At 65.8% G+C, this 56,638-nt stretch carries 50 protein-coding genes, 3 tRNA genes and 1 other RNA gene (1 of these 54 cut by a window edge); 35 read left to right on the top strand and 19 right to left on the bottom strand.

Annotation, left to right across the window (positions count from 1 at the left end; genetic code table 11):
* On the bottom strand, positions 1–1,675 hold the 5' portion of the coding sequence (gene malQ / locus ACQCVD_RS10145; protein ID WP_426823640.1) for a 4-alpha-glucanotransferase. Its footprint begins 473 nt before the window's first position; the window shows 1,675 of its 2,148 coding nt (coding positions 1–1,675); it begins with the start codon at positions 1,673–1,675; its stop codon lies off the left edge, out of view.
* A 270-nt stretch (positions 1,676–1,945) separates the two neighbouring features.
* Between malQ and ACQCVD_RS10140 the strand changes: the two genes are divergently transcribed.
* The 13 genes from ACQCVD_RS10140 to ACQCVD_RS10080 all read left to right on the top strand — a co-directional run bounded on the left by ACQCVD_RS10140 (position 1,946) and on the right by ACQCVD_RS10080 (position 15,493).
* Positions 1,946–3,781 carry an AMP-dependent synthetase/ligase gene (locus ACQCVD_RS10140; RefSeq protein WP_426823708.1) on the top strand — a complete coding sequence of 612 codons (1,836 nt, stop codon included), beginning with the start codon at positions 1,946–1,948 and terminating at the stop codon, positions 3,779–3,781.
* 159 nt (positions 3,782–3,940) lie between these two features.
* Positions 3,941–4,642, top strand: a complete 702-nt coding sequence (locus ACQCVD_RS10135; RefSeq protein ID WP_426823639.1) for a hypothetical protein — start codon at positions 3,941–3,943, stop codon at positions 4,640–4,642.
* Positions 4,643–4,644: 2 nt separating this feature from the next.
* Positions 4,645–5,799 (top strand): radical SAM family heme chaperone HemW, encoded by a 1,155-nt coding sequence (gene hemW / locus ACQCVD_RS10130; RefSeq protein ID WP_426823638.1) that lies wholly within the window; start codon positions 4,645–4,647, stop codon positions 5,797–5,799.
* Between the two features lie 51 nt (positions 5,800–5,850).
* Positions 5,851–6,879, top strand: coding sequence for a heat-inducible transcriptional repressor HrcA (gene hrcA / locus ACQCVD_RS10125; protein WP_426823637.1), 1,029 nt, complete (start codon positions 5,851–5,853; stop codon positions 6,877–6,879).
* Positions 6,880–7,017: 138 nt separating this feature from the next.
* A complete protein-coding gene (gene dnaJ / locus ACQCVD_RS10120; RefSeq protein ID WP_426823636.1) occupies positions 7,018–8,154 on the top strand; it encodes a molecular chaperone DnaJ in 1,137 nt (378 codons plus the stop codon).
* Positions 8,154–8,903, top strand: coding sequence for a 16S rRNA (uracil(1498)-N(3))-methyltransferase (locus tag ACQCVD_RS10115; RefSeq protein WP_426823635.1), 750 nt, complete (start codon positions 8,154–8,156; stop codon positions 8,901–8,903). Before dnaJ ends, ACQCVD_RS10115 begins: the two co-directional genes overlap by 1 nt.
* A gap of 47 nt (positions 8,904–8,950) precedes the next feature.
* Positions 8,951–10,012 carry a PhoH family protein gene (locus ACQCVD_RS10110; RefSeq protein ID WP_426823634.1) on the top strand — a complete coding sequence of 354 codons (1,062 nt, stop codon included), beginning with the start codon at positions 8,951–8,953 and terminating at the stop codon, positions 10,010–10,012.
* Positions 10,009–10,590 carry an rRNA maturation RNase YbeY gene (ybeY, locus tag ACQCVD_RS10105; protein ID WP_426823633.1) on the top strand — a complete coding sequence of 194 codons (582 nt, stop codon included), beginning with the start codon at positions 10,009–10,011 and terminating at the stop codon, positions 10,588–10,590. Before ACQCVD_RS10110 ends, ybeY begins: the two co-directional genes overlap by 4 nt.
* A gap of 4 nt (positions 10,591–10,594) precedes the next feature.
* Complete coding sequence (locus ACQCVD_RS10100) at positions 10,595–11,938, top strand: hemolysin family protein (RefSeq protein WP_426823632.1); 1,344 nt, start codon at positions 10,595–10,597, stop codon at positions 11,936–11,938.
* 38 nt (positions 11,939–11,976) lie between these two features.
* Positions 11,977–12,894 carry a GTPase Era gene (era, locus tag ACQCVD_RS10095; RefSeq protein ID WP_426823631.1) on the top strand — a complete coding sequence of 306 codons (918 nt, stop codon included), beginning with the start codon at positions 11,977–11,979 and terminating at the stop codon, positions 12,892–12,894.
* Positions 12,895–12,908: 14 nt separating this feature from the next.
* Positions 12,909–13,649, top strand: coding sequence for a DNA repair protein RecO (gene recO / locus ACQCVD_RS10090; RefSeq protein ID WP_426823630.1), 741 nt, complete (start codon positions 12,909–12,911; stop codon positions 13,647–13,649).
* Between the two features lie 6 nt (positions 13,650–13,655).
* Positions 13,656–14,402, top strand: coding sequence for an isoprenyl transferase (locus ACQCVD_RS10085; protein ID WP_426823707.1), 747 nt, complete (start codon positions 13,656–13,658; stop codon positions 14,400–14,402).
* Positions 14,399–15,493 (top strand): VIT1/CCC1 transporter family protein, encoded by a 1,095-nt coding sequence (locus tag ACQCVD_RS10080; RefSeq protein WP_426823629.1) that lies wholly within the window; start codon positions 14,399–14,401, stop codon positions 15,491–15,493. The genes ACQCVD_RS10085 and ACQCVD_RS10080 overlap by 4 nt, the downstream gene beginning before the upstream one ends.
* 9 nt (positions 15,494–15,502) lie before the next feature.
* Here ACQCVD_RS10080 and ACQCVD_RS10075 read toward each other — a convergent pair whose 3' ends face one another.
* Positions 15,503–15,937, bottom strand: coding sequence for a Fur family transcriptional regulator (locus tag ACQCVD_RS10075; protein ID WP_426823628.1), 435 nt, complete (start codon positions 15,935–15,937; stop codon positions 15,503–15,505).
* Positions 15,938–16,069: 132 nt separating this feature from the next.
* Positions 16,070–16,669: an ArsR/SmtB family transcription factor gene (locus ACQCVD_RS10070; protein WP_426823627.1), complete on the bottom strand. Its 600-nt coding sequence runs from the start codon at positions 16,667–16,669 to the stop codon at positions 16,070–16,072.
* Between the two features lie 266 nt (positions 16,670–16,935).
* Between ACQCVD_RS10070 and ACQCVD_RS10065 the strand changes: the two genes are divergently transcribed.
* Genes ACQCVD_RS10065 through ACQCVD_RS10055 form a run of 3 tightly spaced genes read left to right on the top strand, consistent with a single transcriptional unit; the run spans position 16,936 to position 19,348 of the window.
* Positions 16,936–18,321, top strand: a complete 1,386-nt coding sequence (locus ACQCVD_RS10065; protein ID WP_426823626.1) for a glycine--tRNA ligase — start codon at positions 16,936–16,938, stop codon at positions 18,319–18,321.
* Positions 18,321–18,854 carry a hypothetical protein gene (locus tag ACQCVD_RS10060; RefSeq protein WP_426823625.1) on the top strand — a complete coding sequence of 178 codons (534 nt, stop codon included), beginning with the start codon at positions 18,321–18,323 and terminating at the stop codon, positions 18,852–18,854. Before ACQCVD_RS10065 ends, ACQCVD_RS10060 begins: the two co-directional genes overlap by 1 nt.
* A gap of 11 nt (positions 18,855–18,865) precedes the next feature.
* Positions 18,866–19,348 carry a hypothetical protein gene (locus ACQCVD_RS10055; RefSeq protein WP_426823624.1) on the top strand — a complete coding sequence of 161 codons (483 nt, stop codon included), beginning with the start codon at positions 18,866–18,868 and terminating at the stop codon, positions 19,346–19,348.
* A 51-nt stretch (positions 19,349–19,399) separates the two neighbouring features.
* Here ACQCVD_RS10055 and ACQCVD_RS10050 read toward each other — a convergent pair whose 3' ends face one another.
* Positions 19,400–21,502 (bottom strand): TPM domain-containing protein, encoded by a 2,103-nt coding sequence (locus ACQCVD_RS10050; RefSeq protein ID WP_426823623.1) that lies wholly within the window; start codon positions 21,500–21,502, stop codon positions 19,400–19,402.
* Positions 21,503–21,532: 30 nt separating this feature from the next.
* On the opposite strand from ACQCVD_RS10050, the gene ACQCVD_RS10045 reads away from it, so the two are divergent.
* Positions 21,533–22,222 (top strand): YdcF family protein, encoded by a 690-nt coding sequence (locus ACQCVD_RS10045; RefSeq protein WP_426823622.1) that lies wholly within the window; start codon positions 21,533–21,535, stop codon positions 22,220–22,222.
* Positions 22,223–22,276: 54 nt separating this feature from the next.
* On the top strand, positions 22,277–23,569 hold the full coding sequence (locus ACQCVD_RS10040; protein ID WP_426823621.1) for a deoxyguanosinetriphosphate triphosphohydrolase: 1,293 nt from the start codon (positions 22,277–22,279) through the stop codon (positions 23,567–23,569).
* Positions 23,570–23,608: 39 nt separating this feature from the next.
* Here ACQCVD_RS10040 and ACQCVD_RS10035 read toward each other — a convergent pair whose 3' ends face one another.
* Positions 23,609–23,851, bottom strand: a complete 243-nt coding sequence (locus tag ACQCVD_RS10035; RefSeq protein WP_426823620.1) for a hypothetical protein — start codon at positions 23,849–23,851, stop codon at positions 23,609–23,611.
* Positions 23,841–24,341, bottom strand: coding sequence for a ribonuclease domain-containing protein (locus tag ACQCVD_RS10030; protein WP_426823619.1), 501 nt, complete (start codon positions 24,339–24,341; stop codon positions 23,841–23,843). Before ACQCVD_RS10030 ends, ACQCVD_RS10035 begins: the two co-directional genes overlap by 11 nt.
* A 222-nt stretch (positions 24,342–24,563) precedes the next feature.
* Between ACQCVD_RS10030 and ACQCVD_RS10025 the strand changes: the two genes are divergently transcribed.
* A complete protein-coding gene (locus ACQCVD_RS10025; protein ID WP_426823618.1) occupies positions 24,564–25,724 on the top strand; it encodes a class II histone deacetylase in 1,161 nt (386 codons plus the stop codon).
* Here the strand turns inward: ACQCVD_RS10025 and ACQCVD_RS10020 are convergent.
* Positions 25,669–26,589 (bottom strand): helix-turn-helix transcriptional regulator, encoded by a 921-nt coding sequence (locus ACQCVD_RS10020; protein WP_426823617.1) that lies wholly within the window; start codon positions 26,587–26,589, stop codon positions 25,669–25,671. The genes ACQCVD_RS10025 and ACQCVD_RS10020 overlap by 56 nt on opposite strands.
* A gap of 315 nt (positions 26,590–26,904) precedes the next feature.
* On the opposite strand from ACQCVD_RS10020, the gene dnaG reads away from it, so the two are divergent.
* The gene (gene dnaG, locus ACQCVD_RS10015; RefSeq protein WP_426823706.1) at positions 26,905–28,809 is read left to right on the top strand and encodes a DNA primase; all 1,905 of its coding nucleotides are present in this window, start codon (positions 26,905–26,907) and stop codon (positions 28,807–28,809) included.
* A 30-nt stretch (positions 28,810–28,839) separates the two neighbouring features.
* Here dnaG and ACQCVD_RS10010 read toward each other — a convergent pair whose 3' ends face one another.
* Together ACQCVD_RS10010 and ACQCVD_RS10005 are read right to left on the bottom strand one after the other, a co-directional pair.
* Positions 28,840–29,100 (bottom strand): hypothetical protein, encoded by a 261-nt coding sequence (locus ACQCVD_RS10010; RefSeq protein WP_426823616.1) that lies wholly within the window; start codon positions 29,098–29,100, stop codon positions 28,840–28,842.
* 137 nt (positions 29,101–29,237) lie between these two features.
* Positions 29,238–31,052 carry a glycoside hydrolase family 15 protein gene (locus ACQCVD_RS10005; protein WP_426823615.1) on the bottom strand — a complete coding sequence of 605 codons (1,815 nt, stop codon included), beginning with the start codon at positions 31,050–31,052 and terminating at the stop codon, positions 29,238–29,240.
* Positions 31,053–31,176: 124 nt separating this feature from the next.
* Here ACQCVD_RS10005 and ACQCVD_RS10000 point away from each other — a divergent pair, with 124 nt between their 5' ends.
* On the top strand, positions 31,177–32,511 hold the full coding sequence (locus ACQCVD_RS10000) for a glucose-6-phosphate dehydrogenase (protein WP_426823614.1): 1,335 nt from the start codon (positions 31,177–31,179) through the stop codon (positions 32,509–32,511).
* Between the two features lie 79 nt (positions 32,512–32,590).
* On the opposite strand, the gene ACQCVD_RS09995 is transcribed toward ACQCVD_RS10000, so the two are convergent.
* Positions 32,591–32,664 (bottom strand) — tRNA-Ile (locus tag ACQCVD_RS09995).
* A 306-nt stretch (positions 32,665–32,970) separates the two neighbouring features.
* Between ACQCVD_RS09995 and ACQCVD_RS09990 the strand changes: the two genes are divergently transcribed.
* From ACQCVD_RS09990 to ACQCVD_RS09975, 4 genes are all read left to right on the top strand, one after another.
* Positions 32,971–33,043: transfer RNA gene (locus tag ACQCVD_RS09990), tRNA-Asn, on the top strand.
* Between the two features lie 162 nt (positions 33,044–33,205).
* Positions 33,206–33,982, top strand: a complete 777-nt coding sequence (locus tag ACQCVD_RS09985; RefSeq protein ID WP_426823613.1) for a trimeric intracellular cation channel family protein — start codon at positions 33,206–33,208, stop codon at positions 33,980–33,982.
* A gap of 88 nt (positions 33,983–34,070) precedes the next feature.
* Positions 34,071–34,880 carry a serine hydrolase domain-containing protein gene (locus ACQCVD_RS09980; RefSeq protein WP_426823612.1) on the top strand — a complete coding sequence of 270 codons (810 nt, stop codon included), beginning with the start codon at positions 34,071–34,073 and terminating at the stop codon, positions 34,878–34,880.
* Between the two features lie 430 nt (positions 34,881–35,310).
* Positions 35,311–35,775: a hypothetical protein gene (locus ACQCVD_RS09975; RefSeq protein WP_426823611.1), complete on the top strand. Its 465-nt coding sequence runs from the start codon at positions 35,311–35,313 to the stop codon at positions 35,773–35,775.
* Positions 35,776–35,876: 101 nt separating this feature from the next.
* Here the strand turns inward: ACQCVD_RS09975 and ACQCVD_RS09970 are convergent, their stop codons facing one another.
* On the bottom strand, positions 35,877–36,686 hold the full coding sequence (locus tag ACQCVD_RS09970) for an HAD-IIA family hydrolase (RefSeq protein WP_426823610.1): 810 nt from the start codon (positions 36,684–36,686) through the stop codon (positions 35,877–35,879).
* A gap of 46 nt (positions 36,687–36,732) precedes the next feature.
* Positions 36,733–37,020 (bottom strand): acyl carrier protein, encoded by a 288-nt coding sequence (locus ACQCVD_RS09965; RefSeq protein WP_426823609.1) that lies wholly within the window; start codon positions 37,018–37,020, stop codon positions 36,733–36,735.
* 85 nt (positions 37,021–37,105) lie between these two features.
* Here ACQCVD_RS09965 and ACQCVD_RS09960 point away from each other — a divergent pair, with 85 nt between their 5' ends.
* Positions 37,106–38,188: an alpha/beta fold hydrolase gene (locus tag ACQCVD_RS09960; RefSeq protein WP_426823705.1), complete on the top strand. Its 1,083-nt coding sequence runs from the start codon at positions 37,106–37,108 to the stop codon at positions 38,186–38,188.
* Here ACQCVD_RS09960 and ACQCVD_RS09955 read toward each other — a convergent pair.
* Complete coding sequence (locus tag ACQCVD_RS09955; protein WP_426823608.1) at positions 38,139–38,894, bottom strand: DUF1707 domain-containing protein; 756 nt, start codon at positions 38,892–38,894, stop codon at positions 38,139–38,141. The two genes, ACQCVD_RS09960 and ACQCVD_RS09955, sit on opposite strands and share 50 nt — an antisense overlap.
* Positions 38,895–39,033: 139 nt before the next feature.
* Positions 39,034–41,772 (bottom strand): pyruvate dehydrogenase (acetyl-transferring), homodimeric type, encoded by a 2,739-nt coding sequence (gene aceE, locus ACQCVD_RS09950; protein WP_426823607.1) that lies wholly within the window; start codon positions 41,770–41,772, stop codon positions 39,034–39,036.
* A gap of 489 nt (positions 41,773–42,261) precedes the next feature.
* On the opposite strand from aceE, the gene ACQCVD_RS09945 reads away from it, so the two are divergent.
* Both ACQCVD_RS09945 and ACQCVD_RS09940 read left to right on the top strand, forming a co-directional pair.
* The gene (locus ACQCVD_RS09945) at positions 42,262–42,690 is read left to right on the top strand and encodes a DUF3052 domain-containing protein (RefSeq protein WP_426823606.1); all 429 of its coding nucleotides are present in this window, start codon (positions 42,262–42,264) and stop codon (positions 42,688–42,690) included.
* A 91-nt stretch (positions 42,691–42,781) separates the two neighbouring features.
* Positions 42,782–42,857: transfer RNA gene (locus ACQCVD_RS09940), tRNA-Val, on the top strand.
* Between the two features lie 361 nt (positions 42,858–43,218).
* On the opposite strand, the gene ACQCVD_RS09935 is transcribed toward ACQCVD_RS09940, so the two are convergent.
* The 3 genes from ACQCVD_RS09935 to ACQCVD_RS09925 form a co-directional block, all read right to left on the bottom strand.
* Positions 43,219–43,935 carry a hypothetical protein gene (locus tag ACQCVD_RS09935; protein WP_426823605.1) on the bottom strand — a complete coding sequence of 239 codons (717 nt, stop codon included), beginning with the start codon at positions 43,933–43,935 and terminating at the stop codon, positions 43,219–43,221.
* A 114-nt stretch (positions 43,936–44,049) separates the two neighbouring features.
* Positions 44,050–45,087 carry an SURF1 family protein gene (locus ACQCVD_RS09930; RefSeq protein WP_426823604.1) on the bottom strand — a complete coding sequence of 346 codons (1,038 nt, stop codon included), beginning with the start codon at positions 45,085–45,087 and terminating at the stop codon, positions 44,050–44,052.
* A gap of 33 nt (positions 45,088–45,120) precedes the next feature.
* On the bottom strand, positions 45,121–45,663 hold the full coding sequence (locus tag ACQCVD_RS09925) for a low molecular weight protein-tyrosine-phosphatase (RefSeq protein WP_426823603.1): 543 nt from the start codon (positions 45,661–45,663) through the stop codon (positions 45,121–45,123).
* Between the two features lie 339 nt (positions 45,664–46,002).
* Between ACQCVD_RS09925 and ACQCVD_RS09920 the strand changes: the two genes are divergently transcribed.
* The 6 genes from ACQCVD_RS09920 (at position 46,003) to ACQCVD_RS09895 (ending at position 52,173) form a co-directional block, all read left to right on the top strand.
* Positions 46,003–47,142, top strand: coding sequence for a Nif3-like dinuclear metal center hexameric protein (locus tag ACQCVD_RS09920; protein WP_426823602.1), 1,140 nt, complete (start codon positions 46,003–46,005; stop codon positions 47,140–47,142).
* 53 nt (positions 47,143–47,195) lie between these two features.
* Positions 47,196–47,918, top strand: coding sequence for a zinc ribbon domain-containing protein (locus ACQCVD_RS09915; protein WP_426823601.1), 723 nt, complete (start codon positions 47,196–47,198; stop codon positions 47,916–47,918).
* 2 nt (positions 47,919–47,920) lie between these two features.
* Positions 47,921–49,120, top strand: a complete 1,200-nt coding sequence (locus ACQCVD_RS09910; protein WP_426823704.1) for a bifunctional RNase H/acid phosphatase — start codon at positions 47,921–47,923, stop codon at positions 49,118–49,120.
* A gap of 63 nt (positions 49,121–49,183) precedes the next feature.
* Positions 49,184–49,587, top strand: an RNA gene (gene rnpB / locus ACQCVD_RS09905) — RNase P RNA component class A.
* Between the two features lie 71 nt (positions 49,588–49,658).
* Entirely contained in the window at positions 49,659–50,708 is a 1,050-nt protein-coding gene (locus ACQCVD_RS09900) for an alpha/beta fold hydrolase (RefSeq protein WP_426823600.1), read from the top strand.
* Positions 50,709–50,772: 64 nt separating this feature from the next.
* Entirely contained in the window at positions 50,773–52,173 is a 1,401-nt protein-coding gene (locus ACQCVD_RS09895; protein WP_426823599.1) for an RNB domain-containing ribonuclease, read from the top strand.
* A gap of 306 nt (positions 52,174–52,479) precedes the next feature.
* On the opposite strand, the gene ACQCVD_RS09890 is transcribed toward ACQCVD_RS09895, so the two are convergent.
* Positions 52,480–53,766 carry a galactokinase family protein gene (locus tag ACQCVD_RS09890; protein WP_426823598.1) on the bottom strand — a complete coding sequence of 429 codons (1,287 nt, stop codon included), beginning with the start codon at positions 53,764–53,766 and terminating at the stop codon, positions 52,480–52,482.
* A gap of 215 nt (positions 53,767–53,981) precedes the next feature.
* Between ACQCVD_RS09890 and ACQCVD_RS09885 the strand changes: the two genes are divergently transcribed.
* Positions 53,982–54,200 carry a hypothetical protein gene (locus ACQCVD_RS09885; protein WP_426823597.1) on the top strand — a complete coding sequence of 73 codons (219 nt, stop codon included), beginning with the start codon at positions 53,982–53,984 and terminating at the stop codon, positions 54,198–54,200.
* A gap of 391 nt (positions 54,201–54,591) precedes the next feature.
* Here ACQCVD_RS09885 and ACQCVD_RS09880 read toward each other — a convergent pair whose 3' ends face one another.
* Positions 54,592–56,388, bottom strand: coding sequence for a CHAD domain-containing protein (locus ACQCVD_RS09880; RefSeq protein WP_426823596.1), 1,797 nt, complete (start codon positions 56,386–56,388; stop codon positions 54,592–54,594).
* Between the last annotated feature and the right edge of the window lie 250 nt (positions 56,389–56,638).

The raw sequence follows: 56,638 nt of genomic DNA, 5'->3' as shown, positions 1-56,638 counted from the left end.
GGGTGTTGACGGAGGACAGGGCCAGCCGACGGTACTCCTGCTGGAACCGCGGGCCACCAGCGCTGGGGGAGTTCTCGAACCAGAGGATGGACGTGCCCATGATGCCGCGGTCCGCCAGCACATCCTGCACCCACGGCTCAAAGGTGCCCATGTCCTCACCAATGACCACCGCGCCGGCCCGTTCCGCCTCCAGCGCCAGGATGCCCACCAGCGCCTCATGGTCATAGGTGACGTAGGTGCCGGTGGCCGGGGACTGCATGCGGGGGATCCAGTACAACCGGAACAACCCCAGGATGTGGTCCACCCGGATGCCGCCGGAATGCCGGAGGACGGTGCGCAGCAGGTTGCGCCAGGGCAGATAGCCCGCCTCCGCGATCTTCCGCGGGTGCCACGGCGGCTGGGACCAGTCCTGGCCCTGCTGGTTATAGGGATCCGGCGGGGCCCCCACCGAGGCATCCGGAGCCAGTACCTCGGCCAGGTTGTGGGCGTCGGCCCCGCCGGGGTGGACCCCGACCGCCAGGTCCGCCATGACGCCGATGGACATGCCGGCCGCGGCGGCCCGGTGCTGGGCGGACGCCAGTTGTTCATCACAGAGGAACTGCAGCCACATGTAGAAATCGGCGAGCTCCGCGGGGTCCGGGGCGAGCTGGTGGGCATTGCCCGCCTGGGCATTGATCTCCCACCGGGCGCACCAGGTGGCGAAGTCCACCAGTCCGGCTCCCTCGCGCTCCTTGAACTCCCGGAACTGCTCGGCGCGCCGCTCGGAGCGGGGCAGGGCGTAGAGCTCCCGCAGCACCTCCAGCTTCGCCTGGTAGACGGGGTTGCGCTCGATGGTTTCCGGGGACGTGTTCAGTTCCTGGAACTCCGCGGCCAGCTCCGCGACCTCCTCCTGCAGGGCAGGCTCCAGCTCGGCCAGTTCTGGAACGTCCTCAATGCGCAGGTAGATCGGGTTGATGAACCGGCGGGTGGTCGGCAGATAGGGGGAATCCTCCACCGGAGGGGTGGGCTCGGCTGCGTGCAATGGGTTGACCAGCAGGAACTCGGCTTCCGCGTTCTCGGCCACGATCTCCGCCAGCTGGCCCAGGTCGTGGAAGTCACCGAGTCCCCAGGAGTCCCGGCTGCGGACCGAGTAGAGCTGGGCCATGACCCCCGTGGCGGGGGAGGCCACATAGCGGTCCGTGGTGGACAACCGTGCCGGGGTGATGATGAGGCCGCATTCGGCGGTGAGGCCGCTGGAGCGCAGCGAGATGCGGTGCCAGCCGAGGGGCAGGTCGGTCGGGAGCCGGAAGCTGGCCTCCCCCCAGTTCACACCGTCCACCTTCCGTGGAGGCTCCCAGTTCTCCACCTGCTCCGGGGTGCGGGTCCCGCCCTCTTCCAGATGGAGGGCCACCTCCGCCGGTGCGCCGTCGTGGACGTGCACGGGGAATACCGCGGCATCACCTTGAACAGCGACCACACACGGCGGCAGCGGGCGGGAGGCGACCTGCTCGTGGTGCCGGTCCAGCGCGGCGCGCAGCTGCGCACTGCTGGCGTCCCCGAGCTCCACATCGAGGGCACGCAGCGTTTTGAGCAGGGTGTCCTCGGAGACGGTGACCTGCTCACCACTGCTGGCCCCGTACTCGGTGGCGACGCCGTGAGCGGCGGCCAGTTCCCTCAGCACATCGTCGTTAGTCACAAGGCCTGATTGTGCCAGCTGTCGGCGAGCAGCGCTGGATAAATGCCGGATGAGGGGTGCCGTTGCCTGCCGGGAACCTCATCCCGCGGTAGATTCATGAGGTAACCGTCATGTTCCTCCCGCGGTGAACTTCCGCGGAAAGCCGTGGCGCGCCGGTCCCGGACCAGTGTGAACCGGAACCATGACCTCAGCCAGCCCGTGGAGACGATGCCACGGAGCGCCGACCTCCAGGGCGCAGACAGCACAACTTTCAGGAGCGTGAGTCGAACCGTGCAGGAATACCACAGCCCGGCGAATTTCGAGATCAGACAAGGCGAGTCCTGCCTGACTGCCCTGCTGGACAGCGCCAAGGCCCGCCCCTACGGAGTGTTGTTCACCCGGCCCCGGAACTATGAGTGGATCAACGTCACCGCCGAGGACTTCGTCCGGGAGATCTATGAGGTGGCCAAGGGACTGATCGCCAACGGTGTGCAGCCGGGCGACCGGATCGCCCTGCTGGCGACCACCCGCTACGAATGGTCCCTGCTGGATTTCGCCATCTGGGCCGCCGGCGCCGCCAGTGTGCCGATTTATCCCTCCTCCTCCTTCAGCCAGGTCCAGTGGATCCTGGAGGACTCCGGAGCCGTGCTCGGCATCACCGAAACCCGTGAGCACACCGAGACGATGGAACACCTGCTGCTGGGCGACGACGGCCGGCCCGCGCTCCAGGGCTCACCCTCGCAGCTGCGCCGGATCCTGGAGATCAACTCCTCCGCGGTGGAGACCCTGAAATTCGAGGGCCGGCCGGTCGACGACGCCGCGGTGGACGAGCGCATCGCGGACACCAGGCTGGAGGACCTGGCCTCGATCGTCTACACCTCCGGCACCACCGGTCGGCCGAAGGGCTGCGAGCTGACCCACCACAACTGGATCCATCAGATCCGGGGGCTGCTCACGCACCCCATCGGGGCGATCGCGGTGCCGGGCACCCGGGTGGTGACCTACCTGCCGATGGCGCACGTGCTCGCCCGGGCGGTCTCCCTGGCGATCGCCATCGGCGGCGCCACCCAGTCGCACTGGTCGGACACCTCCACGCTGACCGTCGAGCTCCAGCGCTCGCACCCGAACATGCTGCTGGGGGTGCCACGGGTATTCGAGAAGGTGCGCAACGCCGCCGCCCACAACGCCCAGTCCGGCGGACCGGTCAAGGCCGCCATCTTCGCGCGGGCGGAGAAGACCGCCATCGAGTACTCCCAGGCGCTGGACACCGAAGACGGCCCCTCGAAGCTGCTGCAGGCCAAGCGGAAGGTCTTCGACAAGCTGGTCTACACCAAGATCCGGGACGCGATCGGTGGGGCGGTCTGGTACTGCATCACCGGGGGCTCCCCCATGGCGCGGGAGCTCTCCCATTTCTTCCGTGGTCTGGGCCTGCCCATCTACGAGGGCTACGGGCTGACTGAGACCGCCGCCGCGGCCGCCGTGGACTTCGAGGACCAGAAGATCGGCACCGTCGGCCAGCCCATGCCGGGCGTGACCATCCGGGTCAACGACGACGGCGAAGTACTGGTCAAGGGAGACATCGTCTTCCGGGGCTACTGGAACAACCCGGAGGCCACTGCGGCGGCCAAGGACGCCGAGGGCTGGTACAACACCGGCGACCTGGGGGAGCTGCACGAGTCCGGCCACCTGGAGATCACCGGCCGGAAGAAGGACCTCATCGTCACCGCGGGCGGCAAGAATGTCTCGCCCGGGCCGCTGGAGGAGGAGCTGCGCTCCCATCCGCTGATCTCGCAGGCGATGCTCGTCGGGGACGGCAAACCCTTCATCGGGCTGCTGGTGACCCTCGAGGAGGATGCGCTGACCAGGTGGAAGCTGGAACACAACATTCCGGAGTCCACGGCCCTGAAAGACCTGGCCACCGACCCGAAGCTGCGGGCCGAGATCCAGGACGCCGTCAACGCGGCGAACCAGACCGTGTCCCACACCGAGTCGATCAAGAAGTTCTTCATCCTCGACCGGGATCTGACCGAGGAAGATGATGAGCTCACCCCGACGCTGAAGGTCAAGCGGAACGTGGTGCTCCGGCGCTACTCGGACGCGATCGATTTTCTCTACCGTCCCCGCTGAGCCGCCGGCGGCAGCTTCCGGGCTCCGGCGGAGTCTCTTTCCGGACACACGGCGGGGCAACCCGATCACAGCCTGAAAGTTCCCTAAAGTCTCCTAGCGAAGAAAGAAAGTCTCAAGTACAACTTGAGAGTGTTGGGCCTGAGGAAAGGAGCAGCCTGGATGACAGGGACCGCTGCCGAGCTGCGCCACCGTGAGTTGACCCAGGAGATCTACAACATCGGCGATGAAGTCGCCGACTACCTCGAGCACCTCATCGAGGCCATCGCGGACTGGGACGCGGAGCTCGTCGAAGACTGTCTCGCGGAGTTTCTCGAGATCACCGAGGACGCCCGCACCGACGCCCGCCCCCTGACCGCGGAGCTGGCGGGCCTGCGGCACGCCCTGACCTCCGGGCTGCGAGCCGGGACCGTGAGTTTCCAACCGGTGGGGGAGGAGGGGGACGTCGCCAAGCCGGCGCTCCTGACCGCGGAACTGCTGCGGGAGACCCACCCCGTCCAGGACAGTCCCATCATCGTCCGGGAACTCAGCGCCGCGCTCCACGCGCGAACCGCCGATATCATCGAGCATCTGGAGCGGCTGGTGGACTGGAATCTGCAGGAGACCCGGACGGTGGCCAACGACCTGGACGCCTTCCCGCTCGCCCGTCTCCACCAGGAGACCGAGGAGCTCACCCGGACGGCGGTGCACGCCTGGCTGCAGGCGGTCGCCGCGGACCATCCCGCCTACACCCGCACCATGCGGGGGAGTAACCCGCCGGCGTTCCTGACGGAACGCATCCGGATCGACGCCATCGCGGCCAAGGTGGCCGCGAAGGTGGCGGCCCGCCGTCGCGCCGTTTCCGGCGGCGGCTACGCTTCCTGAGTATGGCTACCCCCTTCGCCGTCTATCTCCACGTCCCGTTCTGCACCACCCGCTGCGGATACTGCGACTTCAACACCTACACCGCCGGGGAACTCGGCAGCAGTGCGAGTCCCGGTTCCTACCTGACCGCGCTGGAGCGTGAACTGGAGATGGCGGCGGAGAAACTCGCCGCCTCCCCGGAGGGGCTGCGCACCGCCGACACCGTCTTCGTCGGTGGCGGCACCCCCTCCCTGCTCGGGGCGGCAGGGCTGAACCGGGTACTGGCCGCGGTGCGCAGCACCTTCGGCCTGAGCGAGAACGCCGAGATCACCACCGAGTCCAACCCCGAATCCACGGACCCGGAATTCTTCGCGGACCTGCGGGAGGGCGGTTACACCCGTATCTCGCTGGGAATGCAGTCGACCGCGCAGCATGTGCTGCAGGTGCTCGAACGCCGGCACACCCCGGGCCGCCCGGTGGCCGCCGCGAAAGAGGCGCAGCGGGCCGGCTTCGAACACGTCAACCTGGACATGATCTACGGCACGCCCACCGAGACCGATGACGATGTGCGCGCCACGCTGGACGCCGTGCTGGAGTCGGGCGTGGACCATGTCTCGGCCTATTCCCTGATCGTGGAGGACGGCACCGCGATGGCCCGCAAGGTGCGCAAGGGGCAGCTTCCCGCCCCCGATGAGGACGTGCTGGCCGACCGCTACCAGATCATCGATGCGCGTCTGAAAGACGCGGGGATGGACTGGTACGAGGTGTCCAACTGGTCGAAGCCCGGCGGAGAATGCGCCCACAACCGGATCTACTGGGTCAACGGTGACTGGTGGGGCGCTGGTCCGGGCGCCCACTCGCACCTCGGGGACCTGCGGTTCCACAACGTCAAACACCCGGCGAAGTACGCGGAGCAGGTGGCCGCAGGGCAGCTGCCGATCCGGGACACCGAACAGCTCACCGCGGCCGACCACCACACCGAGCAGGTTATGCTGGGCCTGCGGTTGAGAGAGGGCGTGCCACGGTCCTGGTTCGGCACCGGGGCGAAGCCGGTGATCGACGATTTCATGGAACGGGGTCTGCTGCAGGTGTGCGGAGAGCGGGTGGCGCTGACCGAAGCGGGCCGGCTGCTTGCCGACGGCATGATCACCGATATTCTGGTGGCAGAGGAACAGTAGGTTCCGCGCGACTGCGCGGAACGGAGCAGCTCTTGCGGGAGGTGGGAAGCAGTGGCCAGTTCGACCGAGCAACGTCGGCAAGAGGTGCTGCGCGCCATCGTCGCGGACTACATCGCCTCTCAGGAGCCCGTCGGATCAAAGGCGCTGCTGGACCGGCACCGGATGAACGTGTCCTCGGCGACGATCCGCAATGACATGGCGGTGCTGGAGTCGGAGGGCTATATCGCGCAGCAGCACGCCTCCTCCGGCCGGATCCCCACGGAGAAGGGCTACCGTCAGTTCGTCGACTCGATCCACAACATCAAGCCGCTCAGCCTCGCCGAACGGCGCGCCATCACCGGCTTCCTGGAGGGTGGGGTGGATCTGGAGGATGTGCTGCGCCGTTCCGTGCAGTTGCTCAGCCAACTGACCCGCCAGGCCGCCGTGGTCCAGCTGCCCACGCTGACGGTGTCCCGGGTCAAGCACTGTGAGGTGGTCCAGCTCAGCCCCGTCCGGCTGCTGCTCGTCCTCATCACCGACACCGGCCGCGTGGACCAGCGAAATGTCGAGCTGGAGGAGGTCTTCGTCGAGACGGATGTCTCCCGGCTGCGCGACCTGCTGAACTCGGCCCTGGTGGGCAAGTCCCTCACGGATGCCTCGACTTCCCTGGCGGAGCTGGTGGAGAATGCCCCCGAAGACCTCCGCAGCGCCGTCATCAAGGCCTCGACAGTCCTCATCGAGACGCTCGTGGAACAGCCCAGCGACCGGCTGATCCTGGCCGGGACCTCGAACCTGACCAGGGGAGTGCGGCACTATCCCTCGGGTCTGCCGATGGTGCTGGAGGCCTTGGAAGAGCAGGTGGTGGTGCTCAGACTGCTGGCCAACGTCCGGGACCTGGGCGATGTCAGCGTCTACATCGGCGAGGAGAACGAGGTGGAGGAACTCCACGGGGCCTCCGTGGTCACCACCGCCTACGGCTCCGATGGGGCTACTCTCGGCGGCCTGGGGGTGGTCGGCCCCACCTTCATGGACTACACGGGAACAATCTCCAAGGTTTCCGCCGTTGCACGCTATGTCAGTCGGGTGCTTGCCGGGGAGTGACCGGTAGCTGATCGCTGTCAGCGAAGTTGAGCGCTGCGGTGTCAACTATTCGGCGCCGCGGGTTAGACTAAAGCCCATCAATTGACTTATTTTCATTTCAGTAGTTTTCCCAGTGAGTAAAGGAAGTACGAATTAACCGTGGCTCGTGATTATTACGGCATCCTTGGCGTCGACCGTTCCGCGACGGATCAGGAGATCAAGAAGGCTTATCGCAAGCTGGCCAGGAAGTACCACCCGGATGTCAACGACACGGACGAGGCGGCGGAGAAGTTCCGCGAAGCCTCCGTCGCCCATGAGGTCCTGACCGATCCGGAGAAGCGCCGCATCGTGGACATGGGCGGCGACCCGATGGAGCAGGCCGGCGGTCCCGCCCCGGGCGGCTTCCCCGGCGGTGGCCTCGGCGACATCTTCGAGGCCTTTTTCGGTGGCGGTGCCGGTGGGGCGGGCCGGGGCCCGCGGTCCCGCGTGCAGCCGGGCAACGACGCCCTTCTGCGCACCACCATCACCCTCGAGGAGGCCTACTCCGGGATCAAGCAGGACATCACGGTGGACACCGCCGTGCTGTGCCAGCACTGCGAGGGTACCGGCTCGGAATCCAAGGCCCGGCCCACCACCTGTGGCACCTGCCATGGTTCCGGTGAGATCCAGGCCGTCGAGCGCACCTTCCTGGGCAACGTCATGACCTCCCGCCCCTGCGAGACCTGCTCCGGCTTCGGCGAGGTCATCCCCGACCCGTGCTCGCACTGTTCCGGCGCGGGCCGCGTCAAGGCCCGCCGTGATCTGGTGGTCAACATCCCCGCCGGCATCAACGACGGCATGCGCATCCGCATGGCGGGCCAGGGCGAGGTCGGCCAGGGCGGCGGGCCGGCCGGCGACCTCTACGTGGAGATCGCCACCCGTCGCCACAAGGTGTTCACCCGGGACGGCAATGACCTGCACCTGTCCGTCCAGGTCCCGATGTTCGACGCCGCGCTGGGCACCGACCTGAACATCGACAACCTCGCCGGTGAGAAGGTGGGCATCACCATCGCCCCGGGCACCCAGCCGGGCGAGCGGGTCCGCCTGACCGGCAAGGGCATGCCGCAGCTGCGCTCCGAGAGCTTCGGTGACATGATCGCCCACGTCGACGTGACTGTCCCCACCGAGCTCGACGAAACTTCGCGCGAGCTGCTGGCCCAGCTGCGCGACCACCGCCAGGAGGCCTCCAAGGTGCACAGTGAGGACGACGGCGAGGAGGGGCTGTTCAGCCGGATCCGGAACCGTTTCCGCCGCTGATGTCACTCCCTGTCTTCCACTATGAGGCCGCTCCGCTGGATACCCCCGGGGTCGTCATCGAGCTCAGCGGCCCTGAAGGGCGGCACGCCGCCACGGTCAAGCGGCTCGGTCCCGGGGAGCGGCTGCAGCTGATCGACGGCCGCGGTGCCTGGGCGGAGGCCGAGGTCACCGCGGCGTCGAAAAGTTCGGTGACCCTGCGCGTGACGCAGGTGGGGCAGACCCCGACGCCGGTGCCGAGGGTGACGGTGGTGCAGGCTCTGCCCAAGTCCGAGCGCGCCGAACTGGCCGTGGACCTGGCCACGCAGGCCGGGGCCGACGCCATCATCCCCTGGCAGGCCGACCGCTGCGTGTCCCGGTGGACGGGCCCGAAGGTGGCCAAGGGCGTGACCAAGTGGGAGACCACCGCCCTGGCCGCCGCCAAGCAGTCCCGCCGGACCACGATTCCTCCGATCGCCGATCCCGTGAACACCACCCAGCTCGTCACCATGTTGCAGGGGTACGCCGCGTCCGACACGGCTGTCCTGGTTCTGCACGAGGAGGCCGCGGTACCGCTCAAGACACTGGACCTGGCCGGCATCCGGGAGATCTTCCTCCTGATCGGTCCGGAAGGTGGCATCGGGGAAGAGGAACTGGAACGCCTGCGGGAGACCGGCGCCCGCGCGGTCAAGCTCGGCCCGGAGGTGCTACGCACCGCGAGTGCCGCGATGGTGGCGCTTGCCGCCCTCGGGACTCTGACCGGGCGCTGGTAACGTTGGTTGGCAAAACACCCGAGATGAAAGCAGGCGCGTAACTTAACGTGGCAGCCCCCAAGCATCCCAAGGAGACCCGCCGTCGAGTTGAGGTGGTGACCCGGAACGTTGAGCTGGACGAGCAGTACGCCCAGACCGTCCTGGGAATCAACGACGACAACCTGCGGGTACTGAACAATCAGCTCGGCGCGGACCTGTTCGCCCGCGGCACCAAGGTGCGGGTCACCGGCCCGGGTCACGAGGTCGCCAGGACCCTCCGGGTCCTGGAGGAGCTCGAGGCGATCGCCCGCCGCGGGCAGGTCATCACCCCGGACGGCGTGAAACACGCGGTCGGCATGGTCACCGTCGACGCCCCGCAGTCCGTGCGCGAGACACTGGGCTCGGACATCATCTCCCGCCGCGGGAAGGTGGTCCGTCCGAAGACCCTCGGACAGAAGGAATACGTCGACGCGATCGACGAAAACACCATCGTCTTCGGGCTCGGCCCCGCCGGCTCCGGCAAGACCTACCTCGCGATGGCGAAGGCCGTGCAGGCCCTGCAGGCGAAGCAGGTCCAGCGCATCATCCTCACCCGTCCGGCCGTGGAGGCGGGCGAGAAGCTCGGCTTCCTGCCCGGCACCCTGGACGAGAAGATCGATCCCTACCTGCGGCCCCTGCACGACGCCCTCCGGGAGATGGTCGACCCCGAGATCATCCCGAAACTCCTCGAAGCCGGCGTGATCGAGGTCGCCCCGCTCGCGTACATGCGCGGCCGCACCCTCAATGACGCCTTCGTGATCCTCGATGAGGCGCAGAACACCACCGCCGCACAGATGAAGATGTTCCTGACGCGGTTGGGATTCGGCTCCAAGATGGTGGTCACCGGTGACATCACGCAGGTGGACCTGCCCGGGGGCCAGAAGTCCGGCCTCCGTCTGGTCCGCCACATCCTCCGCGGCGTCGAGGATGTCCACTTCACGGAGCTGACCAGTGTCGACGTCGTCCGCCACCAGTTGGTCGGCCGGATCGTCGACGCCTATGACGAGCATGAGGAACGCGAGGAGGCCCGGCGCCGCACCCGGCAGACGGCCACCACGCTGACCGAGGACGAGAGAGGATTCCGCCGGTGAGCATCGAGGTATTCAACGAGTCGGGCATCGGCAGCGTCAATGAGCAGATGCTCATCGACGTCCTGTCCTTCGCCCTCGGCGAGATGGACGTCCACCCCGACGCGGAGGCGTCGATCCACATCGTGGATCTGGCGACCATTTCTGAGCTGCACGTGCGCTGGCTCGACCTGGAGGGACCGACCGATGTGATGAGCTTCCCGATGGACGAGCTCAGCCCCGGTGGGGGAGGCCGACCCGACGCCGATGTCCCGGGCGAATCAATGCTCGGAGACATCGTGCTGTGCCCGCAGTTCGCGGAGAAGCAGGCCACCGCCGCCGGCCACGGCCTGGATCACGAGCTGGCCCTGCTGACCGTCCACGGCTGCCTCCACCTGCTCGGTTACGACCACGCCACCCCCGAGGAGGAGCGCGAGATGTTCGCCCTCCAGAATGAGCTGCTGGCAGACTGGTACGACGACCTGGCTCGCCGGGGAGTGGAGTACCAGCCCAAACCCACCGGCCCCGGAGCCTTCCCCTCGGCGGCTGACCGGGAGGCACTCGATGAGATGATCCCGCCCGACGGGCCCGTGGAGGCATAGCACCATGGGAGCCCTTGTCTACGGCCTGGTCACCATCGTCACGTTGCTGTTGGCCGGACTGCTCGGCACCGTCGAGGCCGCCCTGTCCGGCATCTCCCGGGCCCGGGTGGAACAGCTCGTCAAGGACGAGGCCCAGGGGGCACCCGCCCTGTTGAAGATCGTCAACCAGCGGGCCAAGCACATCAACCTGCTGGTCCTGCTCACTACCGCGCTGAATGTCACGGCGGCGGTCTTCGCCGCCGGTCTCGCGATGGAACTGGTGGCCAACGACGCCGTGGCCCTCACCGTCTCCATCGCCGCGGTCACCCTGATCTCCTTCGTGGTCATCGGCTTCTTCGCCCGGACGATGGGCCGGAAGAACCCCTACACGGTGTCGTTGCGCTCGGCGATGGTGCTCTCGGGGGTGGCCTTTGTGCTCGGCCCGGTGATCAGGCTGTTGATCTGGCTCGGCAACCTGCTCGCCCCGGGATCGGGCTTCCGGGACGGCCCCTACGCCACGGAGATCGAGCTGCGGGAGATGGTCGACATCGCCCAGGAACACGGCATCGTGGAGGTCGAGGAACGCCGGATGATCCAGAACGTCTTCGATCTGGCGCTGACCAACGCCCGCCAGGTCATGGTGCCGCGCACCGAGATGGTCTGGATCGAAGCGGACAAGACCGCCGGACAGGCCACCTCTCTGTGCGTGCTCTCCGGCAACTCCCGACTCCCGGTGATCGGGGAGAACGTCGACGACATCCGGGGCGTGGTCTACCTGAAGGATCTGGTGGAGAAGACCTACACGGCCACCGACGGCGGACATTCGGTCACGGTCGAGGAGGTCATGCGACCGGCGAGTTTCGTGCCGGACTCAAAACCCCTGGACGAACTGCTCCATGACATGCAGGTCGAACACAACCACCTGGTGCTGCTGGTGGATGAGTACGGCGGGGTGGCCGGCCTGGTCACCATGGAGGACATCCTGGAGGAGATCGTCGGCGAGATCGCCGATGAATACGACGAACAGGAGGTCGCCCCGATCGAGCGGGTCGACGACCACACGTACCGGGCCGTGGCATGGCTGCCACTCGATGACCTGATTGATCATCTCCGTGAGGACTATGAGGACCGGGACTTCCGCTTCGACGACGACATCACAGACCAGGTGGACACAGTGGCGGGGCTGATCGCCTACGAGATCGGCCGCGTACCCCTGCCGGGGGCCCACACCGTGCTCGGTGGTCTCACCCTGACCGGCCTGGGCGGTAGGGACCGCCGCGGCCGGATCCGGGTGCGTTCGGTGCTGATCCAGGTCGACCCCGTGGCCGGCCGGGATTCCGCTGCGGAGATTGAATCGTCCACGCGCTAAAATAGTGGGAACTACCGCATCTACCTTAAGGATGGCCCTTGACCTTCACTAACACCCCGGAGGGGTTCCGCTCCGGATTCGTCAGCTTTGTGGGACGCCCGAACACCGGCAAGTCCACCCTCACCAATGCTCTGGTCGGGGAAAAGATCGCCATCACAGCTGACCAGCCGGAGACTACCCGCCACCCGATCCGGGGCATCGTGCACCGCGACAACGCCCAGATCATCGTGGTGGACACCCCTGGGCTGCACCGCCCGCGCACCCTGTTGGGCGAGCGACTGAACGAGCAGGTCAGGGAAACCTACGCGGATGTGGATGTCATCGGACTGACGATCCCGGCGGACGAGAAGATCGGCCCCGGCGACCGCTGGATCCTGGAGGCGGTGCGCAACGTCGCGCCCAAAACCCCGATCGTCGGCATCGTGACGAAGCTGGACAAGGCATCCAAGGACCAGGTCGGCGCCCAGCTGCTGGCGCTGCACGAGCTGCTCGGCGGGGAGTCCGAGGTGGTTCCGGTGTCCGCGGTCAACGGCGTCCAGACCGATGTGCTGCTCGACGTCATCACCCCGCTGCTGCCCGAGGGGCCGAAGCTGTACCCCGATGACCACATCACCGATGAGGCCACCGTGACCCGGATTTCCGAGGTGATCCGGGAAGCCGCGCTGGCCGGTCTCAAGGACGAGCTGCCACACTCGGTGGCGGTGGAGGTGGATGAGATCATCCCCGACGCCGACCGTGAGGGCGTGATGAACGTCCATGCCGTGATCTACGTCGAGCGCCCCGGTCAGAAGACGATCCTGCTGGGCCGCAACGGCCGTCGGCTGGCTCGGATCACCCAGACCGCCCGTCAGGAGATCATCCGCCTGCTCGATTCCAACGTCTACCTGGACCTACGGCTGAAGGTGCTCAAGAACTGGCAGTCCGACCCGAAGTCGCTTGGTCGGCTGGGCTTTTAGCCGCGGGAGGCCACATGCGTCGGGAGAGTTACCGCGAGAAGGCGGTGGTGATCCGGACCCACGACTTCGGGGAGGCTGACCGGGTCATCGTGCTGCTCACCCGCGGACACGGCCTGGTTCGTGGCGTGGCGAAGGGGGTGCGGCGTTCCAGGTCGCGGTTCGGATCCCGGCTGCAGCTGTTCGTGGAACTGGATGTCCAGCTCTATCCGGGGCGCAACCTGGCCACCATCACCGGAGCGGACACGGTCCGCTACTTCGGCTCCGGAATCATTGAGGACTACGTGCGTTACGCTGCGGCCTGCGCGGTGTTGGAGACCGCCGGGCGATTGGCGGTGGTGGAGCAGGGGGATGATCCCTGGCTCTTCGATGCCGTCGTGGCCACGCTGGCCCGGATCCAGCATGACCCCCACCCGGAACCCGTGCTCGATGCGTTCCTGCTCCAGGCGATGCGGCACGCCGGTTGGGCACCGAGCCTGTTCTACTGCGCCCAGTGCAATGCTCCCGGTCCCCACAAGGCCTTCCACCCCTGGGCAGGCGGAGCGGTCTGCACGAACTGCCGCCCGAGTGGTTCCGCGGAGATCCCGCCGGAGACCCTGCATCTGATGTGGCTGTTGGCAGGCGGTTATTGGACCGCCGTGGAGAGTTATCTGGACCGGCCGGAGCTGCTCTCCGCAGCGCACCGGTTGACTGCGGCGCACCTGCAGTGGCAGCTGGAGCAGAAGCTACCGTCGCTGAAGATCCTCGATCAGGGATAGGGCACAATAGACACCGTGACTCTCAACCCTCCGCAGATCCCCGAGAAATTTTTGCCGCGTCACATCGCCCTGGTGATGGACGGCAACGGACGCTGGGCCCAGGAACGCGGGATGCCGCGCACCGAAGGCCACAAACGCGGTGAGGCGGTGTTGATGGACACCATCGACGCGGTACTGGCAATGGGGATCCCCCACATGTCCGCTTATGCGTTTTCCACCGAGAACTGGCGGCGCAGTGCCAGTGAGGTCCGCTTCCTGATGGGCTTCAACCGCAATGTGCTGCACCGGCAGCGGGATATCCTCCACGAGAAGGGCGTCCGCGTGCGCTGGGTGGGACGTCGCCCGCGGCTCTGGCGCTCGGTGATCCGGGAACTGGAGAAGGCTGAGGAGCTGACCCAGGACAACACCCGGATGACCTTCTACATGTGCGTCAATTACGGCGGCCGCGCTGAGATCGTCGACGCTGCCCGCGAAATCGCCCGCCGGGCCGCCGCCGGTGAGCTGCGGCCCGAGCAGGTCACGGAGAAGGCCTTCGCGAACTTCCTGGACGAGCCCGACATGCCGGACGTCGACCTGTTCCTCCGGCCGTCGGGGGAGAAGCGGACCTCCAACTTCCTGACCTGGCAGTCGGTCTACGCGGAGATGGTCTACCAGGACAAGCTCTTCCCGGACTTCACGCCTCAGGACATGTTCGATGCCGTGATCGAGTACGCCAGGCGGGACCGACGGTTCGGCGGAGTCAAGGAGGAATGAAAACCGTGACTGAGTCCGTCGAGGTGATCGATATGGAGCAGGAACCCACTCGCCGGCAGATCAACCGGTGGCGGCGGTACCTGGCCAATGAGCGGGCTGAGGCCGCGGTGTACCGCGAACTCGCCAACCGTCGTCAGGGAGAAGAACGGGCGATCCTGTCGGAGCTCGCCGACGCCGAATCCCGGCATGAGGCGTATTGGCGTGACAAGCTCGGTGACAAGGTGGGCATGCCGCGGCAGCCCGATCTCAGGACCCGTTTCTACGGCTTCATGGCGCGCCGGTTCGGTTCGGTGTTCACCCTGGCGCTCATGCAGACCGCGGAATCGCGCACCCCCTATATCGCGGATGCGGACGCCTCGGAGCAGATCGCCGCCGATGAGCGTATCCATGCCGAGGTTGTTCGCGGCCTGGCCAGCCGGGGCCGGGAGAAGATCTCCGGCAATTTCCGGGCTGCGGTCTTCGGTGCCAATGATGGCCTGGTGTCCAACCTGGCCCTGGTCATCGGGGTCATGGGTTCCGGCGTCGCCCCGAATATCGTGTTGTTGACCGGGATCTCCGGGCTGTTGGCTGGAGCATTGTCGATGGCCGCAGGCGAATATATCTCGGTGCGTTCCCAGAGTGAACTGTTGGAGGCGTCCGCCCCGAATCAGGACACCCATGAAGTCGTGCCCCAGTTGGACGTCGACGCCAATGAGCTGGCACTGGTCTATCGCGCCCGGGGCATGTCCGTCGCCGATGCGGAGCACAAGGCCGCGGCGGTGCTGCAGCAGGCCGACGTCCGGGAGCTGCAGGCGGAGATCCCTAAGGTCAGCTCCGCGGGCAATCCCTGGGCGGCCGGTATATCCAGTTTCGGGTTCTTCGCCACGGGAGCGTTCCTACCGCTGATTCCGTTCTTCTTCGGAGCAGGGAACCTGGCCGGTGGAATAATCGCGACCGTGCTGGTCTCAATCGCACTGATGGCCACCGGCGGTATCACCGGGCTGCTCTCCGGCAAGCCCCCGGCCTACCGCGCTTTCCGGCAGTTGCTGATCGGGCTGGGGGCGGCCGGGGTCACCTACCTGCTGGGCATGGTGTTCGGGGCGATTCTCTAGCGACGTCGGCTATTGTGCGGCAGCCGTTTTCTCGCGGCACCCACGGCACCGGCCGAATATCTCGGCGTCGTGACCCGTCAGCTCAAAATCATAGTCCGCGGCCACCTGGCGGGCCCACGTCTCAACGGGGCCACCGGAGATTTCCTCGGTGCGTCCACAGTCGACGCACACGAGGTGATGGTGGTGTTTCTCGGTCTCACAGTGCCGGTACAGCGTCTCGCCGGTGCTCATGTGAAGGACATCCACAGCCCCGATCTCGGCCAGGGACTGCAGGGTCCGGTAGACCGTGGTCAGGCCGACCTTCTCACCCCGCTCGCCGAGTGCGTGGTGGATACTCTTCGCCGAGGAGAAGTTCTCGGTTTCGCGCAGCACCGTGATGACCGCCGTGCGCTGGCGGGTGTTACGGGCGCCGAGCTTGGGCAGGCCCGAATTGATGGTCGGCAATTGCACTCCTATTCGTTCACACCGGCAGCCCGGTGCGGATCGGTGCGATCCGTCCGTGGCGGCAGTACCGGGGCGTCCACTGAGCATGAGAATACCCGCCGCGGGCGCCACGGGGACCGGGGGAGGGGAAACTCAGGCTTCGTCGGTGTTGGGCTCGTCCTCGGGTTCATCCGCGGTGGGTACCAGTGCGGGCGTGGAGCGGGCGTCCTCATGATCTGGTTCCGCGAGGATCCCGCCCTTCAGGGCGGGCCGGCTGCGGTGGTGCGAGGTGTGGGGCGCCGGGACGAGTCGCGCTCTGTCGGACTCGTCAAGGACCGGGGCCGTGTCCGGGGACTGGTCGGCCTCTGCTAAAGTAGGCTCTTCGTGGTTTTCCTGGTGGGCGGGTTCCGGGGCCGTGAGCTCTGCAGTAAGATTGATGATCGCGATGACGCGACGGTCGATCAGACGGTAGATGGTTTCCCGGCCCTGGCGTTCAAAGTCGACGATTTTGGCTAGTTTGAGGATACGCAGGTGCTGGCTCACCAACGGCTGGCTCTTGTCCAGCCGTTCCGCCATCTCGTTGACGAAGTGCTCCCGGTCGGCGAGCAACAGGATCAGTCGCAGTCGTAGCGGTGAGTTCAGCGCACCGAAGGTGCGGTGCACATTCCCGAATTGGGCCTCAGATAGTTGCGGTGTCGGGATGTGTGCTCGGGTTTCCTGCACCAGTGGATCGTGAAGCGGCTCCCCAGTCATTGTCCACCTCCCTGAGTGGCGTTCCGGGCCGAAAATTATACTCGTTAACTTATACCAGGCGAGACAGAAATCGTTCCAATCAGGGTCGTAGTTGCGGTATATCGGGCAGTGGGGGCTAGTGCACGGATTATTCCTGAGACGCTACACTGGGCGGGAACCTTCGGTTGTGGAAAGGTCGGGTTTCGGGCTCTTCTTCGGGACCCCTTCTTTCCGTGCAACGACCGAACGTCCCATCATGTTCCGACACCCGAGGAGAACCAGTTCCCATGGCGAAGCAATCCGTCATCGATACCGTTGTCAACCTGTGCAAGCGGCGCGGCTTGGTGTACCCCGGCGGTGAGATCTACGGCGGAACCCGCTCTTCCTGGGATTACGGTCCGCTCGGTGTCGAGCTGAAGGAGAACATCAAGAAGCAGTGGTGGCGGACCATGGTGCAGCAGCGCGATGACGTTGTCGGTGTGGACACCTCTGTCATCCTGCCGCGTCAGGTCTGGGTGACTTCCGGCCATGTCGAGGTTTTCAGTGACCCGCTGGTGGAGTCCCTGCACACCCACAGGCGCTACCGCGCCGACCACCTGCTTGAGGCCTACGAGGACAAGCACGGCCACCCGCCGGCCAACGGTCTGGCCGACATCAACGACCCGGAGACCGGACAGCCCGGCAACTGGACCGAGCCGAAGGCCTTCTCCGGCCTGCTCAAGACTTTCCTGGGACCCGTGGACGATGAGGAGGGGTTGCACTACCTGCGCCCTGAAACCGCCCAGGGCATCTTCGTCAACTTCAAGAACGTGATGAACTCCTCCCGGATGAAGCCGCCGTTCGGCATCGCCAACATCGGCAAGTCCTTCCGCAACGAGATCACGCCCGGCAACTTCATCTTCCGCACCCGTGAATTCGAGCAGATGGAGATGGAATTCTTCGTCAAGCCGGGAGAGGACGAGGACTGGCACCAGTACTGGATTGACACCCGTCACCAGTGGTACATCAACCTCGGCGTCAATCCGGAGAACCTGCGCCTCTACGAGCACCCGCAGGAGAAGCTGTCCCACTACTCCAAGCGGACGGTGGACATCGAGTACGCCTTCAACTTCTCGGGCAGCAAATGGGGAGAGCTCGAGGGCGTGGCCAACCGCACGGACTATGACCTGCGCGTGCACTCGGAAGGCTCCGGAGAGGACCTCAGCTTCTTCGACCAGGAGTCGGGGGAGCGCTGGATCCCGTACTGCATCGAGCCCGCCGCCGGTCTCGGCCGCGCCCTGATGGTCTTCCTGATCGACGCCTACCATGAAGACGAGGCGCCGAACGCCAAGGGCGGTGTGGACAAGCGCGTCGTGCTCAAGCTCGACCGTCGTCTCGCCCCCGTCAAGGTGGCTGTCCTGCCGCTGTCGAAGAAGCCGGAGCTGTCCGAACCCGCCAAGAAGCTCGCCGCCGGGCTCCGTGAGTTCTGGAACGTTGACTTCGACACCTCCGGTGCGATCGGTCGCCGCTACCGCCGCCAGGACGAGATCGGCACCCCGTTCTGCATCACCTACGACTTCGACTCCCTCGAGGACAATGCGGTGACTGTTCGTGAGCGCGACACCATGGAGCAGGTGCGTGTGCCGCTGAACGAGCTGCAGGGCTACCTCGCCCAGCGACTGATCGGCTGCTGATGCATTACACCTCCTGGGGACCACGGGAAAAGACGGGCGGGGAGACCCGTATCCCGCTGTTGATCGAAGGTGGCCCGGAAGAACTCGGGGTCTTCAGTGAGGCTGCGCCGGAGGGCACCGCCGCGATCGCGGGCCAGATCTGGCAGCTGCACGTGGACCCTGCCGAAGGTGTCCGCGCAACGCTCCCCGACGGCACGTCCTACCAAGCCTCCGGTAATTTCGGCAGGGACAAGAAGATCGAGGTCTCCCTCGGCGGGCGGACCTTCGTCTTCGTCAACGAGGCCCGCACCGACTGGATCGTCGATGACGCCGAGGGCCGGAAAGTGGGTCAGTTCTCCGGGGGGAACAACGGCGTGCGTCGCTCCATCCTGGAGTTCGAACCCGGCGTGGAACTCAGCGACGCAGAGGTCGCCGGTCTGAGCTGGATGGTACGCCTCGTCCTGGAGTCCCGACTGGGCACTTCCAGCCGCACACTGTTGTGGACCCTGCTCCTGTTCACCGTGGCCGGCATCATCGCTGCCTTCACAGCATAGGATCACGGGACATGGGAGAGGAGCGAGCGGGCATCTTCACCGACCCAAGTTCCGGGAAATGGGTGTGGGAGGGAAATCAGCTCTTCGATCAGCTGGGAACGATGATCGCGGAGGTCCGCACCGATGTCATCTATGTCGGCCAGGAGCGTCTGCTCGTGGAGTACAGTCCAGGCCCGTTCCGTTTCCGGGCCCGGGCAACCAGCGCTAACGGGGACGTGTTCACCCTGTCCCAGGCCGGTTATACCGTCAACAAACTGGAGGCGGACTGCGCAGGGCGCCGCTACGTCCTGGAACGGATCTCCATGTGGCGCAAGGAACGCCGGATCCGGACCGCGGGCGGCAAACAGGCCGCGGTCGTGCGCCCGATGGTTTCGGGCAAGGTCGAGGTCAGTGACGACCCGGCGGACGAGCAGTTACCCACCGTCGACGCGGTGTTCCTGACCTGGGGTTGCGTGCTGGTTGATTCCCCGGTACGCCGTCCTCGCCTGGCCTGAGCCCCCTGGGCCGGCCCCCGCCGTCTTCCGGGGAAGATCGCAGGGAGAGTGTCAGAAACGACCGCCGAAGCCGCTCCCGCCGCCTCCGAAGCCACCACCGAAACCGCCGCCACCGCCCCCTCCGAAGCCACCGCCTCCGAAGCCACCGCCGCGGCCGCCGCTGGAGAGCAGGCTGTTGATCACCATGCCGGCGACGAATGCCCCCGTGCCACTTCCGCCGCTGCGGTTGTGGCGGTTCCGGTAGGTCTCGATATCCGCCTGGGCCTGTTTGAAGGCCCGCCCGGCCACAGCCGCCGCCCGCCGCGCGTGGTCGATGGCTGCCCGGGTGTCGGAGATCCGGTGCTGGAGCGCCATCGCCTGCAGTCGCTTGGCCTCCGCCAGATGGGTGCGTGCCTGGGAACCCACCACCCGGCCGCGGGAGGAGATGAGGTCCTCCGCCGACTGGATCTGGGTCTTGGCGGAATGGAGCTGCTGGTCGAGAAGCTGCAGGAGCCGTTGCTGATCCGCAGCCGTGGCGCGCAGGGTGTCCAGCTGTTCGTCGAGCTCGGCATCGATGTCACTGAGGGCGGCGTAGGTACCGAGCGGGTCCCGCTCGCCGTCACGCCGTGCCGCCTGTACGAGGCTGGTGGCGCGGGAGACGACGTCGTCGACCGTGTCCCAGTCCGCCTGCACCCCCTGGGCTCCCCCGCGCTGCCGGAACTGTCCGGCCTCCCGGGCCTCGTCCTCCACCTCCGCGATCAGGGAGTCCAGACCGGTGCGGGCGGAACGGATGTTCTCATCCGCGTGCTCGATGGCCAGCAGCTGCCGGTTGGCCACCTCCACGGCATGTTCGGCGTCACGGATAGTATCGATCAGCCCGCCCTGTTGGCCGGCCGGACGATGCTGCAGTTCCCGGCCCGTGTCCAGTAACTTCTCCGCCTCCGAGAGACTCACGGCGGCCACTTCAGTGTTTTCGGCGATGGTGCTGAGCACCTCCGCGGAATATTGCTCGTGGAGCTGCTGGAGCACGGTGTCCGCCTGCGGCAGCCGGGAACGCAGGTCCACGGTCTGTTGGGTGATCTCGTCGAGCTTGGACTCAGCGTTGACCAGGAGGTTGCGCAATTCGGCGAAGTTGGCGGCTTCCGCGTCCAGGGCATCATCCGCCTGACCGCAGGTGGAGACGATTTCCACGAGCATTCCGCGGCGTTCCGCATCAGATTCCGGGACCGAGTCATTGAGTCGCTGCTGCAGCTGGAAAGCCCGCTGCAGGGTGGTGGTGGAGTGATTCATCGCGCGGGTGAAGGACCGGGTGCGGTCCGGTCCGAACTCCGCTACGGCCAGGTCGAGCTCCTCCCGGCCGCGCCGGATGGACTCGTCGGTGGACACCAGCTCCTCATTGGCCAGCTCCTCCAGCGTGTGCATCGGCAACTTCATCAGCTGGCGGGTGTCTCCCGGCGCAATGCCCCGGGAATCGGCGAGCAGGGCCGCATCCTGCTTCTTCCGTCGGCTGCGGGTGTAGGCCCAGATACCGCCACCGGCAGCGACAGCCACCGCCACACCGCCGCCGAGCCACGCCACCGACTCCCCCGAGACAGTGCCGGCACTCGTCGCCTCCTCAACCACCGCGAAGGCCGAGCCGCCCAGGTTGCCGGCCGCCAGCTCAGATTGGGCGGCGTTGTACATGGACTCCAGCTCGGAGGTGTCCCACTCACTCCCACCCCACAAACCGACGGCGGAGTCATCGGTGGCCACGGCGTAGACCGCCACGTTGCCGCCACCGTTGACCTGCACCGCCTGTTTCGCCCACCGTTCGCCGTCCATGCCGTTGAAGGTGGGCTGGAACACCACGAAGATGACCCGCTGGGTGTCCATCTGGAACTGGTTGATGGCCTCCTCAAGCTGGTGCTTGTCGGTGGCGTCGAGGACTCCGGACTGGTCCACCACGCGTTCGCTGTAGTAGGTCGGCGCCTGGGCGAGCACCTGCCCCCGGTCCGCTGCAGACGAGTGCGCCGTAGCCGCCGCCACACCGGTCGCACCGACGAGCGCGGGGCTGAGCAGCGTTACCGAGAGGGCTGCCGCGAACGAAGCGGCCCCGACGACCGTCCGGCGCCTGCGGGACGGCAGAGTCGCGGACGTGTCCGGGTGGTCGGGGTGTTCGGATGACGAGGTTCTCATGACAGCCAGATTACTGACTCACCTGGCACAATGTCAGTCGTGCGTCTCCCACTCCTCCTCGCGCTGGTACTTGGCCCGCCCCTGCTCAGTCTCCTGCGGATTCTCAGCCGTTCCGGCACCCCCGACACACCTGTCCCGGCCGGTCAGGTGCTGGTGCTCGGCACCGCGCAGTACGACGGCCGCCCGTCCCGCCAGCTCGCCGCCCGCCTGGATCATGCGGTGACCAGAGCCACCCAGCTTCCCGACGCCCGAATCATCACCGTCGGCGGGAGCCTCCCGGGTGACCGCTTCACCGAGGCCGGGGTCGGTCGCACCTATCTCATCGAACGCGGCATCGCGGAGCACCGCATGATTGCGGTACCCGACGGGTCCGACACCCGCGGATCCGTGACAGCGATGGTGAACCGGGTGCCCGGTGCGACCGAAGAGCACACCCTGGTGATCACCGACCCGCTGCACTCCCGTCGCGCCGAACTCATCGTCCGGCAGGAAGGTGTGCCGGCGACTGCGGACCCCACCCCCAGCTCGCCGACGCGTTTCCCCGACCGGGCCTGGGGGCTGGCACTCAGCCACGAGGTCGGCGGTCTACTCGTCGTCGACCTCTACCGTGCTCTCGGCCGCAGAGCGGCGGATATGGTGGAGGAGAGACTTCGACTGGTGCAGGGGTGGCTGCGGCCGTCGCGCCGCGCCCGCCACGAGCAGTTGCGGCGCGACCGCTGACGCCGTCCCGTTCCAGCCGACAACCCCGCAGCCAGAGGAAACCGATCACCGCCGATGTACCAGTACAGCCCAGCCGATTCCGCCCGCCGCTTCGAGGAGACCCCGAAGGGCAGTGAACTCCAGCGTTCGCAGGCGGACCACCGCAGCGCGTTCTCACGGGACCGGGCCCGGGTACTGCATTCGGCGGCGCTGCGACGCTTGGCGGACAAGACCCAGGTGGTCGGTCCCCGCGACGGTGACACCCCACGGACCCGCCTGACCCACTCCCTCGAGGTGGCCCAGATCTCCCGCGGGTTGGGCGCCGGCCTCGGACTCGACCCGGATCTGGCCGAGCTGGCGGGGCTGTGCCACGACATCGGCCACCCGCCCTACGGCCACAACGGGGAGACGGCGCTGAACCAGGTGGCCGCGGACTGCGGGGGGTTTGAGGGCAACGCCCAGACCCTGCGGATCCTGACCCGACTCGAACCGAAGATCGTCTCCCCGGAAGGGGAGAGCTTCGGTCTGAACCTGACCCGTGCCGCCCTGGACGCAGCATGCAAGTACCCGCGTACCAAGACCAACCCCGATGGCAGCCACAACACCAAATACGGCGCCTACGACGAGGACCGGGAACTGCTGGAGTGGTTGCGCGCCGGTCATGCTGACCAACAGCCTTCGATGGAGGCCCAGGTGATGGACTGGTGCGATGACATCGCCTACTCCGTCCATGACGTCGAGGACGGCATCGTCTCCGGCCGCGTCGACCTCGGTGTCCTGTGGGATCTGGTGGAACTGGCGGCGCTCGCGGAAAAGGGGGCCAGAGCCTTCGGCGGCGATCCTACGGAGCTGATCGACGCCGCCGGTGGGCTGCGGGACCTGGCGGTGGTCAACGCCGCCGCGGATTTCGATGGTTCCCTGCGCGGCTACGCGGGACTGAAGCGCATGACCTCGGAACTGGTCGGCCGGTATGTGGGCGCGACCATCGGGGCAACCGGCAGGACTGCCGGGCAGACACCGGAGGACGGTGGAGAGTTGCTCGGCCGTGCCCACGGCCGACTGATGGTGCCGGAACAGGCTTTGGCGGAGGTGACCCTGCTCAAGACCATCGCCGTGCTCTACGTGATGGACGACCCGGGGCACATCGCCCGGCAGGATCGGCAGCGCGACCGAATTTTTCGGGTGTTCGACTATCTCATGCTAGGGGCCCCGGGGTCTCTGGACCCGATGTTCCGTGGCTGGTGGGAGGAAGCCGACTCCGAGGCCGCCCGCCAACGGGTCATCGTGGACCAGTTGGCCTCCATGACGGAGTCCCGGCTGGAACGCCTGGCCCGGCACTCAGCCGGGATCTCCAGCTTCCTGGCCTGATGAGGGCCGGAGACCGGAGAGCCGGGCCACCTGCCCGCCTCAGCGGTGCAGTGTGATTCCGAGATCCGCGAAGACCGTCAGGACCGCGGACGTGTCCTCCTCCGTCAGCCCCCAGCCGGCGCAGAGCACCTTTTCCACGTGGTATTCACGCAACAGGTCCGCCATGCCGTCCAGGTTGGTCGGGGCCGGCCGGTGGCTTCCGTAGGTGTTGGCCGCCAGGGCCCGGTAGAGGTCGGCGCGGCTGCGCAGCTGACCGGTGATGAGAACGGGGTTATGCAGCATCGGGGATCTCGCAGAAGGATTCATAGTGGTCGTCGGTGTAGTACCAGACGTCGGGATCGGATTCGGTGCCTCCACCGGTGACGATGCGGCGCGCCCCACGGTGGTCCAGTCCCGGGGTCTCGACGGTGTACTCGCGGTAGAAGCCGGCGTGCTCAGCGGGGAGTAGTCCCTCATAGTTGCCGAAGCGGGTGCCGTCGTTGTCCGGGTAATCGAAGGGGCCGTCTGAGCGGATGTCACTGACCACGTCACCGGCCTGGTCAGGCAACGCGTGCAGGGGACAGGAACTGGTTTCCTCCGCCGCGGGTTCAGTGGAAGAGACCGCGGAACCGGAGGCGGAGGCGTCGCGGGTATCACTCCCGCCGATGTCCGTGCCGAACCCGAACCAGGCAGCCAGCACCGCGATGATCAGCACTGCCACGGAGCCGAGGGTCCAGCCGGTCTTCCGGGAGCCCCGCGCCGGGGAACCTGACTGGTTGTCTTCGCCTGACATACGGGGAGTCTCTCATGAACCCACGAAATTTATGAAAACGATAGGTGGGTGATCGTCGGCGGAATTCCCCGGAAAGCGCGAAGGAGGTACTGTAACTCCGTCTGAAAGTATTTTGTGTCCGAATGTAGGTGAAAATACGGATATGTCTTGCAGGCCGAACGGACTAGGATGACTGGAAATGTGGGCTCTGAAGTGAGTCCGTGCGAAAGGGGAGACTGAATCATGGTCAGGAGATTGGTCGGGTACGTCTGGGACACGCTCTACGGATGGGTACCTGCCGGAGACGATGAGATCGCCCCCGTGATGCCGGGGAGCCGCGCTCATTTTCTGGGGCACCAGGCTGCGCATGCGGAGCTGAAACGTCAGCTGCATGAGGCCATCCAGCTTTCCGCCATTGCGTCGCACCTGCATCCGCTGGTGGCCGAACCGGCGCAACGCCCGGAAATTCTGCGGGTTCACTCGGAGGAGCACGTGGAGTGGGTCCGCACCCGTTCCACCTCGAACTCCCAGCGCTCCCGTGAAGAGGGCTACACCTCCCACTACCAGGGAAACTACGATATTGCGCTGCGTGCGGCCGGCGGTGCCATCTCGGCGACCCGGGCAGTGCTGGATGACGAGGTCGACACCGCGTACGCGTTGATCAACCCGCCGGGTCACCATGCCTCCCGCGACAACTCCGAGGCCTACTGCCTGTTCAACAACGTCTCGGTGGCGGCCGCGTTCGCACGTGAATCCCGGGGCATCTCCCGGGTGGCGATCGTCGATCTCGATGTCCACCACGGTAACGGCACCCAGAGCATCTGGTGGGACAACCCGGAGGTGTTGACCATCTCCATCCATCAGGAACGCTGTTTCCCGGCTGATTCAGGGTTCCGTGAGGAGCGCGGCAGCGGGGAAGGGTTCGGCGCCAACCTGAACATTCCGCTGCCTGCCGGCAGCGGAAATGCCGCGTATGAAAACACCATCGCTGAGGTCGTGCTGCCCGCCCTGGAAGCCTTTGATCCGGAGCTGATCCTGGTCGCCTGCGGCTTCGATGCCGCGATCCTGGACCCCTATGGCCGGATGATGGTCACCAAGCAGGGGTTCCGGACGATGACCCGTCAGCTGCTGGAAGCCGCTGACCGCTACTGTGACGGCAACATCGTCTTCATTCAGGAAGGCGGCCACAGTGTGAACTACATGCCGGCGTGTGGGTTGGGCGTACTGGAGGAGATGACCGGTGTGGAGGCCGGGGTGGATGACACCTTCCTCGAGAGCCTGGAGAATCAGGTCGTCAACGAGATCTATGATCACCAGCGCGAGGCGATCGGGGCAGCCGCAGAGTTGATCAGGGATGTGCCGGCACCGGCGACGGTCCCGGTTTCGCCCGGACGATCTGGCTGAGTGGCGCCCACTGCGGGTGGGGGACATAAATCCCCTGCCCGATGGCGATGACCGCCGCCTCCAGCCGGTTGCCGGCCCCGAGCTTCCGGCGCACCTTGTTGATGTGGGACTGGACGGTTCGGGGACTGATGACCAGGCGTTCCGCGATGTCCGCGTCACTGGAACCGCAGCACAACACGCTCAGGACCTGCAGTTCCTGACGTGTGAGCCGGTGCGTGTCGGCGGATGTGGCAGTCCGGACACTGAAGTTTCCGCCGCGGTGGATGCTCACCATCACCGGGGTGCGGCCCACCCACCAGAGATGCTCCAGGTGCATCCGGTGGCAGGCCCGGAAACTATGCAGATGACCGATGAAATCGGGATCGGCGTTCAGCTGATCGTGGAGACACAGGTCCGTGTTCCCGGCTGTGCCGCCACCCGGTAGGACGGGCGGTGTGGTGCTCGTCAGCTGACTGAAGAGCCCGGCGACCGCGTGGCCGATACGCCGCGGCTCACCCTGGAACGCGTTCTCCGCATGACTGGCGAAGTGGATCACGCCGTGGGGGATGCCGTTGTGGTAGAGCTCCAGGGCCATCACGTCGGCGTAGCCCTCGGTCGCCAGGTACTCGCGGTACGGCACAGAGTCGGTGAACTCCCCGGCGAATTCAGACGTGGAGAGCGTGGGGGACAGGGTGCCACGGGAGGTGGATTCCGCCGGCTGGTTCCGTGGGAACTGGTGGGCCAGGGCGTGGGCGGTGGCACTTGAGAAGCCGGAGCGGTACAGCTCCTCCGGAGGATTCTCACCCCGGAACCGCAGCAACTGAACTGCATCAAAGGGGATGACATCAGCGAGGTGAAAGAACGTGTCATCCAGGTTGCCGCTCAACACTTCTCCTCTAGGGGTCCGAACCCGGTGAAAACCCTGGTTGCCGAGGGCCCCGGAACAGTTTTGTAGTCGATGTCAGATTCTAGCCCAGGTGGTGCAGAAACCACGGAGCCAGCCCCGTCGTCCGGCCGGCGGCACAGGCCGTGAGCACGGCGAAAACCGGCGGGGAAGGGGATGAGCCGCCCCATAGACCGCCCGGGAGACCGCGGCGGAGCCAGCCTGGACAGGTCGACGGTGCCGGGGCCGAAAAATCGACGTGGCGGCACGGAACCGGCGGGGTTTGACCCCTCAGCTAAAGTTGTGGGCATGGCTGCGATGGGTAGAGGACGGATTCCGGAAAGTGATATTCAGGCGATCCGGGAGCGTACCCCGATCGAGGAGATTGTCGGCGATTATGTCCAGCTCAAACCCGCGGGTGCGGATTCCCTGAAGGGACTGTCCCCGTTCAAGGATGAGCGCACCCCGTCCTTCCACGTCCGCCCCAACCGCGGTTATTTCCACTGCTTCTCCAGCGGGGAGGGCGGTGACGTCTACAGCTTCCTGATGAAGATGGAGCACATCTCCTTCCCGGAGGCGGTGGAGGTCTGTGCCGAGAAGATCGGTTACCAGATCAACTACCAGGGCGGGGGAACCGGACGCCGGGAGGAACCCGGTACCCGGCAGCGACTGATCGCGGCGAACAAGGCCGCGCACGCCTTCTACCGGGAGCAGCTGGAGACGCCGCAGGCAGCCAAGGCGCGGGAGTTTCTGATGGCCCGGGGCTTCTCCGTGGATCATGCGCACCAGTTCGAGTGCGGGTATGCCCCGGAAGGCTGGGACACCCTGACCAAGCACCTGCTGCGCAAGGGCTTCGATTTCAAGGAGCTGGAGGCAGCGGGACTGTCGAGCATGGGGCGTCGTGGGCCCATCGACAAATTCCACCGTCGCCTGCTCTGGCCCATCAAGAACCTCTCGGGGGACGTCATCGGCTTCGGGGCCCGCAAGCTCTTCGATGACGATAAAATGGGCAAGTACATGAACACGCAGGACACCCTGCTCTACAACAAGTCGAAGGTGCTCTTCGGCCTGGACACGGCGAAGAAAGACATCGCCCGCGGCCATCAGGCCGTGGTGGTGGAGGGCTACACGGACGTGATGGCCATGCACGCAGCCGGAGTGACCACCGCCGTCGCCTCCTGTGGCACCGCCTTCGGCTCCGACCACCTGCAGACGCTGCGGCGGTTGATGCTGGACGACAACTACTTCCGGGGCGAACTGATCTACACCTTCGACGGTGACGAAGCCGGCCAGAAGGCGGCGATGCGGGCCTTTGAGGGGGACCAGAAGTTCACCGGGCAGTCTTTCGTGGCCGCGGCCCCGGAAGGGATGGACCCCTGTGATCTCCGACTGGCCAAGGGCGACGCCGCCGTCCGGGACCTGGTGGCCTCGCGGGTGCCGATGTTTGAGTTCGTCATCCGGGCGATGCTCGCCGACTATCCGTTGGACACGGTGGAGGGTAGGTTGCAGGCGCTGCGGCGGACCGTTCCCGTGGTGGCCGGAATCCGGGACCGGGTCCTGCAGGGGGAGTATGCCCGCCTGCTGTCCGGCTGGGTCGGCTGGGACGATCCCGGCGAGGTGCTCCAGCAGGTCCGGGACGAGGCGCGGAAGCCGAAGAAGGTGGAGAAGCAGCCGCTCCGCGCCAAGCGTTTCGGGTCCGACCAATCCCAGCCGGTGCGGGACGAGGCACCTGCGCTGGTCCTGCCCAACAGCCGGGACCCCAGACTGTGGCCCGAACGCGAGAGCCTGAAGATCGCGCTGCAGTATCCGGAGCTGGCGGGCAGCTACTTCGACGGCCTGGCGGAGGACACCTTCACCCATGAGGCGTACCGGACCATCAAACAGGCCATTGCCAGAGCTGGTGGCTGCGAGAGGGCTTATGAGGGAGTGGACTGGCTGTCCGCTGTCGCTGAGGCCATGCCGGATCTCGTGGGCAGGTCCCTGGTCAGCGAACTGGTGGTGGAGGAGCTGCCGATCGATGCGGAGAACCTGAACGGGTATGTGGACAGTGTGCTCTCCAAGCTGCAGGAGGCACGGGTGGGAAATCAGATCGCCCAGCTCAAAGGTCAACTACAGCGGATGCGCCCCTCAGATGATGAGCTGGCCTACAATTCGCTGTTCGCGGACCTGGTGGCCCTGGAACAGGCCCGCCGTGAACTCAACGACCGGGCCCTGCGGGGCTGATCCGGAACGGTCCGGCGCCGTTCTGAGCGGCTAGTCTGCATCCGGTTCCAGGATCGTGGTTTCCGGGTCATCTCCCACCCGGCCATCCCGGCGGAGGTTCTTGACCTCCTTCATCCGCGGTTGCGGATCCAGTCGGTCGGCCAGTGCCTTCCGGGTGGCGTTGACCGCGGACTTGGTCACCGGGGAATTGACCGCGGTCTCGTAGCCCTTCTTGATCTGTTCGAAGCGCTTGCGTCCGGCTTTGGTGCCGAAGACGTATCCTGCGGCGGCGCCGATGACGAACTGGATCATGGTAGGTGGCCACTCCCTCTCTCTGGTCGGTTCGGCACCTACTCTACCGCAGGCGTGGCCCCTGCCCGGAAGCCCGCGGTGGCCCGGCGCTGCGGGCGGACGGGGCGCCACGTGGCAGGGGCGCCCGGACAGGGCAGTCAGCCCTGGGCCTTGCCCGGGTGATTGATGGCGTAGGCGGCGCGGATGAGACCGAGGTGCGAGAAGGCCTGCGGAAAGTTGCCGGCCAGGCGGCCATGCCGGGTTGAGTACTCCTCGGCCAGCAGGCCCAGATCGGTACTGACTTCCAGTACCGCGTCCATGAGTGTCTTCGCGTCGGCCAGACGGCCGGAATGAGCGTACTGCTCGATCAGCCAGAACGTGCAGAGCAGGAACGGGTACTCGTCGCCGGACAATCCGTCGGTGCTCGTGCGCGGACGATAACGGTGCACGAAGCCTGCGTCATCCACCAGCTGTTCCTCGATGCGGGCGACGGTGCCGAGCATCCGGGGGTCGTCGTAGGCCACGAAGCCGATCTGGGCGAGCTGCAGCAGGGAGGCATCCACCTCCGTGTTGTCGTAGGTCTGGGTGAAACTGTTGAGCTCAGGGTTGAAGCCGTGTTCCAGGATCTCTTCGCACAGGGTCTGCCGCAGCGTGCGCCAACGGTCGACGGGCCCGGCCAGGCCGTGCTCCTCCACTGCCCGTACCCCGCGATCGAAGGCCGCCCACATCATCGCCCGGCCGTGGGTGAAATGGTGTGGGTCGCCCCGCATCTCCCAGATGCCCTGATCCTTGTCCGTGAACCGGGACTCCTGGAATTTCAGGATGGCCTTCTGCAGGTTCCAGGAGGTCTCCCCGTCACCGATCCCCGTGGCCCGCAGCCGCTCCAGGGACACCATGACTTCGCCGACGACGTCAGCCTGGTACTGGTTCGCCGCCCCGTTACCGACGCGTACCGGCCGGGAGCCCTCATAGCCGGACAGGTGGGGCAGTTCGATCTCCGGCAGATGGCGTTCACCGCTGAGGCCGTACATGATCCGGAGTTGATCGGGATCACCGGCAATCGCCCGCAGCAGCCAGTCCCGCCAGGCGAGGGCACGACGATCGAAGCCGTTTTCCAGCAGCACCTCGATGACCATCGCCGAATCACGCAACCAGGTGTAGCGGTAGTCCCAGTTGCGGATGCCACCGAAATCCTCGGGCAGCGAGGTGGTGGGAGCGGCGACCATCCCACCGGTGGAGGAGTGGGTCAGCGCCCGCAACACGAGCAGGGAGCGCCGGACCACGTCCGTGTACGCGCCCTGTCCCGAGAACCGTCCGATCCACTCCCGCCAGAAGTCCGCGGTGTCCCGCAGGGCATCGGAACGGTCGGGCAGGGGCGGGTGCTCCAGATGGGAGGGGGTCCAGGTCAGGACCCAGCGGGTGCTGTCGCCGGCATGTAGCCGTTGCCGCCCGATGTGACAGCCGTGTTCGGCGTCCGGCATCAGCAGCGGGCCCCGCACGTACACGGCATTGGGGCCCGCGATGGCGCGCAGCTCCTGGGTGCCGTCGACCTCCCGGCAGGTGACGAAGGGGGTGGAGGCGCCGTAGTCGAACCGCAGCCGCATCACATTGTGAATCTCGACCTCGCCCTCCAGGCACTCGACAATCCGCATCAGATCGGTGATCACGTGCTGCCGCACCTGGCTACCGGTGACGTCCATCGGCATGAAGTCGGTGACTTTCGCCCGACCGGTGGGTGATTCCCAGATTGTTTCAGTGATGAACGTGTCCGGGAGGTAATGGCGGTCAACAACTTTCCCGCCCAGTACCTCAAGGAGCCAATGCCCGTCGTAGGCGTCGCCGAGCAGGGCGGAGAAGGCTGCCTGGGAGTCAAAGCGCGGCAGGCACAACCAGTCGATGCTGCCGTTCCGGGACACCAGTGCTGCGGTGTGCGTGTCGGACAGCAGGGCATAGTCTTCGAGCGGCGTGGACATGGTTTCCTCCGCAGGTCGGGCGGCAACTTCCGCAGGTTCGTGATGGACCAGGATCATTCCGCATCCAGCCTAGGCAAAAGTCGGGGCAGCGACACCGGCCCGCAGACATTGCTAGCGTGAGGACATGAACGCAGCACCAGCTGACCAGCCGTCCGTGACCTTCTACGTTCTCGGGGGGTCGGGTGACCTTGCCCGGCGTCTGCTCATTCCCGGTCTCGCCGGGTACCTCCGGGAGTATCCCGGTTCCCGCGTCACGCTGGTGGGTGCCGGACGCTCCGAGGTCGAGGATTATGCCGGGGTGGTGCGGGACAGCCTGGCGGCTGCGGGGTTCGAGGGTGAGGTGGTGGAACAGCTGGCGTCGTCCGCGAGTTACCTGGTCACCGATGCCACAGACAGCGCCGATCTCCAGCAGCTCCTCGATTCCGCCGAGCCCGGGGAACGGTCCGTGCTCTATTTCGCGCTGTCACCGGCAATCACCACCGCTGCCGTGGAGGGGCTGGACAAGGTGGAGCTGCCCGATGACATCATCCTGGCCATGGAGAAGCCGTTCGGTGAGGATGCGGCCGGGGCCAGAGAGCTCAACGAGAAGTTGCTGCAGATCACCGATGAGGAACACATCTTCCGCATCGACCACTTCAATTACGAGAGCGCGGTGTCGAACCTGACCGGCCTGGTCGGGGCCAACGCCTTGTTCTCAGCGGGCTGGCATCGCGGGGACATCGAGGCGGTGGAGGTCATCTACGATGAGTCCCTCGCGCTGGAGGGGCGGGCCGAGTTCTACGACAACAACGGGGCCGTGCGCGACATGCTCCAGTCCCACCTGCTGCAGGTGATGGCCCACACCCTGGCAGCCGGCGCAGAGGACACCACCGCCGATATTCTCGCCGCCACCATCATTGATCCGGGCTCGGTGCGGCGGGCGCGCTATACGGCGGGAGAAATTCACGGTCGTCGGCTGCCCGCCTACGCCGACGAGGAGGGGGTGGATCCGCAACGGGACACCGAGACCCTTTTCCAGGTCACCGCGACAGTGGACACCGAACGTTGGGCCGGGGTGCCGGTGACGCTGCGTTCCGGAAAAGCGATCGGAGATCCGCGCCAGGAGATCGCGGTGACTTATCGACGCCGCGGGCACGCCGATGAGCTCCAGGTCACCCCGGGTACCCGGCTGGTCTTCCCGTTCTCCGATGAAGTTGCCGTGGACGTCAATGTCTCCGACCACGGTTACCGCCACAACCTGCAGCGGGTGACCCTGCAGGCCACGCTGGTGCCCTCCCGGCTCAGTCCCTACGGCCGGGTGGTCCGTGCAATTCTGTCTGGCAGGGCCACCACCGAGGTCGCGCCCGAAGCGCCGGAGCGGTCCTGGGAGATCATCGAGCCCGTACTCCGCGCTTTCGCTGAAGACAGTGTGCCGCTCGAGGAGTACCCGGCAGGGTCGCAGGGCCCTGCGGACTGGTAGCCGTCAACCACTCGAATCTGCCGCGGGCGGTGGAGGAAGAAAACACCCACCGTCGTTGTGGGACGGTGGGTGAGATTCGTGGGGCCAGCGGGGCTCGAACCCGCGACCAGCGGATTATGAGTCCGCGGCTCTAACCGACTGAGCTATAGCCCCTTTACCGTGATTTGGTAACCAGGTCATCATATCTGCTCCGCGGCGGCCTGATGTCGTTACCCCCTTGCTAGGCACCAGGGGTCGGCGTGGGCCTGCCCGTCGGCTGTCGGGGTGGTGTCCTGCACCCAGACATGGCAGGGGACACGTTAATCCGGAACCCACCCGATCGGCCACCGGCGGCCGCGACCATTCCAGCAGTCATCAGTTGGGTCTCTGACCTGGCGATTTGCCCGCTCTGCCCGACTGGCTATATAGTTACATCTCGTTGCCGGGGAGAGCGCAGGAACGCTTAACCGGATGACATGATCCCCTATAGCTCAGTTGGCAGAGCATTCGACTGTTAATCGAAAGGTCACTGGTTCGAGCCCAGTTGGGGGAGCAGATGGAACCCCGTGAGCGCAGGAGCGCTCACGGGGTTCCGGCGTACCCAGGACACTGTGGCTCCCGACCCCGCCTCCCGGAGTGGCCTGGGGAGGCGGGGCGTCGGCAAGCACCGGGGTAACTGATGGCCCGCCCCGGCGGATCTCCTTACACTTTGGACATGCCTGAAGTTGATCCGGAGATCCTCGCCATCTACCAGATATCCGACCTGATCGGAGTGATGCTCAACGGTATTATCGGCGGCACCATCGCACGGCAGCGCAACTACGACATCATCGGCTTTTTGTTTCTGGCGCTGTTCTCCGCGCTCGGTGGCGGAATGCTGCGAGACACCCTCATTCAGGAGGGGACACCGGCCGCGATCGTGGATCCCTCCTATCTGGCGCTCGCCTTCACCGGCGCGATGATCGCCCTGGTGGTCAACTTCAAGGGGCGGGCCTGGGAGCTGTTCAAGGTGCACGGTGATGCGATCATCCTCGGTGTATGGTCCGTGACCGGGTGTGTGAAGGCCCTGAACTTTGAACTGCCGTGGCTCGCAGCCATCTTCATGGGCGTGTTGACGGCTATCGGCGGAGGGATGATCCGCGATGTGGTCACCGGAGATGTACCGCAGGTCTTCGGGGGCGGACCCCTATATGCGATTCCAGCGGTGCTGTCCTCGGTGGTCATGGTCGGGTTCCACGCCATCGGCCATGATGCTGTGGGGATGATCGTCTCGCCGCTCCTGGGAATCGCGCTGGCGGTACTCAGCTACTGGAAGGGCTGGGTGTTCCCGACTGCTGTGGATTGGGCGCCGGTGAACATGACCGCGGCCCAATTGTCCGCGGCACTGCGCCGGGCGGAAGGGAAAGGCCGGCGGCTCGGACGGAAATCCGAGCGGGAGAACCACCCCGATGACCCTGACGACGCCGGGAACACCGGGGACCACCGCGATTGACCATAGGCACTATCAACGGCTGCGGCCGTCATGGAACGGAAGCTGCTGTCAGACGTGCGGGATCGGTGACGTGGATACGATGGGCCTCATGAGTGCACTGGATAAGGTGAAGGACTGGCCCGTGGAGAACGTGGCGGCGGTGCTGTTGAACGGTGGGGAAACCACCACCACCGGCGACACCTCCCGGGTCTTCGAGTTGGCGAGTGTGACCAAGCTGCTGGCGGCGTACGGCTTCCTGCTCGCTGTGGAGGAGGGCGTGTTCGAGCTGGATTCTCCGCTGGGGCCCGAAGGATCCACGGTCCGGCATCTGCTCGCTCACGCCTCGGGCGTGGGAATGTCGAGCCGGGAACCGGAGAAGGGTGTCGGGGAGCGGCGCATCTATTCCTCCGCCGGCTTCGAGATCCTCGCTGATGAGGTGGCGGATGAGGCCGGCATGAGCTTCGCGGAGTATCTCGACCTGGCGGTGTTCCAGCCGTTGGGGATGGCCGATACCGAGCTCTATGGCTCGGCCGGACATGAAGCCCGTTCCACCGCAGCCGACCTGGCCACATTTGCACGGGAGGTGCTGGACCCGCAGCTGCTTCACCCGGACACGCTCGCAGATGCTCTCAGCGTGCAGTTCCCGGATCTGCGGGGTGTGGTCCCCGGATACGGCATGCAGCGGCCGTGCCCCTGGGGGCTGGGCTTTGAGATCCGCGGCGAGAAGTCGCCGCACTGGACGGGAGCCTCCATGCCGGAGGACATCGTGGGTCATTTCGGTCAGGCCGGCACCTACCTCTGGGTGCACCGGCCCACGCACCGGGCGATGGTGGCGCTGACGGACCGGAACTTCGGCAGCTGGGCGAAGCCGCTCTGGGCGGAGACCAACGACGAAATCTGGCGGGAAGTGGCGGGCTAGGAGCGGTGACCCGCGCCTGCCGCCGGTTCACCGATTTTTCTTGCGACACTCCCGCGTTTTGCCCTCACCCTCAGGTAATTGACAGGTTATGGTGAGTCATCTGCAGGTTTCTCCCCACCTTCCAGCGGTTGCCCCGGCGCATCAGTGTGCGTGTGGGAGGTGGGGGAGCGGGCGACTCATAGGTTTTCATGATCCCGGCGGGTAACACAGGTTCAACCTCTACTTGAAAGTCAATAAACGGGGGGTCAAGTAGAACTTGAGGGTTGGCGGCGGGTGCAACCGTGGCCGAAACTTGCGTGTGCAACGTCGTCAGTTTGACGCACACGCGAGGCCGTTGGGGAAGACGAACCTCGTCTTGCATCATCTATGCCGGTTCTGCCGCAGTCAGGGCCGTGGTGGGTGATGTTCCGTGCTGCCGAAGGACACCGACATGACGATCAACACGCTTTCCGTGCTCGCTCCCACCCGTCAGCCGGCTGACCTGTCACCGGCTGATCCGCAGTGGGAGAACCCGAGCATGCCCCATACGTCCCGCGTGGTAGATAACCAGGCGTACTCTTCAAAGCCCACATTCTCCGGCTACCCCGTTGCTGCGACAGAACAGGCGCAGACAGCGGTTCTGACCATCCGTAACCTGCCGCGCCGACTACGCTCGAACGTCGAGTCGGCGATGGTGGTGTGCATCCCCAGCCCCTCTGAACTCTTCATGACAGATGCCGATCCGCTCACGGCCAACTGGTGCACCAGCTGGTACCGGTCGTCATTCTCCAGCGGCCAGATCGACTGCAGGGAGACGATCACCGGCACTGAACGCGAACTCGGGCACCTGCGTGACATGCTCGGCAGCATGGCACGGGAGCACGACTTTGATGCCTCGGTGCGCATAATCCTATAAGTCATTCCCGGTCAGTGTTCCACTGACCGCCACTCAGCGGCCCCACCGACGATGCGTCAGGGAGGGGTCCTATTTGTTGGTTGCGACGCATAAGTTCCGATCTACCCGGCGGCGGGGAACGTTCCGTCTCCGAACGGATCGAGTACCCGGTCGGCAATGTCCGCGATGGAGTCCACGACCCGGGTCGGTCGGTACGGGTAGCGGGTGATCTCCGCGTCATCGGAGATGCCGGAGCGCACCAGGATCGTCTTCAGCCCCGCCTCCAGTCCGGCTTTCACGTCGGTGTCCATCCGGTCTCCGATCATGACCGTGTGCTCAGAGTGCGCGCCGATGGTGTTCAGGGCCGAGCGCATCATCACCGGGTTCGGCTTGCCCACGAAGTAGGGCTCCTTGCCGGTGGCGGTGGTGATCAGCGCTGCCACCGCGCCGGTGGCCGGAAGGATGCCGTGGGGAGCCGGGCCGGTGACGTCCGGGTTGGTGCAGATGAAACGCGCGCCCTCGTTGATCAGGTTGATGGCGGTGGTTATCGCCTCGAAAGAATAGGTGCGGGTTTCGCCCAGCACCACAAACTCAGGGTTGGTGTTGGTCAGGATCCAGCCGGCTGCGTGCAGACCTGTGGTCAGTCCCGATTCACCCACCACATAGGCGGTCCCGTTCTTTTCCTGGCTGGACAAGAAATGGGCGGTGGCGGTGGCTGAGGTCCAGATCCGCTCCGGCGGGATGTTGAGCCCAGTGGTTCGCAGCCGGGCGGCCAGGTCCCGTGGGGTGTGGATCGAGTTGTTCGTCAGCACCATATAGGGGACGCCGTGCTCTTCCAGACCGTGGAGGAAGCGTTCCGCCCCGGGAATCATCTCGCCCTCCCGGATCAGTACGCCGTCCATGTCGGTCAGGTAGGCAATGTCATGGCTCATGCCCCCATTGTGCTGCATTTCCCCGGACCGCGCGGGCCGGGGCAAGCTATTTCGCGGCAGGGGTGACGCTGCCGCCGTGGCTGTCCAGGTAGTCCAGGAGATCCCCTACCGTGGAGAAGCCGGCGACCGTGCGGTCATCGAGACGCACCCCGAAGGCGTCCTCGGTACGAATGGTGATTTCGACGAGGGCGAGGGAGTTGACCCCCAGACCGTCGATGACGTGCGCCTCCGGCACCACGGCCTCGGCGTCGACGCCCGCATAGTCCTGGAAGATCTTCGCCAGGGCGGCCAGGTTCTCCGCCCGGGTGCTCGTGCTGTTTTCACTGGTGGTCATCGCGCCTTCCTTTCGGTCGTCTCCAGCATAACGTGACACCGGAATCTGACAGGTGAGGTGGGGCGCTAACCTGTGCCACGTGTACATTTCGCGATTCCCCGGAACCAGAGCCAGGGCCTGGGCCCGTGGGCTGGTCCTACGCACCACCGGATCCGGTCGCCGGCGGCTCGCCCTGGAGCACGGTCGGCTCCATTCCCATGACCGGGAACCGGGACTGACGGACCTTGATGAAGTGGGGGTAGTCGACAGTGACGGGTTGGCCATCCACTACTACGTGGTGGGCCCACCGCCGGACGAGGCGAGTGCCACGGTGGTGTTCGCCCACGGCTTCACACTCGCCGCGGAATCCTTCTACCTGCAGGTGGAACACCTGCGTCAGCATCATCCGACGGTTCGTTCGGTACTGCTCGACCTGCGGGGGCACGGCCGGACAGGAGCGTGCTCCCCGGCGGTCTGCACCATCGACGGCCTGGGTAGGGACGTTCGCGCCGTCGTGGAGCATTGCGCGCCGATGGGTCCGCTCATTCTGGTCGGCCATTCCCTGGGAGGCCTCGCCGTCCTGGCGGCCCTGCGGCAGCTGCGCGCCGACGCCCCGGACACGCACGCCCGCATCAGCGGCGTGACGCTGGTGTCCACGAGTGTCGAGTCGCTGGCCACGCAGGGGATTCCGCAGGTGCTGGCGTCGCCGGTCGCGGACCAGATCATGGCAGGGGTGGAGGCGTCACCGAGGGATGCGCGGAAGATCCGGGAGGCGGCCGCGAAATTCCTCGCTCCCACGTTGGCCACCGCGGTTTTCAAACGCCCGACCGGCTACGACCTCATTGAGTTTCATGCTGCGATGATCCACGAGACGCCGTTGGCCTCTTTCGTCGGATTCTTCGATGACCTGCAGGAACACGACGAACTTCGGGCGGCGGAGGCGATCCGGGACAAACCCGGCTGGGTTCTGGTCGGGCAACGGGATGAAGTGACTCCCATGAGCCAATCGGACCGGCTCCTGGAGGTCTGGCCGCGGGCGTGGTCACAGGTGGCTGAGGGGGCCGGTCACATGCTGATCCTGGAGGCACCCGGCATCATCAACAACGCACTGAACCGACTGTTGGAGCGTGTCCCCGCGCCTACTCGAAGAACTTCTCCCAGAAGGTCTTCTCACCGACCGCCCGGGTGACCACTTCGATGGTGCTGCCTCGGGCGTGCCCGGTCAACACGACGCCCGGCGAACCCGGGGCCGGTGCGGAAACCTTCATCTTCGATTCGGACCAGGTCTCCTTCATCTGGTTGCTCACGCGCACGCCGGGTGGGACCACAATCTTGATGGTGGCGGCGGTGGCGCTGATGTCGAACCGGACTTCCGGGCCTGCAGCAGTGGCCTCGCGAAGATCCAGGTCCAGCGTCGCACCGTTGAGTTTGAAGGAGGTGTACTCCGGAACTAACCATTGACCGGCGCGTTTGATGGTGCCCATCGTGGAACTGAAGTGTTGGCCATTCTGCGGCGACGGTGGAGCAGGGTACATCTGGGATGCGCCGCCGGCCATCGGGGCCGGGCCGTAGGGCTGTACCGGATAGGGCGGTTGCCCGGGATACTGCTGCGGCGGATGGCCCTGCGGACCGGGCATCGGCTGCGGCGGCACATGCGGTGGCGGCTGCGGTGTCGGCGGTGCGGGCGGGGCAGGAGGAGCCCACTCTGCGGGCGGAGGCCCGATATAGCGGGCGTGGATCTGCGCGAGCACGGCGGTGTCCTCGGTTTCCAGGACAGTGTCCACCAGTTGCTGGAAAGTGTCCAGGCCGATGCGTCCGATACCGACCATGCGGGTCAATTCGGCTTGGAGGTACTCGCGGTCGCGAGGTGTGGGCTTCTTCGCGGGATTGTTCATGATTCTTCCAGTTTGCCTGAAAATCAACCCAGAGTGGAGACTTACCCGCCGGTCGGGTCAAACACCACACCCCGCCGTAACCCGAGGGCTGCGGCGGGGTGTGTCACGGCGTCGTCAAGCGACGGAGTGGCGACCGGGACTAGACTTCGGTCGGATCATCCAGGTGGTACTTCTGTGCTGCCTCATCTGCGACGGAGACGTCGAACTTACCTTCGCGGGCAAGGCCCGCGAGCACCGCGACGACCACGGACTCGGCGTCGGTGTTGAAGTAGCGGCGGGCGGCCGGACGGGTGTCGGAGAAACCGAAGCCGTCGGTGCCCAGGGTGGTGTAGTCGCCCGGCACGAGCTTGCGGATGGACTCCTGCAGGTCCGTGGCGAAGTCGGAGACGGCGACATACGGTCCGGAGACCTGCTTGAGCTGCTTCGTGGCGAAGGGCGCCTCGACCTCGGTGGCCGGATTGCGCAGCTGCTCCAGGTTCCGCGCGGCACCCTCGCGGGCCAGCTCGGTCCAGGAGGTCACGGAGAAGATGTTGGCGCGGACACCGTACTCCTCCTTGAGGATCTCCTGGGCCCGGAGAGCGGCCTGCATCCCGATGCCGGAGGCCAGGATCGAGGCCTCGTGGCCGTCGCCTTCGCCGGCGGAGTAGAGGTAGATGCCCTTGTGCAGGCCCTCCACATCCAGGTTCTCCGGTTCCGCCGGCTGATGGGTGGGCTCATTGTAGATCGTCATGTAGTAGATGACGTCCTCACCGCGCCCGGGCCCGTACATCCGGTCGATGCCCTCGCGTACCAGGTGGGCGATCTCGAAGGAGAAGGCCGGGTCATAGGAGACCACACCCGGGTTTGTGGAGGCCAGGATCGGGGAGTGGCCGTCCATGTGCTGCAGGCCCTCTCCGGTCAGCGTGGTGCGACCGGCGGTGGCACCCATGATGAAGCCACGGGTCATCTGGTCGGCGGCGGCCCACATGGAGTCACCGGTGCGCTGGAAACCGAACATGGAGTAGACGACGTAGAGCGGGATCATCGCCTTGCCGTGGGTGGCGTAGCTGGTGCCGGCGGCGATGAAGGAAGCCATCGAACCGGCCTCGCTGATGCCTTCGTGCAGGATCTGCCCGTCCTTGGCCTCGCGGTAGGACAGCATCAGATCGTGATCCACCGGCACGTAATTCTGGCCGTGCGGGTTGTAGATCTTCAGGGTCGGGAACCAGGAGTCCATGCCGAAGGTCCGGGCCTCGTCCGGGATGATCGGCACGAGCGATTCGGCGATGCCCTTGTCCCGCAACAGTTCCTTGAAGGTACGCACCATCGCCATGGTGGTGGCCACCTGCTGCTTGCCGGAGCCCTTGCGGATCACACGGAGCTTCTCGATCGGCGGCACCTCGATCGGCTGGTACTCCTCGCGGCGCTCCGGCAGGTAGCCACCGAGCTCCCTGCGGCGCTCCAGCATGTACTTGATTTCGTCGGAGCCCTCGCCGGGGTGGTAGTACGGCGGCAGGGTCGGATCCTTCTCCAGCTCTTCATCGGAGATCGGGATGTCCTGCTTGTCGCGGAACTGCTTCAGGTCCTCCAGCGTCAGCTTCTTCATCTGGTGCGTCGCGTTGCGGCCCTCGAAGTTGTGGCCGAGTCCGTAGCCCTTGATGGTGTGGGCGAGGATGACCGTCGGACGGTCCGAGGTCTCCATCGCCCGCTGGTAGGCGGCGTAGATCTTGCGGTAGTCGTGGCCACCGCGCGGCAACTTCCAGATCTCGTCGTCGGTCATGTCCTCGACGAGCTTCTTCGTACGCTCGTCCCGACCGAAGAAGTGCTCACGGACATAGGCGCCGTCGTTGGCCTTGAAGGTCTGGTAGTCACCGTCCGGGGTGGAGTTCATGACCTCGACGAGGGCACCATCCTTGTCCTTCTCAAGCAGCTCGTCCCACTCGCGGCCCCAGACGACCTTGATGACGGACCAGCCGGCGCCGCGGAAGAAGGACTCCAGCTCCTGGATGATCTGGGTGTTGCCGCGGACGGGGCCGTCGAGCCGCTGCAGGTTGCAGTTGACGACGAAGGTCAGGTTATCCAGGTTATTGAGCGCGGCCTGGTGGATCAGGCCACGGGACTCAGGCTCATCCATCTCGCCGTCACCCAGGAAGGCCCAGACATGCTGCTGGGAGGTGTCCTTGATGCCCCGGTTGTGCAGGTAGCGGTTGAAGCGCGCCTGGTAGATGGCGTCCATCGGGCCCAGCCCCATGGAGACGGTCGGGAACTCCCAGAAGTCCTTCATGCCGTGGGGGTGCGGGTAGGAGGGAATGCCACCCTGCTTCCGGGAGACTTCCTGGCGGAAGCCGTCGAGATCATCCTCGGTCAGGCGCCCCTCGAGGAAGGCACGTGCGTACATGCCGGGGGAGGCGTGGCCCTGGAAGAAGATGTGGTCGCCGCCGCCCGGGTGGTCCTTGCCGCGGAAGAAGTGGTTGAAACCGACCTCGTAGAGGGGAGCGGCGCCGGCGTAGGTGGAGATGTGCCCGCCGACCTCAATGCCGGGTCGCTGGGCACGGTGCACCATGATGGCGGCGTTCCAGCGCATCCAGCGGCGGTAGCGCTTCTCGATCTCCTCGTCACCCGGGAACTCCGGCTCCATGGATGTGGGGATGGTGTTGACGTAATCGGTGGACAGCAGCGGTGGCAGTGCTACCCGCTTGGCGGATGCCCGCTCCAGCAGCCGCAGCATCAGATAACGGGCACGCTCCTGGGTGGACTCGGCGAGCAGGCCGTCGAGGGAGTCCATCCACTCGCGGGTCTCCTCGGGATCGCTGTCATTAAGGTACGAAGCGACGCCATCGCGGATCAGCGCGAAGTTGGAGTCGTCCGTGGGCTTGCCACCGATCTTGCGGTCAGCCATTCCAAACCTCCTGTTGGATTTAGTCAAGGTTATGCCTGTCCGAGCCTGGAACCGGATACCCGGCATGATGTTTTCGTGTCCATTGAGGCCTCGGTCTCCCACGGTCCGGATCGAACATGCATGTCGCTTCAAGCATACTTCCTCGTAGCGTCCCGCGGTGGGCTCAGGGGAAGTCGCGTTCACAGCTTTTGTGAAGCTGTGTTGTTGCAGCCTTAACATGATTCACGAAACTGCCAGTCACCCGCGCGTTACAGGCGGAGATCCCGGGCGGAAATTTTGCTAAGTGTAGTCCGCGTCACGCCGTATGTGGAGGGGTGCTGAAGGGCGGTTGCTGGTGCCACGTGCAGGGCGCTGGGGGTGAAATGTCCCCACTGTGGAAGTATTTCCGCATATATCGGGTGTTTTCCCGGCCGAGCTTGTATCCTGCAGGGGTAACTGAAAATTCGTGGCCCAGTACCGGGCGCGACAGGAAAGAGGAGGAACATCACAGTGGTGGACGCTCCGGGCACGGTAACCAATGGTGCCCAGGATTACGCACAACGTCTCGGGATCACGTCGGCTGAGGCGGTCCAGGAAGTGGGCTGGGACTCGGACTGCGACAGTGCCATCTCCGAAAGCATCGAGGATGCCCTCGGGGAGGAACTGCTCGACGAGGACACCGACGAGATCTGCGACACCGTCCTGCTGTGGTGGCGCGAAGACGACGGCGACCTGGTCGACGGGCTGGTTGATGCCGTTCGTCCGCTCGCGGAGAACGGCCGCATCTGGCTCCTGACCCCGGGGGCCGGCTCAACCGGGACGATCGAACCCGGCGTCATCGCCGAGTCAGCCCAGCTCGCCGGACTGGTACAGACCAAGGCGGATCGCCTCGGGAATTGGCAGGGCTCCTGCCTGGTCCAACGCGGCACCAAGCGCTGACGGGCCATGCGGTGACCACCCCGGTTTCGGACGGGGCCCACCGCATGGTACTGTTTTTGCTTGTTCACCCCGGAGTTCCGGGGAAACGTGCGCGCCTTTAGCTCAGTTGGAAGAGCAATTGGTTTACACCCAATAGGTCGGCGGTTCGAGCCCGTCAGGGCGCACCAGAACAGAGGGTATTTCCGGGCACTTCGGAAATACCCTCGACTTGTTTCCACGGCACCTGGAATGCGGGGGCACCACGCATTGCCGCTCACCTCGATCGGCAGTTCCGGTCCGAGCTCCACGCGGTCACCTCGGGAATCAGTGGATCAGCCGGGCTGCCCCCGGGGCAGGGACACGCGCCGGTGGACACCAAGGACACCACAGATGCCGGGGCAGTGGTGGCGGGATGTGATGGTCGAACAGGGCCGTCGAATCCGAGACGATCCCCGCCGCCCGACTCTTAGGTGGGGGTGTTTGAGAGCCAGCAGCCGGGGATAAGGACAGCGGCAGGATCCCTTGCCTAGAAGTAGCGGACGGGTGCGATTAACGCTGGTGCGAAGCTCGCCATCGCTCCCGGCGTTTTCTGGCGGCCAGTTCCTCGGCTGCGAGGATCGTGCGGAAGCGCTCGGCCAGATCCTTCGGCACCCAGTAGTTGTGTCCGCTGTCCTCAGCGGTCACGCGGATCATGTCCGCTGGTGTCACCCGCGCGAACATTTCGACGACCACCGCCGGATCCGCCCAGTCCCCCTCCGAAGAAACCCCGTGGGTGTAGCGGGTGCCGTTGCAGGTGTAGTGGAACTCGCCCATGGGATGCCGCTGGAAATCAGGGCCGAAGTGTAGATCGCAGTGGATGTCCTCAAACTGCTCCATCGTGCCGGTGGCCTCCGCCATCTCCCGGAGCATGCGGTCATAGGCATCATTGGAGTCCACGAAGTCGTACTCGAAGACCAGTACCCGGGGAAAGAGCTGCTCTTCTTCGGCGGTCAGATTGAGCAGGGTGGTCAGTCGCTCGGCGGCGAAGGCCTCGATACCACCCAGCCGATCGAAGGGCACATCATCGACGAGGATGTCCCGCTTGGGGGAAAAGCCGAAGGACGAGGCGAGTTCGAGGGCGGCGCCAAGGGCCCGGGCGCGTTCCCGGGGATCTTCCAGGAGATTGTCCACCGGTGTGGGGATCTCGTCGTCCTTGCGCAATTTCGCTGCGGCATCGGCGATTCCGTTGTTCTGATCGCGGTTGAGCAGACGACGCCAGAATCCCATCGGAACTCCCTAGGTAATGGAAGCGTTACAACCGCAACAATACTGGCAACGTCGGGTTTCAGCCACCGCCCGCGACTGACGGCAGCTTCCCGGAGGAACTGCGTCTCCCCGGCCTCAGAACCGCTCCCGGGTGTGGCGGGACCGGCGACTCCAGAAATCGGTGTGCTGGCCACCGTAACGGGCCCGCACATCGCGGGACCTGGCGGACTGGGGAACGGGACCGGCATCGGCTGTCTGCAGCTCGGGGTCTTCGGAGTCATCCGGCGTGGCGTCGTCGGCCACAGCCTGAACAGGGGACGCGGGGCCCGGAGCGGGGCCGGCGGCCGCTTCCGACGCATTCTCGGATTCCTCGAGCTCGGTTTCCTCCGCCCGGACGCGGCGACGTTCGCGGATCTCCGCCCAGATGAAATAGCCGAGCCCGATCGGCGCCATCACACCGAAGGCGATCCACTGGAAGCCATAACTCAGGTGGGAACCACGATCGAGTTTCGGCACCGGCATGGCGCTCAGCTCGCCCGGGGACCCCTCAGAAAGCTGCAGGTAGGATTCTCCCAGGTCCTCGTCCACGGTCTCACCGATCTGCCCGGTGTCGATGCCGTAGACCTGCAGACGTCCCTGATCCACCAGCGGCGGATTGGCGGGAGTGACCTCGTTGAGGCGCGCGTGGCCGACGATGGTCACCTCGTTGCCGGGCGCCGGGGAAATCTCGGGCATCTCATTGCCTGGTTTGAGGACGAAACCGCGGTTGACCAGAATGACGTCGCCATCGGTGGTCTGGAAGGGAGTCAGCCCCTGGTAGGTCGGGGTATTCTCCACTGGCCGGAGCCGGAGCAGTGCTTCCTTGTCCCCCAGATAATGGCCGGTGAGGGTGACGCGGGTCCATTCCTCAGCCTCGTCGACCGCGCCGTTTTCGTCCAGTACCTGCTGGTAGGGCACGGGCTCGGCCTCGAAGGAGGCCTCGATCTGCTCATTGCGCTGGACGATGTCATCGTCCTTGTTCAGCTGCCACGGGGCGAGGAAGGAGAACGCGAAGTAGGAGAAGGCGATGATGACGAGGATTCCCAGCACCCAGCCAGGCTTGAGGAAGACCTTCCAGCTGAACTTCTCCCGCTGGTGGTCCCGGGCGTACCTGCGATCAACCTTGGTGCTCACAACTTCTGAGCCTACCCGGCGAAACCGCGATTCTTAAGTTGCCTTCGAGGTGGTAGCCGGGGAAGGGGCGCCATCGGTGGCCTGCGCCACCTGCTCCTGCAGCCAGGCCACGAGGCCCGGTCGGGCGGCCTCGATCTGCCGGCGGGTCTCGGAAAATCCCTCCGGCCCGCCGTAGTAGGGGTCAGCCACGCTGGCCTCCTCCGGGGACTCCGGGTCGAAGCTGCGCAACAGCCGGATCCGGGTGGCATCCGCCCCGCGGGCGATCAGTTCCGAACGGTGGCCGGTGTCCAGGGCGACCAGGAGATCAGCCGACATGTCGTCCGGGCCGAGCTGGCTGGCCCGGTGCTCACTACCGTCATATCCCGCGCTGCGTAATTCCGCGACCGCCCGCTTGTCCGCACCCTGACCGACGTGCCAGCCACCGATGCCGCAGGAGGACACCCGCACCCTCTCTGTCAGGCCGCTGTCCTCCAGGGCATCGGCGATGATGACCTCCGCCATGGGGGAGCGGCAGATATTGCCGGTGCAGACGAAATCAATGTGGAAACGGCGGTCCTCGTGGTCGGCGTCGATCAAAACTGCTTCCTTTCCGGTCGGGAGGGGCCACTGGCGGTAGGAGGGGAGCCCGGGCTACGGTCCCGAAGTGGCGCTGGGCTCCCGAAGGGCCGGACACAGGATAGCCGAGTACCCGGTGCGGTGCTCAAGCTGCGGTCCCGGTTCCCGCACCTTTCCTGATACCGGATGGCGTGCCCTCGCGCCGCCGTGAACCGTACCTTTGCCGCAGGGCGGGAGCTGTCCACGGCGTCGGCACGCAGCGCGGCTGCACACGGGACCTCGCCGGTGGTCAGGCGCTCTGGCCCGGCTACACTGGCAGGCTGACGGCAGAACCCCGTTGCAGCCCGAGGAAAGGATGCCATGAGCACCACAGTTGCGAAGATCCGCGCGGTGATGGAGCAGGCCTACCCGCCGCACCTGGCCGAGGGCTGGGATCAGGTCGGCCTGATCTGCGGGGACCCTGCGGCCCCGGTCACCAAGGTCGCGTTCGCGTTGGACTGCACCCAGGGCGTGGCGGAACGTGCGGTGGAGCTCGGCGCGCAGCTGCTGATCGTCCACCACCCGCTGTTGCTGCGCGGGGTGCACTCCGTGGCCGCCGACACCCCCAAGGGCAAGGTGCTGCACACGCTGATCACCGGCGGGGTCGCACTTTTCGCCGCCCACACCAACGCCGACTCCGCGCGCCCCGGCGTCAATGACCGGTTGGCGGAGCTGGTGGGGATCACCCCGGGCCGGCCGATCCTGCCCCAACCCGGCGCCAGCCGCGACAAATGGGGCGTCCAGGTGCCCGAGGCAGATGCGGAAGCCCTCAAACAGGCATTGTTCGCCGCGGGAGCCGGCAGCATCGGCAACTACGAGGAATGCGCCTTCGACATCACCGGAACGGGTCAGTTCACCCCGGTGGAGGGCGCGGATCCGACCGACGGCACTGTCGGCGAGAATTACCGGGCTCCCGAACTGCGTGTCGAGTTCGTCGCAGCGCGCCGCGCCCGTGCCGCCATCACTGAGGCCCTGCGCACCAACCACCCGTATGAGGAACCGGCCTTCGACATCCTCGCCATGGAGGAGGACGTTGATCTCGAGCAGGCGACGGGTCTGGGTCGGATCGGTGAACTGCCCGAACCCATGCGTCTGGCGGACTTCGTTCAACAGGTGGCCGACGCCCTTCCCGAAACGGCCTGGGGAGTACGTGCCGCGGGCGATCCGGAGCAGATGGTTCAGCGGGTGGCCGTGTCCTCCGGCTCGGGGGACAGCTTCCTGGACACGGTCACCGGACTGGGGGTCGATGTCTACGTCACCTCCGATCTGCGTCACCATCCGGTGGACGAATATCTGCGGGCCGGTGGCCCGGCGGTGATCGATACCGCCCACTGGGCCAGCGAATTCCCGTGGACCTCGCAGGCGGCCGGAATCGTGGGGGAGCAGACCGGGGTGGAGACCGAGATCATCGACCTGCGCACTGATCCCTGGACCCTGGCGGCCACCCGCACCGGGCGCTGAAGACCTGCCCCTGTATTTTTGACCTTTTTCAACCCCTGACCTTTAGGAGACCTATGAAACTGTCCCGGGAGTCCCAGGCCGTCCTGCTTGAGCTGGCCACCCTCCAGCGCAACCTGGACACCTCAGCCGGTAAGTCGAACGAGCTGCCGGAGCAGCGTGAACTCGATGAGCTGCTCAAGAAACAGCAGCAGATGCGGGATGCCGCAGCCTCGGCCCAGATGGCCGTGGATGACATGGAAAACGAGATCCTGCGGATCCAGGCGGATGAGACCAAGCTGCGCCGCCGCGAAAAGGACGCCCGCAACCAGCTGGGGGCGGCGACCGACCCGGAGACCCGCCGCGATCTGGAGCACGACCGCTATTCGGCGAAGTCGCGCCTGGCTGATCTGATGGCCGAGCTGCAGGAGGCGCACAACGAAATCCACGCGCTGCGCAACAACCGTGACTCCCACGGCGCGCAGGTGGATGAGTTGGCCCGCCAGGTGGAGGCCGCCACCCGCGCCCGCGACGTCGCGGTAGAGGCGTCCACCCACATTCCGGATCCGGCCGCCCATGTGAGGGAACTGCGGGAGCAGCTCGACGAGGCCGCCCTGGCGGAATACGACCGGCAGCGGGAGGAGAACGAGGTCGGTGCCGCCGCCTACAACGGCCGCACCTGCGGAGGGTGCTTCATTGTGCTGCCCCCGGCGGATCGCGCGGCAATCCAGGGCACCCCGGTGGATGAGCTCCCGCAGTGCCCGAACTGCGGGAGCTACCTGATCCGGAAGGCCGGCTGAGTGTGAAGGTCTGTATCGAAGCCGACGGCGGCTCACGGGGAAACCCGGGGATCGCCGGCTCCGGCACGGTGGTGTACACCGCTGACCGCAAGCAGGTGCTGCGACGGATCGCCTGGGTCATGGCGAAATCGACCAACAACGTCGCCGAGTACCAGGGCCTGCTCAACGGCCTGCGGGCGGCGGCTGAGCTCGGCGCCGACGACGTGATCGTCTACATGGACTCCAAGCTCGTGGTGGAGCAGATGTCCGGGCGGTGGAAGATCAAGCACCCGGACATGAAGAAGCTGGCCCTGGCGGCCCGCGACGTCGCGCGGCAGTTCAGCTCGGTGACCTATGAGTGGGTGCCCCGCGCCCAGAACTCCGCCGCCGATGAACTGGCGAACAAGGCCATGGACGCCGCCGCGAAGGGGATGCCGCCCGGCGAACTCGAGTTGCCGGGGAGCCGTTCCCGCCCGACGTCCACCGCCTCGAGCCCCGATGCAGCGGACACCGGTACCGTGGACCGGGCGGCTTCCGAGACCGGGCCTGGGGCGGACCCGGAAGTTCCGGCGGACAGCAACTCCCCCGCCCGCTGGAACGGTGCCACCACGGCGCCCACTCGGCTGATTCTGCTGCGCCACGGTCAGACGGAGATGTCCGCGGCCCGGCAGTACTCGGGGCATTCGGATCCAGAGCTGAGCACGTTGGGGCACCGGCAGGCGGCAGCCGCGGCGACGGCCCTGCGGGAACGCGGCGGTATCGACGTCGTGTTGACCTCACCGCTGCGCCGCGCCCGGGACACCGCCGCAGAGGTGGCCACCCAGTTGGGTTGCGAGGCGGTCACCGTGCCCGGCCTGATCGAGATGGACTTCGGGGCCTGGGACGGGCTGACCTTCGATGAGGCCCGGGAGCGGGACCCGGAGTTGCATGAGCGGTGGCTGCGGGATACCACGGCATCCGCACCAGGTGGGGAATCCCTCCAGAAACTGCACCGCCGGGTCAAGCGGCTGCGTGCCCAGCTGCAGACGGACTACCCGGGACAGAACGTCCTGGTGGTCACGCACCTGACCGTCATCAAGTCCCTGATCCGCCAGGGGCTCGACGCCGGACCGCAGTTGTTCCACCGCCTGTTTCTCGATCTGGCGAGCGTGTCCGTCGTGGAGTTCTATGAAGACGAGCTGGCTAGCGTCCGGTTGGTCAACGACACCGCGCACCTGCGTTGATGACTGCGGATCCGCGCGGTTATCGCAATTCGGTGGTGGGGGAGTATCATCAGAATTCGCGAATGAGCCGGCCGGGTGATCGCGGCCACTGAACCACGGGGCGGACGTCCCCGTAGGCGGGCGGTCGAGGAAAGTCCGGACTCCGCAGAGCACGGTGGTTGTTAACGGCAACCCGGGGTAACCCGCGGGCAAGTGCAACAGAAAGTAGACCGCCTGCGCCTGGCGCAGGTGAGGGTGAAAGGGTGCGGTAAGAGCGCACCAGCGGGCCAGGTGACTGGTTTGGCTGGGTAAACCCCACCGGGAGCAAGGCATCAAGCCGTACCGCGTGCGGTACGGTGGCACGGATGTTCGAGGGCTGCTCGCCCGAGTCCGTAGGTAGCTGCTTGAGGCGGCCAGCGATGGTCGACCCAGATGGATGATCACCGCCCTGACGGGCACAGAATCCGGCTTATAGGCCGGCTCATTCGCGATTTCACCGCCGGTTGCGGTCAACTCCTCTAGACTGTGTTCTGGAACACAGAGTGTGAAGGGGAGTGCCATGTATCAGAACCAGTTCTACACCCCTGAGGTGCAGGGGCCCTATGAGCTCATCAGTATCGGGGAGCTGCGGCTGGAAAACGGTGGGGTGATCCCGGACTGTCGGCTGGCGGTGGCCACGCGGGGTACGCTCAACGACGCCCGCGACAACGCCATCCTGATCACCACCTGGTTCAGCGGTACTCACCAGACCTGGCTGGACAGCTATGTCGGACCGGAACACGCCCTCGACCCGGCGAAGTACTTCATCGTCGTGGTCAACCAGATCGGCAACGGCCTGTCCACTTCTCCGCACAACACCACGGACACCGCAATCGCGATGTCGAAGTTCCCGGAGCTCAGCATCGGGGACGATGTGGTGGCCCAGGAAAGGCTGCTGCGCGAGCACTTCGGCATCGAGAACCTCCACGCGGTGGTGGGCGCCTCCATGGGGGCCGAGCAGACCTATGAATGGATCGTGCGGTTCCCCGAGAAGGTCGGGCGTGCCGCCCCGATAGCCGGCACCGCGAGAACCACACCGCATGATCAGATGTTCACCGAGGCGCTGACGGAGGCGATCACCTCCGATCCCGGCTACCGTGACGGCGAATACGCCGAGAACACCGAGGTGGCAGATGGGTTGCGCCGCCACGCCAGGCTATGGATGCTGCTCGGCCTGTCCACCGAGTTCTGGAAGCGGGAAGCCTGGCGACTGCTCGGTTTCGACAGCCGGGAAGCCGTGGTCAGCGGTTTCTTTGAACCGTTGTTCGCCGGTATGGACCCCAACGCGCTGCGCGTCATGGCGCGCAAATGGCGCAACGGCGACGTTTCCCGCCACACCGGCGGCGACTTGGCCGCCGCGCTCGGCCGGATCACCGCAAGGACCTTTGTCATGCCGATCGACGAGGACATGTTCTTCCCCGTCCGTGATGTCCGGGAGGAGCAGGAGATGATCCCGGGTTCCGAATTGCGGGTGATTGAGGACGTGGCCGGACACTTCGCACTCTTCAACTTCCACGAGACCTACCTGCCCCAGATCGACCGGCATCTGCGGGAGTTGCTCGATTCCTGATCTCCCCGGTGCCACAGTCGGCGGTTTCCGCCCGGTCGGTGCGGGCGTGCCAGAATAGGGCCCCATGAAACTCTATGCAGCTCCCCTGAATTTCCGGGGCATCGCCGAAGAGTTCCACGTGCCCACGGACTTTGCCCCGGCGCTCCACGCAGCAGCGGCGGTAGCCACCGACCGTTTTGCCGCCCAGCGCCGCGACGCCCGCGATCTTCCCCTGGTCACCATCGACCCACCTGGTTCGCAGGATCTGGATCAGGCGGTCGCCGTCTCCCACCGGGACGATGGGGGATTCCGGGTGTACTACGCCATTGCCGACGTGGCCGCCTTCATCACGCCGGGCAGCGAGCTGGAAGCGGAGTCCCTGCGCCGCGGGCAGACGATCTACCTGCCCGATGAGCCGGCCAGGTTGCATCCGCCTGAACTATCGGAAGGGTCGGCGTCGCTGTTGCCGCGCGTCGACCGCCCCGCGGTGCTGTGGTCCATCGACCTCGACACCGCCGGAGAAGTCCGCGACTTCCATGTCGAGCGCGTGCTGGTCCGCAGTCGTGCCCGGCTGGACTATGAGCGGGTGCACGCGGACCTGCAACGGGATCAGGTCCATCCGGCTATCGCCCTGCTCCCGACAGTGGGCCGGCTACGGCAGGCTTCCGCGCTGCGCCGGGCGGCGGTCAACCTCCGGATCCCTGCACAGCGGGTGGAACAGCTCCGCGATGGCCGATTTGAACTGGTCATTGAGCCACGGCACCCGGTCATGGACTTCAACTCGGAGATCTCCCTGCTGACGGGCCAGTGCGCCGGTCAGCTGATGGTCTCTCACGGCACCGGTATCCTCCGCACTCTGCGACCAGCGAACGGGCAGGCGGTGACGCAGTTCCGGGCCGAGGCCCTGGCCCTGGGGTATCACTATCCACCCGGGATGACCCCGGGCGAGTTCCTGCAGACCGTGGACGCCACTGATGCCCGCGGCATGGCGGTGATGCGCGAGGCGCAGAAGCTGTTGCGTGGTTCCGGGTATGCCCGGGTGGAAAACGGCGACAGCGAAGTCCACGCGGGCGTCGGCGGCTATTACTCTCACGTGACGGCGCCGCTGCGACGGCTGGTGGACCGCTTCACCACTGAGATCTGCCTGGCCCTGGCCCACGGCCAACCGGTGCCGGAATGGGCGCTGGGACGGGCGGATGAGGTGGTGGCGTCCATGCGGCGGTCCTCTCAACTGGCCAACAGCGTGGACCGGGCTTGCCTGGACTTGACCGAAGCCACCGTGCTTGCCCCGTGGGTCGGGCACAATTTCGACGCGGTGGTGCTCACCGCCGATCCGGAACGTGACCGGGTCCGCGTGTTCATCTCCGATCCACCAGTGCTCGGCAACTGCCTGGGCCAGCCGCGGCAGGGCACGGAAACCATGGTGTCGTTGATCCGGGCGGATGTACCGGACCGAAAGACCACCTTTGCCTGGCCCGCCGATTAGGCGGGACCCGCAAGGCCAGCAGAACAACTCCAGCGACTCCCGCACGCGAACCGAGGTGCTGTCGATCAGCCAGTGGCGGGGGTGGTGGTCACTGTGGGCCGGCGCCAGACATGTGGGGCCCGTCCCATCATGTCAACGGCGATGCCGGGGGTGACCGGGCCAGCGCGCCGCCCGCGACCATCTCCAACACGGCAGTGTCTGTCCGACCCGGGAGTGGCCGTGGACCAGTTCAGCCCCGGGCTCCAGGAGAGCAGAAGTTGCTGCTGTTTTTCGCCCGTCCCGGAAAACCGGTGCGGGATGGGTCCGTCATTGTTCGGTCCCGGCGGGTTCACCAGTTTCGAGCGGGACGATCTGGAGCCCGTCTGCGCTGAGATCAGCCACGAAGTTGGTTTCCTTATCGTCGGGGACGACCACTATCACCGCGGTCGAGGTGCCTGCGGCGGCACTGCGGGCAGCCAGGGCGCCGCGTTCCAGGCAGAGCTTGGCGAGAGCGGAGTCGACGCCGTGCAGCCCGTAGCTGTGGGACAGGGCTGTCTGTGAGGTCTTGAGCAGAAGCCAGGCGTCCCCGTGCCGGCGCGAACGCAGGACACTGGCCAGCTGCTGAGCCCGTTGTGTCTCCGCCGCGTAGAAACTCAACCACGTGCGGGCCTCCGAGAGGCCGGGAACCCCCTCCGGTCCGTGGACGGAATGAACCGCCGCGAGCCATTCCGCCACGCGCTCGGGAGCGTCCGGTAGCAGCCGGATCGAATCGACGCCGAAGGTGCGTTCGGCCCGGCTGATGAAACTCTGGCGGGCACGGATCTCCTCGGTGAAGTCCTGTCTCTGCGCCGGTTCCGGGGCGAACACCGCGAAAGCCCGCGTCTCCCGTGTGACCGGATGGGGGGCCTGGGTGACTGAACCATCCGCGTAGTCGATGACCGATACGGTGCTGGCCGCGCCGCGCAGGGCAGCGGTGTGCCGGGCGCGCAGCGTCGGATAACGGGAGAAAATGGCGGCTGACTGAGAACACACCTCGGCCAACCGGGTCCGGGCGGGCGCATCATCGGCTTCTCCCGTGGTGTGGTGAAGCGCGAGTGCGAATGCCGTGTCAGTGGAGGCCAGGGCCCCCAGACCGGCCTCTCCGGGGATATCGTTGACAATGGTGACATCGCAGCCCGGCGTGTCGCGGCTCAGCAGCTGACGGTGGATCATGGTCCACAGGATCCCGCCCAGTCGGGCGGCCAGCCCACCGGTCGGTACCGGCGGCGCCATCAGCTTCCCCGACTCGTCTACTCCTGGCTGCTGTTGCGTGGCCCGCTTCGCCACCTCGGACAGAGAGACCGCATCCGCATCGGTGAGCTGTTCCCCACGGGCACTGCGGTGGTGGTGCTGTACGTGAACGGTGTCATCCCCACGAAAACTCAGCGCCACTCCGACGCGCTGAGTGGACAGGGACATGAGGACGACGCCGCCGACGTGGTCGACGTGTTCACCGAGCAGCGACCAGGTGGCGGGGGCGGCAGCGGTGGCCAGTGGAGCCTTTCCCACCTCGGAGGCGTGGGCGGAAGCCGCCCGTTCCAGGGCGGGGGTGTCACTGCCAGGCCAGATCGGCATTCGGGGTTGACTCCTTTGTGGGGTACACGAAACCGGGGGACATCCCCGGCTGAACATATCCACCTTAGCGGCCCCAGCTGAACGTCAGCTGGCAACCGGGTGGCTGGCTCCTGCGCCCTCTCGGCGGCGTCAGGAGCACCCACAACGGGCGTACTCTTGGGGTGAAACTGAAATAGCGCGTCAAACGCCTGAATAGACCAGGAAAGGTAAAAGCCATGAGTACTTCCGAGGATCAGTGGTACTTCGATCTGTCCACCGGCGACGTGTCCCAGGGAAAGCAAGGTAGCTGGGACAACCGGATGGGGCCCTACGCCTCCGAGGCTGAAGCACGTGACGCGCTCAAGGTCGCCCGCGAGCGGAACCAGGCGGCGGATGCGGCCGAGGAGGATGAGGAGGACTGGGGTGTCGCCCCTTCTTGGGAGGGGAAGAAATAGCCCGTCCCACCTACCAGCTGTCAACACTGAATTGTTGCGGGACAGGCTAGGGGGAAGGCAACAGGTGAGCCGGTAGCACCTTCTCCGGCCTTCCCCCCACCCAAAGGCCGGCCGGAGACTACCGCGGAGAAGATGGTGCAAGATCCATAGCAGATCAGCGGACGGTAGAGCGGCACGGCCGCCTGACAGCCCAGCCAACTGCTGCTGATTCGGAACACCGGGGTGCTGGGACGGGATTCGGAGTCGGGGAGCCGCCCCCGGAGGCGCAGCCCGCAACATGGAGCCGGGGTAAAGGGGGCGCTCCTCCCGCTCCCGTCCACCGGCTCCAGCTTGAGGGAGTGGGTAGTGCCGAAGAGACGGGCGCTGGGGTAAGAACAACCCGCGGGTCGGGCTACTTCTTCTTTTTGCCGTGTTTTTTCTTGGACTTGCGGGAATTGGCCAGTCGTTCATAGGCCGCCCGGATGTCTTTGACCCCCGCCGAGTAATCGTCGAGCGCCCGGAGCCCGATCTGCCGCTCACGCTGATAGAGGACGCCATAACCGAAGGTGTCCTCGTGTCGTTTGCGGGCCTGCTGCGCCTTCTTGAGCAGAAAGTCACGGGAGGTGACGGAGTCCTGGAAATCACCGAGACTCGACTGCAGATCCTTGCACGCCTTGTACAACCGCTTCGTCTTCAGTTCCGTGGCGGCACCAACGGCTTCAGCGGAGTAGCGCAGCTTCTTGGCGGCCTTGCGCATGTCATGGAAGTACTCCTCGCGCTGGTGCAGCGTGAGGTCCTTGTTGTCCCAGTTGTCCACGGCCCGGGCGTGCCGTTTCATGAGTTTCCGGTAGGCGCCGTCGAGGTGTTCAGAGAGAATCTCCTCCACATCCCCGGCCGGGGTGAGGGGTGTTTCGGAAATGGTCGGTGACACCGTACCGGGTTCACCAGGGTGCTCATCGGCCTGCTCTCCGGCGTCCACGGCGGTCACCGGGGTGGCGGCTACCGTCGGGGTCTCTTCTGTTTCTTCGCTGGTTGCGCTGTCCTCAGCGTTCTCGTCGTCAGCCGTGCTATCGCTGATCTCATCGATAGCGCCAGACAGCACGGGGGGATTGGCCAGCAAGTTGTCCAGCGAATCCAGGAGAGTCAGGTACCGGTCCGAGTTCAGGGTGGCGACCACGCGGCGGTGGGCGCGCCGGTACTCCTGCCCCATGTCGTCCCGCAGGTGCTCCCGGGTGGCTTCGTCGAGAACACCGGAGTCCTCCGCATCGAGCAGGTCGTGGAAGCGTTCCTCCACGACCTCGGCGTCACGGGCCACACCGAGCATGCCCGCCAGGAGTTTCAGCTCATCTTCGATGCGTTCGAACTCCTCACCGCCCAAGATGCCCTCGAAGGTCTGCATGTGGCTGCGCAACTCGCGGGTGGCCACCCGCATCTGGTGGACAGAGTCCCACTCATCGCGCCGGACACGCGGATCGTATTCGATGAGCTTGTCGCGGTTCGCCTTGAGCGCCTGGATCACGGCGAATGCCGGAGAATCCTCGTCGAGCTCGGCCACCTGCGGTGGCAGTGGCGCCGTATCGATGCTCTCACCCAGTGCCGCCACCAGTTTGGACGGGGATTTCGACACCCGGGCTCCGGCACTGATGAACTGCGAGGTGGCCCCACCCAGGAGTTCCGCTCCGCGCTCATTATTGACTGCCGCTTCGGCCAGCTCAATCTCCCATTCCCGCCAGTGGGTGCGCTCCCCGCCGGGAAGCAGGGACCACGCGGTCACATGATCGTCGCAGAATTCCGCGAGCACGACGTTCTTGTCATCGTGCAACAACGTTTCGGTGCGTTCATTGTCCACCTGGGCGATCGGAATCAACGGATGGCGGCGAACGAGGGCACGGACCTGTTCGAGCAGTTCCAGCGGCACCTGAAATTCACCGTCGATGGGCTCGCCGAGTTCCGCGTGGATCTCGATGCGGCCAGCGCTACCCGGCAACTTGATGTGCCAACCCTCGTCCTTTCCACCGGAGCGTCTCCGGAGGGTGATCTTGGAGCGGGTCAACCGGAGATCCTTCGTGTCATAGTAGATCGCTGAGAGGTTGTGCTGCTTGGCCTGCGCCGTTTCGGTGACCCCGGGAATCTTGGTCAGGTCCGGTCGCGGGGTGGTTTCAGAGACGGCGAACTTGACTTCTACCTCGAGGAAACGGCGAGTGGACATCAGTTATCTTCTCCCAGCGCAACTTTTGTGTGGCTCCTGCCAGATGATTACCTTCAGCCTACCGCCGGTCCCCCGGGGCTGGCCGGTCAAGCGGACATGGGACCTAATCCGGCAGCGTCCCCGCCTAGATGATTGATTCCAGGGAGAGTCGCTGCTCATAAGACAAAGCGAGAGTGTTGAAGAATCGAAGTTGTGGACAACGATCTCAACACTCTCGCAACAGCACTGTACGTCGCCACCGACGACTACC

Origin of the sequence: Corynebacterium halotolerans, from assembly GCF_050107895.1 — a bacterium.
Classification (GTDB): Bacteria; Actinomycetota; Actinomycetes; order Mycobacteriales; family Mycobacteriaceae; genus Corynebacterium; species Corynebacterium halotolerans_B.
This window is presented reverse-complemented; position numbering and strand designations above follow the sequence as displayed.

Excerpts from the sequence above, each read along its gene's own strand:
- ACQCVD_RS10135 (WP_426823639.1), top strand. The coding sequence starts at position 3,941 with ATGACAGGGACCGCTGCCGAGCTGCGCCACCGTGAGTTGACCCAGGAG.
- hemW (WP_426823638.1), top strand. The coding sequence starts at position 4,645 with ATGGCTACCCCCTTCGCCGTCTATCTCCACGTCCCGTTCTGCACCACC.
- ACQCVD_RS10115 (WP_426823635.1), top strand. The coding sequence starts at position 8,154 with ATGTCACTCCCTGTCTTCCACTATGAGGCCGCTCCGCTGGATACCCCC.
- ACQCVD_RS10100 (WP_426823632.1), top strand. The coding sequence starts at position 10,595 with ATGGGAGCCCTTGTCTACGGCCTGGTCACCATCGTCACGTTGCTGTTG.
- recO (WP_426823630.1), top strand. The coding sequence starts at position 12,909 with ATGCGTCGGGAGAGTTACCGCGAGAAGGCGGTGGTGATCCGGACCCAC.
- ACQCVD_RS10080 (WP_426823629.1), top strand. The coding sequence starts at position 14,399 with ATGAAAACCGTGACTGAGTCCGTCGAGGTGATCGATATGGAGCAGGAA.
- ACQCVD_RS10070 (WP_426823627.1), bottom strand. The coding sequence starts at position 16,669 with ATGACTGGGGAGCCGCTTCACGATCCACTGGTGCAGGAAACCCGAGCA.
- ACQCVD_RS10065 (WP_426823626.1), top strand. The coding sequence starts at position 16,936 with ATGGCGAAGCAATCCGTCATCGATACCGTTGTCAACCTGTGCAAGCGG.
- ACQCVD_RS10060 (WP_426823625.1), top strand. The coding sequence starts at position 18,321 with ATGCATTACACCTCCTGGGGACCACGGGAAAAGACGGGCGGGGAGACC.
- ACQCVD_RS10055 (WP_426823624.1), top strand. The coding sequence starts at position 18,866 with ATGGGAGAGGAGCGAGCGGGCATCTTCACCGACCCAAGTTCCGGGAAA.
- ACQCVD_RS10050 (WP_426823623.1), bottom strand. The coding sequence starts at position 21,502 with ATGAGAACCTCGTCATCCGAACACCCCGACCACCCGGACACGTCCGCG.
- ACQCVD_RS10045 (WP_426823622.1), top strand. The coding sequence starts at position 21,533 with ATGTCAGTCGTGCGTCTCCCACTCCTCCTCGCGCTGGTACTTGGCCCG.
- ACQCVD_RS10040 (WP_426823621.1), top strand. The coding sequence starts at position 22,277 with ATGTACCAGTACAGCCCAGCCGATTCCGCCCGCCGCTTCGAGGAGACC.
- ACQCVD_RS10035 (WP_426823620.1), bottom strand. The coding sequence starts at position 23,851 with ATGCTGCATAACCCCGTTCTCATCACCGGTCAGCTGCGCAGCCGCGCC.
- ACQCVD_RS10030 (WP_426823619.1), bottom strand. The coding sequence starts at position 24,341 with ATGTCAGGCGAAGACAACCAGTCAGGTTCCCCGGCGCGGGGCTCCCGG.
- ACQCVD_RS10025 (WP_426823618.1), top strand. The coding sequence starts at position 24,564 with ATGGTCAGGAGATTGGTCGGGTACGTCTGGGACACGCTCTACGGATGG.
- dnaG (WP_426823706.1), top strand. The coding sequence starts at position 26,905 with ATGGGTAGAGGACGGATTCCGGAAAGTGATATTCAGGCGATCCGGGAG.
- ACQCVD_RS10010 (WP_426823616.1), bottom strand. The coding sequence starts at position 29,100 with ATGATCCAGTTCGTCATCGGCGCCGCCGCAGGATACGTCTTCGGCACC.
- ACQCVD_RS10005 (WP_426823615.1), bottom strand. The coding sequence starts at position 31,052 with ATGTCCACGCCGCTCGAAGACTATGCCCTGCTGTCCGACACGCACACC.
- ACQCVD_RS10000 (WP_426823614.1), top strand. The coding sequence starts at position 31,177 with ATGAACGCAGCACCAGCTGACCAGCCGTCCGTGACCTTCTACGTTCTC.
- ACQCVD_RS09985 (WP_426823613.1), top strand. The coding sequence starts at position 33,206 with ATGCCTGAAGTTGATCCGGAGATCCTCGCCATCTACCAGATATCCGAC.
- ACQCVD_RS09980 (WP_426823612.1), top strand. The coding sequence starts at position 34,071 with ATGAGTGCACTGGATAAGGTGAAGGACTGGCCCGTGGAGAACGTGGCG.
- ACQCVD_RS09975 (WP_426823611.1), top strand. The coding sequence starts at position 35,311 with ATGACGATCAACACGCTTTCCGTGCTCGCTCCCACCCGTCAGCCGGCT.
- ACQCVD_RS09970 (WP_426823610.1), bottom strand. The coding sequence starts at position 36,686 with ATGAGCCATGACATTGCCTACCTGACCGACATGGACGGCGTACTGATC.
- ACQCVD_RS09965 (WP_426823609.1), bottom strand. The coding sequence starts at position 37,020 with ATGACCACCAGTGAAAACAGCACGAGCACCCGGGCGGAGAACCTGGCC.
- ACQCVD_RS09955 (WP_426823608.1), bottom strand. The coding sequence starts at position 38,894 with ATGAACAATCCCGCGAAGAAGCCCACACCTCGCGACCGCGAGTACCTC.
- aceE (WP_426823607.1), bottom strand. The coding sequence starts at position 41,772 with ATGGCTGACCGCAAGATCGGTGGCAAGCCCACGGACGACTCCAACTTC.
- ACQCVD_RS09935 (WP_426823605.1), bottom strand. The coding sequence starts at position 43,935 with ATGGGATTCTGGCGTCGTCTGCTCAACCGCGATCAGAACAACGGAATC.
- ACQCVD_RS09920 (WP_426823602.1), top strand. The coding sequence starts at position 46,003 with ATGAGCACCACAGTTGCGAAGATCCGCGCGGTGATGGAGCAGGCCTAC.
- ACQCVD_RS09915 (WP_426823601.1), top strand. The coding sequence starts at position 47,196 with ATGAAACTGTCCCGGGAGTCCCAGGCCGTCCTGCTTGAGCTGGCCACC.
- ACQCVD_RS09900 (WP_426823600.1), top strand. The coding sequence starts at position 49,659 with ATGTATCAGAACCAGTTCTACACCCCTGAGGTGCAGGGGCCCTATGAG.
- ACQCVD_RS09895 (WP_426823599.1), top strand. The coding sequence starts at position 50,773 with ATGAAACTCTATGCAGCTCCCCTGAATTTCCGGGGCATCGCCGAAGAG.
- ACQCVD_RS09890 (WP_426823598.1), bottom strand. The coding sequence starts at position 53,766 with ATGCCGATCTGGCCTGGCAGTGACACCCCCGCCCTGGAACGGGCGGCT.
- ACQCVD_RS09885 (WP_426823597.1), top strand. The coding sequence starts at position 53,982 with ATGAGTACTTCCGAGGATCAGTGGTACTTCGATCTGTCCACCGGCGAC.
- ACQCVD_RS09880 (WP_426823596.1), bottom strand. The coding sequence starts at position 56,388 with ATGTCCACTCGCCGTTTCCTCGAGGTAGAAGTCAAGTTCGCCGTCTCT.